46 protein-coding genes (2 of these 46 cut by a window edge) are annotated in these 57,671 nt (G+C 69.8%); 30 read left to right on the top strand and 16 right to left on the bottom strand.

Annotation, left to right across the window (positions count from 1 at the left end; genetic code table 11):
* The 4 genes from ACIBF5_RS18370 to ACIBF5_RS18355 form a co-directional block, all read left to right on the top strand.
* Positions 1-156, top strand: partial view of an oxidoreductase gene (locus ACIBF5_RS18370; protein ID WP_396813042.1) — the final stretch only. The gene continues 762 nt to the left of window position 1, outside the view; only the last 156 of its 918 coding nucleotides appear in the window; its start codon lies off the left edge, out of view; the stop codon is at positions 154-156.
* Positions 157-404: 248 nt separating this feature from the next.
* Positions 405-2,264, top strand: a complete 1,860-nt coding sequence (locus ACIBF5_RS18365) for an amidase (RefSeq protein WP_396813040.1) — start codon at positions 405-407, stop codon at positions 2,262-2,264.
* Entirely contained in the window at positions 2,261-2,437 is a 177-nt protein-coding gene (locus tag ACIBF5_RS18360; protein ID WP_396813039.1) for a hypothetical protein, read from the top strand. Before ACIBF5_RS18365 ends, ACIBF5_RS18360 begins: the two co-directional genes overlap by 4 nt.
* A gap of 148 nt (positions 2,438-2,585) precedes the next feature.
* Entirely contained in the window at positions 2,586-7,379 is a 4,794-nt protein-coding gene (locus tag ACIBF5_RS18355; RefSeq protein ID WP_396813038.1) for a DUF6531 domain-containing protein, read from the top strand.
* A 132-nt stretch (positions 7,380-7,511) separates the two neighbouring features.
* Here the strand turns inward: ACIBF5_RS18355 and ACIBF5_RS18350 are convergent, their stop codons facing one another.
* The 7 genes from ACIBF5_RS18350 to ACIBF5_RS18320 all read right to left on the bottom strand — a co-directional run bounded on the left by ACIBF5_RS18350 (position 7,512) and on the right by ACIBF5_RS18320 (position 15,621).
* Entirely contained in the window at positions 7,512-8,120 is a 609-nt protein-coding gene (locus ACIBF5_RS18350) for a GTP-binding protein (RefSeq protein WP_396813036.1), read from the bottom strand.
* Complete coding sequence (locus tag ACIBF5_RS18345) at positions 8,101-8,490, bottom strand: DUF742 domain-containing protein (protein ID WP_396813034.1); 390 nt, start codon at positions 8,488-8,490, stop codon at positions 8,101-8,103. Before ACIBF5_RS18345 ends, ACIBF5_RS18350 begins: the two co-directional genes overlap by 20 nt.
* 6 nt (positions 8,491-8,496) lie before the next feature.
* Positions 8,497-8,928 (bottom strand): roadblock/LC7 domain-containing protein, encoded by a 432-nt coding sequence (locus tag ACIBF5_RS18340; protein ID WP_396813032.1) that lies wholly within the window; start codon positions 8,926-8,928, stop codon positions 8,497-8,499.
* 55 nt (positions 8,929-8,983) lie between these two features.
* Complete coding sequence (locus tag ACIBF5_RS18335) at positions 8,984-11,584, bottom strand: nitrate- and nitrite sensing domain-containing protein (protein ID WP_396813220.1); 2,601 nt, start codon at positions 11,582-11,584, stop codon at positions 8,984-8,986.
* A gap of 148 nt (positions 11,585-11,732) precedes the next feature.
* Positions 11,733-13,307 (bottom strand): prenyltransferase/squalene oxidase repeat-containing protein, encoded by a 1,575-nt coding sequence (locus tag ACIBF5_RS18330; RefSeq protein WP_396813031.1) that lies wholly within the window; start codon positions 13,305-13,307, stop codon positions 11,733-11,735.
* Positions 13,308-13,348: 41 nt separating this feature from the next.
* On the bottom strand, positions 13,349-14,266 hold the full coding sequence (locus ACIBF5_RS18325; protein WP_396813028.1) for a terpene synthase family protein: 918 nt from the start codon (positions 14,264-14,266) through the stop codon (positions 13,349-13,351).
* Positions 14,263-15,621 (bottom strand): cytochrome P450, encoded by a 1,359-nt coding sequence (locus ACIBF5_RS18320; protein ID WP_396813026.1) that lies wholly within the window; start codon positions 15,619-15,621, stop codon positions 14,263-14,265. The genes ACIBF5_RS18325 and ACIBF5_RS18320 overlap by 4 nt, the downstream gene beginning before the upstream one ends.
* An 889-nt stretch (positions 15,622-16,510) precedes the next feature.
* Here ACIBF5_RS18320 and ACIBF5_RS18315 point away from each other — a divergent pair.
* The 5 genes from ACIBF5_RS18315 (at position 16,511) to ACIBF5_RS18295 (ending at position 22,968) form a co-directional block, all read left to right on the top strand.
* Positions 16,511-17,506 (top strand): ABC transporter permease, encoded by a 996-nt coding sequence (locus ACIBF5_RS18315; RefSeq protein ID WP_396813024.1) that lies wholly within the window; start codon positions 16,511-16,513, stop codon positions 17,504-17,506.
* On the top strand, positions 17,503-18,423 hold the full coding sequence (locus ACIBF5_RS18310) for a carbohydrate ABC transporter permease (RefSeq protein ID WP_396813022.1): 921 nt from the start codon (positions 17,503-17,505) through the stop codon (positions 18,421-18,423). The genes ACIBF5_RS18315 and ACIBF5_RS18310 overlap by 4 nt, the downstream gene beginning before the upstream one ends.
* Positions 18,424-18,487: 64 nt before the next feature.
* Positions 18,488-20,128: an extracellular solute-binding protein gene (locus tag ACIBF5_RS18305; RefSeq protein ID WP_396813020.1), complete on the top strand. Its 1,641-nt coding sequence runs from the start codon at positions 18,488-18,490 to the stop codon at positions 20,126-20,128.
* Positions 20,129-20,248: 120 nt separating this feature from the next.
* Positions 20,249-20,938: a hypothetical protein gene (locus ACIBF5_RS18300; RefSeq protein WP_396813018.1), complete on the top strand. Its 690-nt coding sequence runs from the start codon at positions 20,249-20,251 to the stop codon at positions 20,936-20,938.
* Entirely contained in the window at positions 20,935-22,968 is a 2,034-nt protein-coding gene (locus tag ACIBF5_RS18295) for a beta-galactosidase (protein WP_396813016.1), read from the top strand. The genes ACIBF5_RS18300 and ACIBF5_RS18295 overlap by 4 nt, the downstream gene beginning before the upstream one ends.
* A gap of 26 nt (positions 22,969-22,994) precedes the next feature.
* On the opposite strand, the gene ACIBF5_RS18290 is transcribed toward ACIBF5_RS18295, so the two are convergent.
* Complete coding sequence (locus ACIBF5_RS18290) at positions 22,995-25,124, bottom strand: alpha-glucuronidase (protein ID WP_396813014.1); 2,130 nt, start codon at positions 25,122-25,124, stop codon at positions 22,995-22,997.
* Between the two features lie 171 nt (positions 25,125-25,295).
* Between ACIBF5_RS18290 and manD the strand changes: the two genes are divergently transcribed.
* Positions 25,296-26,510, top strand: a complete 1,215-nt coding sequence (gene manD, locus ACIBF5_RS18285) for a D-mannonate dehydratase ManD (protein ID WP_396813012.1) — start codon at positions 25,296-25,298, stop codon at positions 26,508-26,510.
* Positions 26,511-26,630: 120 nt separating this feature from the next.
* Here manD and ACIBF5_RS18280 read toward each other — a convergent pair whose 3' ends face one another.
* The 3 genes from ACIBF5_RS18280 to ACIBF5_RS18270 all read right to left on the bottom strand — a co-directional run bounded on the left by ACIBF5_RS18280 (position 26,631) and on the right by ACIBF5_RS18270 (position 29,373).
* Positions 26,631-27,644, bottom strand: coding sequence for an OmpA family protein (locus ACIBF5_RS18280; RefSeq protein WP_396813011.1), 1,014 nt, complete (start codon positions 27,642-27,644; stop codon positions 26,631-26,633).
* 2 nt (positions 27,645-27,646) lie between these two features.
* Positions 27,647-27,991, bottom strand: coding sequence for a helix-hairpin-helix domain-containing protein (locus tag ACIBF5_RS18275; protein WP_396813009.1), 345 nt, complete (start codon positions 27,989-27,991; stop codon positions 27,647-27,649).
* 833 nt (positions 27,992-28,824) lie between these two features.
* On the bottom strand, positions 28,825-29,373 hold the full coding sequence (locus tag ACIBF5_RS18270; protein WP_396813007.1) for a GNAT family N-acetyltransferase: 549 nt from the start codon (positions 29,371-29,373) through the stop codon (positions 28,825-28,827).
* Between the two features lie 115 nt (positions 29,374-29,488).
* On the opposite strand from ACIBF5_RS18270, the gene ACIBF5_RS18265 reads away from it, so the two are divergent.
* From ACIBF5_RS18265 to ACIBF5_RS18255, 3 genes are all read left to right on the top strand, one after another.
* Positions 29,489-30,865, top strand: coding sequence for a hypothetical protein (locus ACIBF5_RS18265; RefSeq protein ID WP_396813005.1), 1,377 nt, complete (start codon positions 29,489-29,491; stop codon positions 30,863-30,865).
* 93 nt (positions 30,866-30,958) lie between these two features.
* Positions 30,959-32,230: an AAA family ATPase gene (locus ACIBF5_RS18260; RefSeq protein ID WP_396813003.1), complete on the top strand. Its 1,272-nt coding sequence runs from the start codon at positions 30,959-30,961 to the stop codon at positions 32,228-32,230.
* A complete protein-coding gene (locus ACIBF5_RS18255; protein WP_396813001.1) occupies positions 32,227-33,468 on the top strand; it encodes a VWA-like domain-containing protein in 1,242 nt (413 codons plus the stop codon). Before ACIBF5_RS18260 ends, ACIBF5_RS18255 begins: the two co-directional genes overlap by 4 nt.
* A gap of 31 nt (positions 33,469-33,499) precedes the next feature.
* Here the strand turns inward: ACIBF5_RS18255 and ACIBF5_RS18250 are convergent, their stop codons facing one another.
* On the bottom strand, positions 33,500-33,802 hold the full coding sequence (locus ACIBF5_RS18250) for a helix-turn-helix transcriptional regulator (RefSeq protein ID WP_396812999.1): 303 nt from the start codon (positions 33,800-33,802) through the stop codon (positions 33,500-33,502).
* 66 nt (positions 33,803-33,868) lie between these two features.
* Between ACIBF5_RS18250 and map the strand changes: the two genes are divergently transcribed.
* The 3 genes from map (at position 33,869) to ACIBF5_RS18235 (ending at position 36,219) form a co-directional block, all read left to right on the top strand.
* On the top strand, positions 33,869-34,639 hold the full coding sequence (gene map / locus ACIBF5_RS18245) for a type I methionyl aminopeptidase (protein WP_396812997.1): 771 nt from the start codon (positions 33,869-33,871) through the stop codon (positions 34,637-34,639).
* A gap of 100 nt (positions 34,640-34,739) precedes the next feature.
* Positions 34,740-34,952 carry a hypothetical protein gene (locus ACIBF5_RS18240; protein WP_396812995.1) on the top strand — a complete coding sequence of 71 codons (213 nt, stop codon included), beginning with the start codon at positions 34,740-34,742 and terminating at the stop codon, positions 34,950-34,952.
* 163 nt (positions 34,953-35,115) lie between these two features.
* Entirely contained in the window at positions 35,116-36,219 is a 1,104-nt protein-coding gene (locus ACIBF5_RS18235) for an aldo/keto reductase (RefSeq protein ID WP_396812993.1), read from the top strand.
* A 113-nt stretch (positions 36,220-36,332) separates the two neighbouring features.
* On the opposite strand, the gene ACIBF5_RS18230 is transcribed toward ACIBF5_RS18235, so the two are convergent.
* Positions 36,333-36,671: an Imm51 family immunity protein gene (locus ACIBF5_RS18230; protein ID WP_396812991.1), complete on the bottom strand. Its 339-nt coding sequence runs from the start codon at positions 36,669-36,671 to the stop codon at positions 36,333-36,335.
* Between the two features lie 391 nt (positions 36,672-37,062).
* Here ACIBF5_RS18230 and ACIBF5_RS18225 point away from each other — a divergent pair, with 391 nt between their 5' ends.
* Positions 37,063-38,433 (top strand): right-handed parallel beta-helix repeat-containing protein, encoded by a 1,371-nt coding sequence (locus ACIBF5_RS18225; RefSeq protein ID WP_396812989.1) that lies wholly within the window; start codon positions 37,063-37,065, stop codon positions 38,431-38,433.
* Positions 38,434-38,708: 275 nt separating this feature from the next.
* Here ACIBF5_RS18225 and ACIBF5_RS18220 read toward each other — a convergent pair whose 3' ends face one another.
* Positions 38,709-39,413 (bottom strand): alpha/beta hydrolase, encoded by a 705-nt coding sequence (locus ACIBF5_RS18220; RefSeq protein ID WP_396812987.1) that lies wholly within the window; start codon positions 39,411-39,413, stop codon positions 38,709-38,711.
* A 430-nt stretch (positions 39,414-39,843) separates the two neighbouring features.
* Here ACIBF5_RS18220 and ACIBF5_RS18215 point away from each other — a divergent pair, with 430 nt between their 5' ends.
* The 11 genes from ACIBF5_RS18215 to ACIBF5_RS18165 all read left to right on the top strand — a co-directional run bounded on the left by ACIBF5_RS18215 (position 39,844) and on the right by ACIBF5_RS18165 (position 53,200).
* Positions 39,844-40,161 (top strand): hypothetical protein, encoded by a 318-nt coding sequence (locus ACIBF5_RS18215; protein WP_396812985.1) that lies wholly within the window; start codon positions 39,844-39,846, stop codon positions 40,159-40,161.
* 45 nt (positions 40,162-40,206) lie between these two features.
* On the top strand, positions 40,207-41,229 hold the full coding sequence (locus ACIBF5_RS18210; protein WP_396812983.1) for an amino acid--tRNA ligase-related protein: 1,023 nt from the start codon (positions 40,207-40,209) through the stop codon (positions 41,227-41,229).
* A gap of 60 nt (positions 41,230-41,289) precedes the next feature.
* Entirely contained in the window at positions 41,290-43,488 is a 2,199-nt protein-coding gene (locus tag ACIBF5_RS18205; RefSeq protein WP_396812981.1) for a hypothetical protein, read from the top strand.
* Between the two features lie 43 nt (positions 43,489-43,531).
* The gene (locus ACIBF5_RS18200) at positions 43,532-44,836 is read left to right on the top strand and encodes an MFS transporter (protein ID WP_396812979.1); all 1,305 of its coding nucleotides are present in this window, start codon (positions 43,532-43,534) and stop codon (positions 44,834-44,836) included.
* Complete coding sequence (locus ACIBF5_RS18195) at positions 44,833-45,201, top strand: nuclear transport factor 2 family protein (RefSeq protein ID WP_396812977.1); 369 nt, start codon at positions 44,833-44,835, stop codon at positions 45,199-45,201. Before ACIBF5_RS18200 ends, ACIBF5_RS18195 begins: the two co-directional genes overlap by 4 nt.
* 58 nt (positions 45,202-45,259) lie before the next feature.
* Positions 45,260-47,077: an amino acid adenylation domain-containing protein gene (locus tag ACIBF5_RS18190; RefSeq protein ID WP_396812975.1), complete on the top strand. Its 1,818-nt coding sequence runs from the start codon at positions 45,260-45,262 to the stop codon at positions 47,075-47,077.
* Positions 47,074-48,288: a cytochrome P450 gene (locus ACIBF5_RS18185; RefSeq protein WP_396812973.1), complete on the top strand. Its 1,215-nt coding sequence runs from the start codon at positions 47,074-47,076 to the stop codon at positions 48,286-48,288. Before ACIBF5_RS18190 ends, ACIBF5_RS18185 begins: the two co-directional genes overlap by 4 nt.
* A complete protein-coding gene (locus ACIBF5_RS18180) occupies positions 48,288-51,431 on the top strand; it encodes an amino acid adenylation domain-containing protein (protein ID WP_396812971.1) in 3,144 nt (1,047 codons plus the stop codon). The genes ACIBF5_RS18185 and ACIBF5_RS18180 overlap by 1 nt, the downstream gene beginning before the upstream one ends.
* Positions 51,432-51,565: 134 nt before the next feature.
* The gene (locus ACIBF5_RS18175; protein ID WP_396812969.1) at positions 51,566-51,727 is read left to right on the top strand and encodes a hypothetical protein; all 162 of its coding nucleotides are present in this window, start codon (positions 51,566-51,568) and stop codon (positions 51,725-51,727) included.
* A gap of 7 nt (positions 51,728-51,734) precedes the next feature.
* Entirely contained in the window at positions 51,735-52,337 is a 603-nt protein-coding gene (locus ACIBF5_RS18170; RefSeq protein WP_396812967.1) for a hypothetical protein, read from the top strand.
* On the top strand, positions 52,334-53,200 hold the full coding sequence (locus ACIBF5_RS18165; RefSeq protein ID WP_396812965.1) for a hypothetical protein: 867 nt from the start codon (positions 52,334-52,336) through the stop codon (positions 53,198-53,200). Before ACIBF5_RS18170 ends, ACIBF5_RS18165 begins: the two co-directional genes overlap by 4 nt.
* Here ACIBF5_RS18165 and ACIBF5_RS18160 read toward each other — a convergent pair.
* Positions 53,156-54,187 (bottom strand): LuxR C-terminal-related transcriptional regulator, encoded by a 1,032-nt coding sequence (locus ACIBF5_RS18160; protein ID WP_396812963.1) that lies wholly within the window; start codon positions 54,185-54,187, stop codon positions 53,156-53,158. The genes ACIBF5_RS18165 and ACIBF5_RS18160 overlap by 45 nt on opposite strands.
* Before the next feature lie 157 nt (positions 54,188-54,344).
* Between ACIBF5_RS18160 and ACIBF5_RS18155 the strand changes: the two genes are divergently transcribed.
* Complete coding sequence (locus tag ACIBF5_RS18155) at positions 54,345-55,199, top strand: class I SAM-dependent methyltransferase (protein ID WP_396812961.1); 855 nt, start codon at positions 54,345-54,347, stop codon at positions 55,197-55,199.
* 56 nt (positions 55,200-55,255) lie between these two features.
* Here ACIBF5_RS18155 and aspS read toward each other — a convergent pair whose 3' ends face one another.
* Complete coding sequence (gene aspS / locus ACIBF5_RS18150; protein WP_396812959.1) at positions 55,256-56,563, bottom strand: aspartate--tRNA(Asn) ligase; 1,308 nt, start codon at positions 56,561-56,563, stop codon at positions 55,256-55,258.
* A gap of 188 nt (positions 56,564-56,751) precedes the next feature.
* On the opposite strand from aspS, the gene ACIBF5_RS18145 reads away from it, so the two are divergent.
* Positions 56,752-57,671, top strand: the 5' portion of a protein-coding gene (locus ACIBF5_RS18145) for an LD-carboxypeptidase (RefSeq protein ID WP_396812957.1). Its footprint extends 115 nt past the window's final position; only the first 920 of its 1,035 coding nucleotides appear in the window; the start codon lies at positions 56,752-56,754; its stop codon lies off the right edge, out of view.

Here is a 57,671-nt window from a genome sequence, read left to right as displayed (position 1 = left end):
GTCCGCAGCGGCGACTTCATCGGCCCGGCCGCCCGCAACCAGACCTCGGGCACCCCGAAACGGGTCTCCCTGCCCCGGGGAGCCGATGACCGGACCGAGGGCGAACGGCTCTGGGCCACCAGCGAGCGCCTCACCGGCGTACCGTTCGCGATCTGACCCCAGCTCACCACCGACGGACTCCCACGCCGCGACGCAGACCGGGTAGGAGACGCGTCGTGGCGACGACGACGTGCCGTCCACCCGGGACCGACGTGGCGCGGCGGCCGGGGTTTACCGAGCCGAAAAGAGATCGAAAACGCCCGGCATCGACGGCGTTGCAAGGATCTTGACTGGCTGCCAGCCGGCAGCCGGCGGGCATCTCGGCATGGTGCCCATTCCTGCCCCAAGACAGGAGCCGCCAGCACATGACCGACAAGCTCGCCACCTCTTCCACACCTCCCCGCCCGGAAAACGCCCCAAATCCTGCACTGCGCCGACGGACGTTCCTCGGCGGCGGCGCCGCTGTCGCCGGCGCGACCGCAGCCACCCTCGTCCTGGCCGAGCCCGCGGCGGCCACCCAGGACGGCTCGGCGCAACTGCTCGCCTCACTCCCCTCGGCGCGGGACATCCCGCGCCGGGCCAGGATCGTCGACTACGAGATCGCCGAGCTGATCGTGCTGCTCCGCGCACGGAAGCTCACCTCGGTCGAGCTGACCCGGGCCTACCTGGAACGCATCGACCGGTTCAACGGTCCGTTCGAGACCTACGGCGACAACGGCGCATACAACGCGTTCGTGCGGATCGACCGGAGCGGCGCGCTCGCCCAGGCCGCCACCGCGGACAAGCTGCTCCGCAAGGGATCACACGCCTCAGTGCCGCCGCTGTGCGGCATCCCGTTCGGCATCAAGGACTCGGTCGGCGTACGCGGACTGGAGGCCAAGAACGGCACCCACGCGTACGACGGCAACGTGGCGTACCGCGACGCCACGGTGGTCGCCAAGTTACGCGCGCAGGGCGCGGTCATCATCGGTCACACCATCGCCTCGGCGTTCTCCGGCTCCATCTCCGGCACCTTCGCCGGCAACGCCTGGAACCCGCGCTTCGTCCCGGGCGGGTCGAGCCAGGGATCGGGTGTCGCCACCTCCGCCCGGTTGGCGGCGGCCACCATCGGCGAGGAAACCGGCGGATCGATCATGATGCCTGCCTCGGCCAACGGTGCCAGCGCCATCAAGCCCTCGCTCGGTCTCGTCTCGACCGCCGGCGTGATGCCCCTCTCCCCTGGTTACGACGTACTCGGCCCGATCGCCCGATCGGTACGGGACGCCTCGCTGGTCCTGACCGCGATCCTCGGCCCCGACCCCGCTCCCGACCCGCTGACGCTCTCCGCCCCGAACCCGTTCCCCACCCTCCCGGTCGCCGCGCGCAAGGGCAGGTACCCGCTGGCCGGCGTGACCATCGGCATCCCGCAGACGGACTGGATGACCGCCGGCGGTACCGGCACTCCGCCGGCCGAGACCTACGACGCCGACTACCGGGCGGCATTCGAGCGGTTCAAACGGGAACTCGCCGGTCTCGGGGCACGGGTGAGAGAGTTTCCCGGCCTGGACGTCACCGTGCCGGAGAACGACCCGTACTTCCGCACCACGGACCGGCTGCCGGTGCCGGTGGGCAACCCGGTGTCGCCGGCGACCGCGGTGCTGTCCCCCAACCGGTACGAGATCCGCTACTGGCAGGCGGTGCAGGTCTTCGCCGACACCCACCCGGCGAACGCCGAGGCGCTGCGCCGGCAGTTCGGCGACCTCGCGACGGCGGCGGCCACCGCCGGTTCGATCCCGGCGGCAGTCAGGGACGAGGGTGAACGCCGCCGCCGTACGCTCCAGGCCAACTACCAGCGCGCGTTGGACGAGTCCGGCGTCGACTTCATGCTGGTACTGCCGATCGGGGCGCGGATCGGTCCACGGTTCGGCGGCACCCAACTGCCGAACTACCGCACGTTCTACCAGCTACCGAACGCGTTGACCTGGCCGATGGTGTCGTTCCCGATCGGATACGACCGCACCGAAGGACTGCCGATCAACGCTGCCTTCTGGGGGCCCCGTTTCTCCGAGCCGGCACTGGTGCAGGCCGCGATCGACTACCAGGACCGCTATTCCGCCTACCACCGGGCGGCGCCTCCGGACCCGACCTTCGACACGCGGCGTGGGCGGCCACCGGGCCCTTCGGAGGAGGTCGTACCACCGGAGCTGTCGAATGACCCGCTGGTGGCCGAGGAGGCGTGGACATGACGACCGGACCGTTCCTGACCGTGGAGTGGCAGCCACTGCTCAACGCCGGCCTACCGTTACGCGAGCCGGACGACGAACCGGCCGCGATCCTCACCGTCGGGTGGGGACCCAAGCTGGGTACGAGTTACTACGCCCACGGCGACGACCTTCCCGAGGAGCCACCGAGCCACTGACACCCACTCCTCGACACTCATCACACGGACGTACGCGGGGATCGGTTCACCCAGGTGAACCGGTTCCTCGCCGGCTACGTGTTCGAGGCGGCTCCCGGCACGCGCCACCGCTGCGGGAGTAACCAGACCGTGTGGTGGGGAGGTCGTCATGACGCGTCCGGGGGATGCCGAGTGGTCGGTGTTGCAGCTCGATTCGGATCCGGTGCCGGGGGATCCGGAATCTTTCGACGAGATCACGGCCGCGTACCAGGAATTGGCCCGTACCACGCAGGAGGCGCATGACCTGCTCGCCTCCGGGTCACAGGTCGACGTGGGTCAGGGCAAGGCGATGGAGGCATTCCGCGACCTGATCGGGAAGCTGCCCGGCCGGCTGGACACGATGGCCCACTCCTACAGCCAGGCGGCCGACGCCTACCTGCGGTACCTGCCCTCGCTACAGGAAGCGCAGTCGATGTCGCTGCGGGCGCTGGAGCAGGCCCGGCAGGCGTCCCAGGACCAGGGCTCGTCCCAGGCCGCGTTGGCGTTGGCGCAGGCGGCGGTGCTGGCCCTCGGTGGTGACACGGCGGCGGATCCGGCCGCGACCGACGCGGCCAACGACGACGTGGCGGCGGCCCGCAACCGGCAGGACCAGGCACAGCAGGCGCTGGACCAGGCCAAGGCGATACTGGGCCAGGCGACCGCGTTGCGTGACCAGGCGGCTCGTACGGCCGCCCAGGTGCTGCGTCAGTTGGCGAAGGACGCACCGCAGCGGTCGATCTGGGAGAAGATCGCGGAGGCGTTCCAGGCGTTCGTGGACTTCCTGCGCAGCACCGTGATCGAGTGGATCACCACGGTGCTGGACGTGCTCTCCGCGATCGCCTCGTTCATCTTCCCTCCGTTGGGACAGGCGATCGGGCTACTCTCCGGCGCAATCGACTTCGCCAGCGCACTGGCCGGCGGGGACGCGGGTGAGATCGCCATGGCCGGTGCCGGCATCGCACTCGGCCTGGTGCCGGGCGGCCGGCTGGTCGGCCGGGTGATGAAGTTCGCCGCCAAGGGCGGCAAGCTGCTGTCGGGCGGCGCCAAGGACGGCATCGCGGCCGGTATCAAGGGGCTCGACGCCGGTGGCGGGAAGACGATCGGTGGTGCTCTGAACGGGCGCGGCGGTGCGGGCACCGGTATCGGCGCCAACCGGCCGCCCGTACCCAGGGACTCCTCGGTCTCGCTGGACATCCGCGACTGTGTCACCGACCCGGTCGACGTCGTCACCGGCGAGATGGTGCTCGCCCAAACCGACCTGGAGTTGCCGGCACCGCTGCCGATGCTGATGACCCGGACGCACGTGTCGTCGTACCGGGCCGGCGGGTGGTTCGGACCGTCCTGGGCGTCGACCTTCGACGAGCGACTGGAATTCGACGCCGAGGGCGTCTGCTACTTCTCGCCCGACGGCATGATCCTGGTATACCCACCGGCGCCGGCGGGCGAACCGGCGCTGCCGGTCGAGGGCCCGCGCTGGCCGCTGACGATCGCCGGGGACGGCTCCGCCGAACTCACCGACCCGCTGCTCGGCCGGACCACCCACTTCCGGGTCTCCGGCGCGATCGGGCTCCTCTCGGCGGTCACCGACGCCCTCGGCAACCGGTTCGAGGTCGACCGGGATGACCGGGGCGTTCCGACCCTGGTACGCCACCCGTCCGGCCGGTCGCTCTCGGTGCGTACGGAGGCGGGTCGGATCACCGCGCTGCACCTGGTCGACGGGGCCGGGGCGCCGGGCGCGCTGGTCGCCTCGTACGGCTACGACGACCGGCGCCGGCTCGTCGAGGTGTCCAACCCCTCCGGCGAGCCGATGCGGTTCGGTTACGACGACGAGCGGATCACCGGCTGGCGGGACCGTAACGGGGTCGGCTACCGGTACACGTACGACGCCGACGGGCGGTGCGTACGGACCGAGGGCGACGGCGGCTTCCTCAGCGCCACGCTCGCCTACGACCGTGAGGGACGGTTCACCACGTACACCGACTCCCTCGGCAACGTCACCGTCTACCGCCTCGACGAACTGCGGCACGTGGCGAGCGAGACCGATCCGCTGGGCAACACCACCCGCTTCGAGTGGGGTCCGTACAACCGGCTGATGGCGCGGGTCGACGCACTGGGCCGGATCACCCGTTACACGTACGACGAGGTGGGGCGGCTGGAGACGGTGGTCCGACCGGATGGCAGCGTGGTCGGCACCACCTCGCGCGGCGACGCGATGACGATCGTGGTGGAGGACGGGGACCGGCTCTTCTCCCGCCACTACGAGGAGGCGCCGGACCCGAACGCCACGACCGTCGGTGTGGCCGAGCCGTTCGACTACGACCGCCTCGGGGAGGACGAACCAGTCGTGGACGGCACCGCCGCCGGCCGGCGGGTCTCCCGGACCAACGCCTGGGGACGGCCCGAGCAGGTGCGGTACGACAACGAGGGCAACCCGGTCGAGCGGGTCGACGCCACCGGCCAGGTGAGCCGTACCGAGTACGGCCCCTTCGGCCTGGTCCTGGCGACGGTCGACGCGACCGGAGCGCGGACCGGCTACGAGTACGACACCGAGCTGCGACTGACCGGGGTGACCGACCCGAGGGGCCTGGTCTGGCGGTACGTGCACGACGCGGCCGGGCGACTGGTCGAGGAGACCGACTTCAACGGGCGGGTGCTGCGGTTCGCCTACGACGCCGCCGGGCAACTGGTCCGGTCGACGAACGCGCTCGGTGAGACCACCGAGTACGAACACGACCTGCTCGGCAACGTGGTCGAACGGCGTACCGTCTCGGGGACCACCGCCTACCGCTACGACCCGGTCGGCAACCTGGTCTGGGCCGCCAACGAGGACGCTGTCGTGATCATCGAACGGGACGAGTTCGGCCGGGTCACCGCCTCGACCACGAACGGGCGCACGCTCGCGTTCACCTACGACGACGAGGACCGGGCGTGTCGCCGTCGTACGCCGTCCGGGGCGGAGAGCGTCTGGTCGTACGACGCGTTCGGTCATCCGGTGTCGTTGCGGACCGCCGGGCACACCACCAGCTTCCGCCGGGACGGGCGTGGCCGGGAGTTGGACCGCAGCGTCGACGGTCGGGTGCTGCTGCGGCAGACGTTCGCCGCCGGTGACCTGCTGACCGAGCAGGTGGTTCCCGGTGGCCGCACCCGGCGCTTCGACTACCGGGCTGACGGGGCGCTCGTCGGTATCCACGACGACCGGGCCGGTCGCGTCGAGTTCGAGCTGGACCCGACCGGGCGGGTGGTCGGCGTCCAGGGCCCCGGGCACGCGGAGAGCTACCGGTACGACCCGGTGGGCAACCTGATCTCGGCGAACGTGGGCGGCTCCGCGAACGTGGGCGGCTCCGCGTACTCCGGCGAGCTGCGCTACGACGGTGGCCTGGTCACCGAGGCCGGCGCCGTGCGGTACGCGTATGACCGGCAGGGGCGGATGACAGGTCGGACGGTGACCGATGCGGTGACCGGGGAACGGACCTGGCGGTTCGGCTGGGACGCGCACGACCGCCTGGTCGAGGTGTCGACCCCGGACGGTGACCGGTGGCGTTACCTCTACGACCCGCTGGGGCGGCGGATCGCCAAGCGGCGCTTCTCGCCGCAGGACCCGGGGATCCCGGTGGAGCAGGTCGACTTCGTCTGGGACGGAACGCTCCTGGTCGAGGAGGTCCACACCGATGCCGAGGGACGCGCCCGGGTGACCACCTGGGAGCACCACCCGGAGCAGCGGCACCCGGTGGCCCAGTCGGTCCGCCCCGACCAGGAGCAGGTCGACCGCCACTTCTACTCGATCGTGACTGATCTGGTGGGAACCCCGACCGAACTGGTCGACACCGACGGCGAGCTGGTCTGGCAGGGCCGCAGCTCGCTCTGGGGTGCGCCGTTGACCGGGTCCGTCGCCGACGCCCGGGACCCGATGCCGTTGCGCTTCCCGGGGCAGTATCTGGACCCGGAGTCCGGCCTGCACTACAACGTCTACCGCTACTACGACCCGGTCAGTGGCCGGTACGTGAGCCAGGACCCGCTCGGGCTCGCTCCGGCACCGGATCCGGCCGCGTACGTGGCCAACCCGTACCGGGAGGCGGACCCACTGGGTCTGACCAAGTCCAAGACGACTCCGTGTGCGACCGGCGGCGCCGGTGGGAGCGGCGGCGGCAAGAAGAACAAGCGCCCCGGCGGCGGCAACGACGCGGGCAACGCCACCGCGTCCGGCTCCGGTTCTGGTTCCGGGTCCGGCAACAAGGACTTCGTCGAGGTCGGCGAACATGACGGCGTGGTGGTCAAGGTGGACTCGCACCAGAACAAGCACCACATCAACCCGGTCTTCTCCGGGGAGTTGAAGCCGTACACGGGTGGGCGGGGCGAGAAGTTCCCGCCCCAGGTGGATGCCGAGTGGCACCAGAAGTACTTCCCCAAGCAGGTCGCCAAGATCGTCAACGAGGACGTCGCCAACAAGCGCGAACGGGTCGCCCCGCTGCGCGAGAACGCGGAGGAGCTGCGTACGGCGAGCGACACGGCGGGCCGTAAGGCGGACCTGGACGAGGCGAAGGCCGCCAACGCCGAGAGCTGGGCGAAGCGGAATCCCGACGACAGCTATGGGAAGAAGACGGCCGACCAGTTCCGCAAGGACGCGATCGCCTCCCGCAAGGACGCCGACGCGGCGGGAGACTCCTTCCACAAGGCGGACCGGGACGCCCGGAAACTGGAGGACGAGCTGAACGGCAACTCCCAGTTCAGCCCGTCGAAGGACACCCAGGACGACGGGGTCAAGTACGACATCAGCGCGTTCTACGACCCGCAGACCGACAGGTTCAACGCCACCTGGCACGGCAACCCGAACATCGGCGGGAACTACACCGCCGACGACTGGTGGCGGGACAGCGGGAAGAAGATCCAGAAGGAGTACGGACTCAACGGCGTCACCCCGAGGTAGCGCTCTCCCTGCTCGCCGCCGAACCGCCCGGACGGGGACACCCTCGTGCTCGACGAAGGGTGTCCCCGTGCCCCGGAATGCGCGGGTCGGGAACGTCGCCGGTACGGGCGCTGGGGCCGCCCGCGCCGGTGGTCAGTTCGCCGACGCCACGTGGTCCCGGCGGCGGCGCTGCATCGCCCGCTCCAGGAGCGCGATCAGGACCTCCTTGCCGGACTCCTTCCGGCGGGCGTCGCAGAGCATCACCGGCACGTCCGGGTCGAGGTTCAGCGCGAGTTGGACCTCGTCGAGCCGATACTGGCGGGCGCCCTCGAAACAGTTCACCGCCACGATGAACGGCGTGCCCTGGCGCTCGAAGTAGTCGATCGCGGGGAAGCAGTCGGCCAGCCGGCGAGTGTCGGCGAGGACGACCGCGCCCAGTGCGCCCAGCGTCAGCTCGTCCCAGACGAACCAGAAGCGGTCCTGCCCGGGGGTGCCGAAGAGATAGAGCACCAGATCGTCGCTGATCGTGATCCGCCCGAAGTCCATCGCCACGGTGGTGGTGCTCTTCGCCTCGACGCCGGAGAGGTCGTCGATTCCGATGCCCTGCTCGGAGAGGACCTCCTCGGTGCGCAACGGCGGGGTTTCGCTGACCGCTCCGACCATGGTGGTCTTACCCACCCCGAAGCCACCGGCAATAAGGATCTTGACGGCGGTCGGCAGCGTCAGGCCGCCGGCCGCGGTGTCAGAGTGCTCGTAGTCCATTGATCACTGCCTCGAATACGCTGTCGTCGGGTTGGGCGGTCGCCGGCCGGGGTTCCCGCACCTCGACGAGGTGCCGCTCAAGCAGGTCGCCGAGCAGGACGCGGATGGTTCCCAGGGGCAGGTTCAGGTGCGCCGCGACCTCGGCGACCGATTGGGCCCGCTGGCAGAGGCCGACGATGGCGAGGTGCTCGGGCCCGACACCGACCTCCGGCGCGGCCCTGACCCGGGTCGCCATCACCAGTGAGATCAGGTCGAACCTGCCCCGGACCGGCCTGGTCCGCCCACGGGTCATCGCGTACGGACGGACCACCGGTCCGGCATGGTCGTCGACCCATTCATCCTCTGAGGATTCGCCCTCGGGGGCGGCCATGGCGGGTTACCTCTCCTCGACCGGAGGCGACACCGGGCCGCCCTCTCGGGCCGGAGAGGCGAGGAACTTCCCGGCCCGGGTCACCAGCATCGCCATCTCGTACGCGATCAACCCGACGTCGGCGTCCTCGTCGGCGAGTACGGCCAGACACGCGCCCCGGCCCGCCGCCGTGACGAACAGGAACTGGGATGACATCTCGATGATGGTCTGCTGCACCGTTCCGCCACCGAACCGCCGCCCGGCGCCCCTGGCAAGGCTCTGGATGCCTGACGCCATCGCCGCCAGATGCTCCCCGTCGTCGCGGCCCAGTCCCTTCGAGGACGCCACCAGTAGGCCGTCCACGGAGAGGACGATGGCATGTTCAGCCTGCGTGACCCGGCTAACCAGATCATCCAACAACCAGGTCAGGTCGGCGCTCGACGCTGTCTTTTGCACCACTCGTTGTCCTCTGTTTTCGTCGGCGAAGCGTCGCCGAGTCGATCTCCTGGTTCGGTTACGTGCGGGGCTGGTCCCTGGGCGCGTCGTCCTGCCCGTCAACCGGAGCCGACTGCGCCTCCTCGTTCAACAGTCGTGCGGCCTCCGAGCGGCCACGTTTGGTGCCGCTCTGGTAGGAGCTCATCATCGACCGGATCTGCTCGGGTGGCCGTGGCGCGTCGTCGCCGGCCTCGGGCACCTCGGCTCCGCTGGTTTGCAGTGGCTTGGCCAGGTTCGCCTGCCGGACTCGCAACGGCAGCCCGGACGGGGTCTGGCCGGTCATCCCCTGCGGACCGGCCGAGTCGACCGAACCCGCCGGACCGACCGAGCCTGCCGGGGCACTCGGTCCAGCCGATCCGGACAGAGCCGGCGGAGCGACCGGCTTGGCGAGTGCGGCCACGGTCGGCAGTAACGGGGTCTCGATCGTCGGTGTGTTCGCGCGTGCGGCGGCGTCGGACGCCGACGGCAGACCCGACGCCGAGCGCTGCTGCGGGATGAGGGTCTCCGCCCGCCGGGTCGTCAACGGTGGCTGCGTCGTCCGCGCCGGCAACGGCGGCAGCTCACCCGGCTCCACCACGGCGACCGGGCCCGCCGCCCGGTGCGTCGGACCGGTCACGGCGGTCTGTCCCGCCCCGCCGGCCACGGTCGCCGGGTCAACCCGGCCACTCGGCGCGATGTCGCCCAGCACGGGCGGCGGCGGTACGGCTGTCGGGCCGGTCTGCTCCACGCTGTCGTCGGTGACCAGGCTGAGCGGGATGAGCACGATCGCGGTGGTGCCGCCGTACGGGGACTCCTTGAGCTGGGCCCGTACGCCGTGCCGTTCGGTGAGCCGGCTGACCACGTACAGGCCCAGCCGGGTGGCGTTGGCGAGGTTGAACTCCTGCTGACTGCCGATCTGCTGGTTGGCCGCTGCGAGTTCCTCCTCGCTCATGCCGAGACCGCGGTCCTCGATCTCGATGACGAAGCCGTTCGCCACGACCTGTCCCTTGACCTCGACCGTGGTGTGCGGAGGTGAGAAGGAGAGAGCGTTCTCGATCAGCTCGGCCAGCAGGTGGATCACGTCGCCGACGGCCCGACCGGCGAGACCGACCGGGGCGATCGGGAGCACGGTGACCCGGGCGTAGTCCTCCACCTCGGCCACCGCGCCGCGTACCACGTCGACCATCGGCACGTTGCGTCGCCAGGAACGACCGGGCCTCGACCCGGAGAGGACGATCAGGTTCTCCGCGTTACGCCGCATCCGGGTGGCCAGGTGGTCGACCCGGAACAGGTCCTCCAGTTCCTCGGCGTCGTTCTCCCGCCGCTCCATCGCGTCGAGCAGGGCGAGCTGGCGGTGCACCAGGGCCTGGGTACGCCGGGCGAGGCTGAGGAAGATGTCCCGTACGCTGCGCCGCAGCTCGGCCTGCTCGACGGCGGTACGGATGGCGGTCTCCTGCACCGCGTTGAATGCCTGGCCCACCTGGCCGATCTCGTCGTTGCCGAAGTTGAGCGGTGGCGCCTCGGCGGAGACGTCCACCTCCTCACCGCGCCCGAGCCGTTCGACCACGCTGGGCAGTCGCTCGTTGGCAAGCTGACGGGCCGCCTCGCGCAACCGCTCCAGTTGGGCGACCAGGGCGCGGGCGGTGGTCACCGAGACGATGACCGAGGCGACGACCGCGAACGCCCCCAGCACGGCGGCGAGCAGGATGCGGACGATGACCCAGATCGCGCCGGGCGTGCTGCGCTCGACGACGCCGTCGCCGCCGGTCACGACGACGTCGTGTAGCTGCCGCATCGCGGGTTCGACCGTGGCCTGCCAGTCGGCGGCCTTGATCGGCGGGGTGGCGTTGGTCCGGCCGGCGAGGATCAGCTGGTCCTCGGAGGCACGGAGCCGGGTGAAGACGTCTCCGGCGACCATCTGGTCGTAGCGGGCCCGGTCCCGGCTCTCGAGGTCGTCGACGGTGATGGCGCCCATGAAACGTTGCGCCCCGACGAGTTTGGCGATCTCCGCACTTTCCGTGGGGGTGATCTTTCCGGCCGAGAGAACACCGGCGACCAGTGCGTCCTCCTGGGAGATCAGCTCGTACTGGCGATTCAGGTCGATCAGCGCGGCGGCCTGCGACGCGATCGTCTCGTCATCCAGGCTGCCCAGGGCGTCGTAGACGCGGAAAATCCCGTCCACGATGGCGGTGTAGGCCGTCGCCGCGGCGGTCCGGTCGATGGACCGGGCGTCGATCCGGGCGCGAATACCTTCCAATTCGTCGAGCTGCCGGTTCGTCGAGTCGATACGACTTTCCAGCGTCGAGGAGCCGGCCATACCGGCCTGCCAGCTCCCGGTGGACTGACGGAACGCCGCCGCGAGGTCGCGCGACGCGAGTCTCGTGGCGTCCAATTCCTCGCGGGAAGCCTTGGTCGAGCCGAGGAACGCGAGCGAGAGACGCCGCTCGGTCTGCAGGCTCTGCAGCAATGGCTCGCTCGGCTCGTACACGGTGGTGTTGAGGGCCTGGGCGAAGAGGAGATTGGTTCCCTCTCGCAGGGTCACCCATGCGGCGAACACCCACAGGGCCGCGAGTGACACCAGGAGAGCGACCACTTTGGTACGCAGATTCGCGCTACTGCCGCGAGGAATGCGGGGAGCCATTACACCGTCCCAGGCCGGGGTTGGAGTTGTCGTCACCAGTTCGCGATACGAGGTGTCGAATGCGCTTACTGGGCTATCCGGGAGTGCGCGAACACGCTAGCAGTTTCGGACAAGTCACCTCAAGCCCACACAATGAGATTGCATCTGCTCAGAATGACGCGGCGGAGGACTCCAGCTCAGCCCTGCTGGCAACGAGGTGCAGCGCCGCCAATGTGACCGATTCCACAATCGCCGTTGGCGCGTACAGCTCCTTGCCGTGCCACAACGCCGCCTGCGGCTGCCGCGCCGCCGCCGTACGCCGGAGGTAGGCGTGGCCGCCGCGCACGGCCTCGCCGAGCCTACCCCGCGCGGGTCGGCTCAGTCCTAATAGGACATGGAGCGCGTACGCGGTCTCCTCCGCCGTCCCCGACCACCGTCCCCAGGACCCGTCCGGCCGTTGACTGCCGAGAATCCAGTCGACCGCCCGGTCGACAACCTGGGCGAGAGCGGGTCCGCGACCGTACTCGTGCAGGGCCAGCACGGCACAGGCCGTGGCGTAATAGGGCGAGGCGTGCCAACGGTCGTGCCATGCGCCGTCGGCCCGCTGCTGCTCCCGGAGCCAGCCGGAGAGCCGGCGCACCACGGCCGCGTACCGCGACTGCGCCACCGGTCGGATCGCCAGGTGTTGCCCAAAGGCGTCGAGCACGTGGGCGTTGGTGGTGACGGAGGCGCCGTCTTCGCCGGGCCAGGTCGCGAAGTGGCTGCCGGTGTCGTAGCCCCACAGGCTCTCCGGGGCGACGGGCGCGCCGAGGTGCCCGAGGGCGTAGAGCGTGACCGAGGTGGTGTCCGCGTCGGTCGGCAGGCCGGGGCCGGTGGACGCCCCGGTCGGACCGAGCGCGGCGCTCAGGCTCTCCACCAGTTCGCGGCGCCCGCCCAGTGGGATCCCGACGCGGGCGAGTCCGCTCGATACCCAGGCGCGCTCGAAGACGGTGACCGGGATGGGACAGGGCACCGGGCCGCCCTGTCGCAGCGCCAACTCCCGCAGGTGGGCCCGGGCCCGGTGGACGCCCCGTGCCGTCCCCGCGACGGCGATCCAGGCCGCGGTGGCCGCCGGCGACGCGCCGACCGTACCGAGCCGACCGGGGCCGATTCCCGGCGTCGCCCCGGCCGCCGGTCCGACCACCTCGAACGAGTGCGCCAACTTGGCGGGCACCCGGCGCCCCGAGGCGATCAGCCGACGGACGCCGACCAGGCGGTCATCGCCCATCTCCCGGGGCAGGCCGAGCGGGGCACGCGCCCACGCCTCGACCAGATCCGCCGGCAGCCGGTCGACGTGTACGTTGATCGCCTCGACCATGGCCGGCACGATCAGATCGACCGCGGGCGTGTCCGGCACGCGCGGACCCTCGTCCCCGAGCCAGCCGCGCAGCACCACCAGCGCCCGCTCCACGGACGCCAGCACCTCGGCACGTCCGATGGTCGGCGGACGACCGTCCTCGCCCGCGCGCAGTACGGTCAAGAGCGCCTCGACCGCGCTCAGTGTGGGCACCAGGGCGTAGCCACCCGGCGGTCCCCAGCCACCGTCGGCGCGCTGCGCCGCCAGGACGAAACGCAGCCGCTCGGCGTGCCCGGTCAGCCAGGGCGCCAGCGTGATCAGTCGGGCGCTCTCGTAGACCGAGGGCGCGACCTGGCCCCACGGGTCACGGAGCAGACCGGCGAGGAGGCTCTCGACGTCCGCCGCCACGCCGCCCCGATCGGCAGCGGGTCCTGACCGGGTCGACGTGGTCACATCCCGCCCCAGAAGTCGACGCCGCTGCCGTAGAACCGGGTGACGAAGCCGAGTTGCCGGGCCAGGTAGGAGGCCGGACGCGGGCAACTGGTCCGCAGTGGCGTCAGCAGCCGCACGCAGCCGTCGACCAGCTCGCCGACCAGCCGGATGACCTCCGCCCGGTCGACCCCGAGCATGAGTACGTTGAGGTCGCCCTTGCCCCAGGCGAGGTCCCGGTCGTACGTACCCAGGTCGTTCACCAGACGCAGCACGCGCTGCACCTGCCGACCGACGGCCCGCAGCTCGTCGAGGTGGTCCAGGCACTCCTGATCGCCGGTCCACAGCCAGTGCGAGAGGTTCACCCAGGCAAGCCCGGTGTTGTCGGCGTTGTCCAGGTAGGAAGCGGAATCGGGAAGGCCGGATTCGTCACCGGCCGCACGGGCCGACTTCCAGCTCCACTCCCGGGCCATGGCCGTCAGGGTGCATCGCAGCTCTTCGCGCCACAGCCGCCGATGCGCCTGGTACGCGGGCGAGGTGGCGATCCCGTCGCGGATGTCGGCGAGGAAGCTGGCCAGCGGCGACCCGGGGACGGGCGCGGTCCCGTCGACCACCGCCAGGCAACTCGCCACGATCTCGTCGACCTGTTCGACCGTGACCGCGAGGGTGTCGACCTGCCAGTCGAGGGCGAAGATCCACAGCGCGGTACGGTTCGCCACCCGCACGTCGGCAGGGCCGGCCCCGACAGCGTTACAGGCGGTCGCGTACGCCACACCGCCGATCAGCGCCGCGTCGAACGGCTCCGCGTCGAACAGGGCCGGATAGGCGCGGACCCGCTCCGCCAGGTCACGCTGCCCCGCGATGGTCAGGGTTCCCACCTCGGCGAGTTCGGTGCCGTGCCGGAGGTCCTGATGGGCTGCCGCTGTGTCGGTGCTCATGGCACCACCGCTCGAACCGGGTGTAGCACCAGCTTGGCCTCGGTGGCCGGCCGCAGGGAGGCACCCATCCGGGGGGTGAAGTCCACCGGCCCGACCAGTTGGGGTCGGAAGCGGCTCAGCATCGTCGCGATGATCAGCGGTGCCTCGACGGCGAAGAGGTACTGGCCGAGGCAGCGGTGCGGGCCGCCCCCGAAGGGGAAGTAGCTGTAGTGCGGTTCGGGCTTCGGCCCGTCCGGGTCGAAGCGCTCGGGATCGAAGTCGTCCGGGTTCGGCCAGAACGCCGTCATCCGCTGGGTCACGTAGGGGCTGACCAGAATGGTCGACCCGGCCGCGATCCGGGTGCCGCCGAGCATCTCGTCCCGGATTGCCATCCGTGGGATGAACCAGCCCGCCGGCCAGAGCCGGAGCAGCTCGTCCAGCACCATCCGGGTGTAACGCAGCTCCGACATGTGGGACCGGTGCACGTCCGCGCCACCGACGACGCGGTCGATCTCGGCGTAGAGCTTCTCGGCGACCTCGTGGTCGGCTGCCAGCACCGGCCAGAGCCACGACAGCACGGCGATCGTCGTCTCGGTCGAGGTCGAGACCATGGCCACCAGGTCGTCGCGGATCTGTTTCTCGGTGACCTCCACACCGTCGATCTCACGGGGGGCGCAGAGCGCGGAGATGATGTCGTCGCCGCCGTCCGGGTGCCGTCGGGCCTCACGGATGAGCGGCAACACGATCTCGTCGAGTGTGGCGACGGCGGCTGCGAAGGCGCGGTCGCCAGGGAGCGGCAGCCAACCCGGCGCCCACGGCACGACGATCCGGGGGATCATCTCCGTGGCGATGACACCGAACGCGTCGACCATCCGCACCGCGTCGGAGACTGTGATCTTGTCGCCGAAGAGAACCCGCGTCGTCGCCTGGCAGACGATCCGGGCCAGCTCCGTGCCCGCGTCCACGATCCGGCCCTCCCGGGCGGGCTCCTCCAGGCCGTCGACGGCGTCCCGGATCGCCTCCGCCATCCGGTCGGTCATCGCGTTGACCCTGGCCGACGTGAAGAGCGGACGCAGCACGTCCCGGCTCGATTTCCAGACGGGACCCTCGGTGACCAGGATCGCCTCACCGACGGCCCGCCGTACCCCGTTCCAGAGCAGACCCTCACGGACGTACGTCTCGGGGTTGTGCAGCACCGTCTCCAGGTGGTTCGGGGAGGTCACCAGATAGGGCCCCACCGAGCCGACGCCGAGTCGCACGATGCCGCCGTTCGCCGCGTTGCCCGCCTCGACCAGCGCCTCCAACGGGCGTCGGACCAGGCCCAGCAGCTTCCGCAGTGGGAGGTTTCGGGCAACGCCGGACGCCGCCTCAGACATCGGATACCTCCACGACCTCGGTCCCGCGTGGCCCGCCCGATCCTCAGCGGGTCTGCCGACCGGGTACGGACCGGGGCAACAGGGTGAAAATTGATCAAGCCGGCCAGCGCCACTCTAGATCCAACTTTCCGCCCGGTCTAGGGACCAATTCGTGAACGCCACCGAAATCACTCCCCTGTGGACGACATACCGATTCTGGCCGCCGACAGGGGGTGCGGTGACCGGTCGCAAGGCCACCTCTCGACCCGATCACCCTTTCCAGCACGGGCGTGTGCGACGGGCGAGGGTACGTGGGGTGGACCGACATGCCGTCAATCCACGGCGAGGAGCTGCCGGCGGGCGTGGCGACCTCGCGGCGGCGTTTGTCATCAGCATCTCACCGGCCTCCGCCACCCGGACAACCCGTGCCGACTTGGCCCTCGCCGGCGCGGGAAGGTCAACGTCCGTCGCTCACGGGGTGTTACGGCGGACGATCCCGTACCATCACCTCATCACGCATCGTGACCGAAACTTTCGGCGCGAACGATATCGCCATTGATCTCGGTCAAGTGGGAATCGTGGAGCGACAACCCTCCACAAGGTCGGGTCCACATCGGACGATCAGCGGTTGAATGCTCCACTAACCAGTACAGAAACCCTTGACACACCACGGGCCGGAGCTTAAGTTGCCCGTCACAGGTAACAGAGTTATTTCCGAAAGTTTCGCTATTACGCCGACGTGGAGTTTGCCGCCGGTAGGGACACGCCGGTAGGAAACGACGCCATGGCCAGACCGGAGGGATGGCTTGAACAACCCGGCACCCATCCCCCTGATCCCGCTGGCGCGGCCGTCACCGGTCCGGGCCGAACGCCCCGTCGCACCGCCACGGTCCATGAGGGAGGACACCGGATGAGCACACCGACGGTGGCGGAACTACCGACCGACGCACCGCAGCCCGGCCGGGCGGAAACCGGACCCGTCGCTCGTCGTACGCGCCCACGCTCCCACGGCTGGCGGCGCAGCCTGCGTCGGGACTGGCAACTGTATTCGCTGGCGATACTGCCGCTGCTCTTCTTCCTGATCTTCAGGTACCTGCCGATGATCGGTAACGTCATCGCGTTCCGCCGCTTCGAGCCCGGCGGCAACGTGTTCGGTGAGTACTGGGTCGGCCTGCGGTACGTCCGGTTGTTCATGAGTGACCCGACGTTCTGGCACGTGTTCACCAACACGCTGGTGCTGGGGGCGCTGACGCTCCTGTTCTGCTTTCCGTTGCCGATCGTGCTCGCGCTCCTGCTCAACGAGGTCCGTACGCGGGCACTCAAGCAGTTCGTCCAGTCGGTGTCGTACCTGCCGCACTTCCTGTCGATCGTGATCGTGGCGGCCATGGTCATGCAACTGCTCTCGGTGGACGGCACGGTCAACCAGTTGGTGCGCTCCGTCGGCGGGGATCCGATCCAGTTCATCCAACAGTCGGAGTGGTTCCGCACGATCTACGTGTCATCGGAGGTGTGGCAGACCGTCGGCTGGGGCACGATCCTGTATCTCGCCGCACTCACCCATATCGACGATGGGTTATATGAGGCGGCCCGGATCGACGGCGCCAACCGGTGGCGCCAGACCTGGCACGTGACGCTCCCCGGGATCCGCCCGACGATGGTGACGCTGCTGATCCTGAACATCGGCACCTTCATGGCGGTCGGCTTCGAGAAGATCCTGCTGATCTACAACCCGCTGACGTACCCGACTGCCGACGTGATCGCCACCTACCTGTACCGGGTGGGCATCGTCTCCGGCAACCTCAGCTACGCCGCCGCGATCGGCCTGTTCGAGGCCGTGATCGGCCTGACGCTCGTCCTGTCGGCGAACGCGATCTCCCGACGAACGGTGGGGACAAGCCTGTGGTGAGCATCGACACGAGTGCGGCCCGTCGTTCGACCAGGGGCCCCCGCAGCCACCGACCGACCCGGGGCTACCGCGTCTTCCGGGTGGTCAACGCCCTGATCCTGACCGGGGTCGTGGTCGTGACCCTCTACCCCTTCGTCAACATCGTGGCGCGCTCGCTCAGCGAGAACGCCTACATCATCGCGGGGCAGGTCAATCTCGTCCCGCGTGGGTTCAACCTCGACACGTACAAGCTCGTCATGTCGGACCCGCTGTTCTGGACGAACTACCGCAACACCGTGGTCTACACGGTGGTCTCCACCGTCATCGCGATGGTGCTCACCACCTGCTACGCCTACGTCCTGTCCAAGCAGCACCTCAGGGGCCGGACCGCACTGGTCGGGATCGCCGTGTTCACCATGTTCTTCACCGGCGGGCTGATCCCCAACTACATCCTGGTCACCAGCCTCGGCCTGAGGAACACCATCTGGGCAGTGGCCCTACCCAACGCCATCAGCGTCTTCAACCTCCTCGTCATGAAGGCGTTCTTCGAGGGCCTGCCGACGGAACTGGAGGAGGCCGCCGCCGTCGACGGGCTCAACACGTACGGCACGTTGCTGCGGATCGTGCTGCCGCTGTCGAAGGCGATGGTCGCCACGATGGTGCTGTTCTACGCGGTCTCGTTCTGGAACTCCTGGTTCGCCGCCTTTCTCTACATGGATCGGCTGGAGCTATTCCCGGTCACTGTCTATCTGCGCAACCTGATCGCCGGTGCGACCGATGCCACCTCCGTCGGCAGCAACGCCGGCGACGTGGTGCAGTCCGCCGCGACGATCCAGTCCGTGACGATCGTGCTCACGGTGCTGCCCATCCTGGCGGTCTACCCCTTCATCCAGCGGTACTTCGTCTCCGGGGTCACGCTCGGGGCGGTGAAGGGATAGCCCAGTCGACCGGTTCGGACATGTGCGCCAACCCACCGTTGTTCTCCGCACGAAAGGAAGCCTCATGGTCCAGCTATCCCGACGTCAGCTCCTTGTCGCCGCTGGCGCGGCGGCCACCGTCTCCCTCGCCGGCTGTGGCGACGGTGGCGAGTCAACGCAGAACCAGGATCTCTCGGGCAACCGGGACGGCGCCATGACCCAGTACGGCGTCGGGGACCAGTTCAAGGCCACCACGCCGATCTCGTTCTCGCTCCTGTACAACAACCACCCGAACTACCAACTCAAGGAAGACTGGCTGTTCTGGACCGAACTGGCCAAGCGGACCGGGGTGACGCTCGAAAAAGTCGCCGTGCCGCTCAGTGACTACGAGCAGAAACGCAGCGTGCTCGTCGGGGCCGGTGACGCGCCGTTCATCATGCCGAAGACCTACCACCCGCAGGAGAACGCCTTCGTCTCCTCCGGCGCCATCCTTCCGGTCAGCGACTACCTCGATCTGATGCCGAACTTCAAGGACAAGATCGCCAAGTGGAACCTCAAGCCGGAGATCGACACGCTCCGGCAGGAGGACGGCAAGTTCTACCTCCTTCCCGGTATCCACGAAAAGCCCTGGCAGGACTACAGCCTGGCGGTACGGACCGACATCCTCGACCAGCTCAACATCCCGGTGCCGACCACCTGGGACGAGGTCTACACCATGCTCAAGGCGATGAAGACGGCGCACCCGGACAGCTACCCGTTCTCCGACCGGTTCAGCAAGCCCACTCCCGGTGGGAACCTACTGAACATCCTCGCCAAGTCGTACGGGACCATGGGCGGCTGGGACTACCAGCACGCCACCTGGGACGCCGGCGCCAGGAAGTTCGTCTACACCGGCGCGACGAGCCAGTACCGGGACATGCTGCAGTACCTCAACAAGCTGGTGACCGAAGGGCTGATGGATCCGGAGAGCTTCACCCAGACCGACGACAACGCGCGCCAGAAGCTCGCCGGAGGGCGGTCGTTCGTCATCAGCTCCAATGCGCAGACCCTGGTCAACGACTACCGGAAGGATCTGGCGGCGACTCTTCCGAACGCGAGGATCACCAAGATCGTACTGCCGACCGGGCCGGCGGGGGCGATCAATCCGGCCAGTCGGCTGGAGAACGGTGTCATGCTTTCGAAGAAGGCCCGGGAGAGCAAGAACTTCGTCGCCATGATGCAGTTCGTCGACTGGCTCTGGTATTCCGACGCGGGCATGGAGTTCGCCAAGTGGGGCATCGAGGGTACGACCTTCACCAAGGACGCCTCCGGCAAACGCACCCTGACATCCGACATCGATGTCATCGGGCTCAACCCCGCCGGGACGAAGCACCTGCAGAAGGACTTCGGCTTCTACAACGGGGTGTTCGCGTACGGGGGCCCACTTGAGCTGGTCCAGTCGTTCTTCTCGCCCGAGGAACTGGAGTTCCAGAAGGTGTTGAACACCCGGACGCCGATCGCGGTGGCACCCCCGTACCCGTTCAGCGACGAGGAGCGCGAGCAGGTGTCTCTCTGGGAGACGCCGCTGAAGGACTACGTGACGCAGATGTCGCTGAAGTTCATCCTGGGCCAGCGCAGCCTCAGCGAGTGGGACGCCTACGTGGGCGAACTCAAGTCGAAGAACATGGACTCCTATCTGAACCTCGTCAACAAGGCACACGAGCGCTATCAGAAGGCCAACGGCTGACCGGTGGCTCCGGTCGGGTCCCGACGGGGCCCGACCGGAGCGGACGACCCTGCCTTGCGGAAGCGAGGACCAGCGTCTCGGCCTGCCGCCTGACGATGCCACGACCGGGAGGAAGCGGTGATGAGCGACGCCTTCGAAGCCCGACCGCAGTTCGGTGAGGGACCACTCTCGCGTGCCGCGGCACGCGTCTACAGCCTCCTGGTGATCGAGGTTCTGCTCCTGGTCACCACCGCCCCGGGCCTGGTCCTCTTCCTGCTGCTGGAGCCGGACGCGAGCAATCTTCCGCTGGTCGCGCTCTGTGCGCTGCCGCTCGGCCCGGCCGTCTCCGCCGCGCTGTACGCCTTCGACCGTCACCGCCCGGACCTGGCCGACCTCACACCGGCGACGAACTTCTGGCGGGGCTACCGGGCCAACCTCCGGCAGGTCCTGGCGGTCTGGGCCCCGTCGCTGCTGTGGCTGACCATCGTCACCGCGAACCTCACCCACTTCGCCGTCGCGGGTGTGCCGGACTGGTGGGGGGTGCTCCTCGTCCTGGTGGCGCTCGGGGTGACCCTCTGGTGCGCCAACGCACTCGTGATCACCTCCCTCTTCGCGTTCCGGACCCGGGACGTCGCCCGCCTGGCGCTCCACTTCCTCGCGCGTACGCCGGGCGTCACGGTGGGCAACGCCTGCCTCCTGCTGGTGGCCGTCGCCGTCACGGTGGTCACCTCGGAGGCCGTGCTGGGGCTGCTGGGTTCGGTGCTGGTGCTGACGCTGCTGCGAACCTGCCGACCGCTGATCGGCGAGATCGAGAAGGAGTTCACCGGATGAGCCTGCCCGCCACCTCGAAGGTGAGCTTCGGCGGCGACTACAACCCGGAGCAGTGGCCCGAGGACGTGTGGCAGGAGGACTACCGGCTGTTCGACGCCGCCCGGATCGACACGGTCACCCTCGGCGTCTTCGACTGGGCCCTGAACCAGACGGGCCCTGACGCGTACGACTTCTCCGTCCTGGACCGGATCGTCGAGCGCGCCACCGCGCAGGGTCGCCGCATCTGCCTGGCGACCGGCACCGGCGCCCACCCCGCCTGGCTGGCGCGGGCATATCCGGAGGTCACCCGGACCGACTTCGAGGGGCGCCGGCACCGGTTCGGTCAGCGGCACAACTCCTGCCCCAGTTCCCCGGCCTTCCGTCGACTCTCCACCGAGATGGCCCGGCGCGTCGCGCGGCGGTACGCCGGCAACCCGTCGATCGTCGCGTGGCACGTCGGCAACGAGTACGGCGGCGCCTGCTACTGCGACCTGTGCGCCGGGGCGTTCCGGCTCTGGCTGCGCGCGAGGTACGGCACCCTCGACGCGCTCAACGCGGCCTGGTACACCACCTTCTGGTCACACACGCTCACCGACTGGGAGGAGATCGAGCCCCCGTCGGCGCTGACCGAACACTGGCGCGGACCGAACCACACCGCTTTCCAGGGCATCACCCTGGACTACCTCAGGTTCATGTCGGACGCCATGCTCACCAACTTCCGGGACGAGTTGGCGGCGATCCGCGAATCCAGCCCGGACGTGCCGGTCACGACGAACTTCATGGGCATGTACCGACCGATCGACTACCACCGCTGGGCGCCCCATCTCGACTTCGTCTCCTGGGACAACTACCCGCCGGACGACCACTCCCCCTGGTGGATGGCGCTGACCCACGACCTGATGCGCGGGCTCAAGGACGGCCAGCCCTTCTGGTTGATGGAGCAGACCCCGAGCTACACCGCCTCGCGCGACGTCAACCCGTTGAAACGGCCCGGAGTGATGCGGCTCTGGAGTTGGCAGGCGGTGGCCCACGGCGCCGACGCCGTGCTGTTCTTCCAGATGCGCGCGTCGCGGGGCGCCTGCGAGAAGTACCACGGGGCGGTCATCGGCCACGCGGGGCGGCAGGACACCCGGGTCTTCCGCGAGGTCGCGCAGCTCGGCGCCGAGCTGGAACGGTTGGGCCCGGCGGTGCTCGGGGCCCGGACCCCGGCCCGGGTAGCGCTGCTGTTCGACTGGGACTGCTGGTGGGCCCTGGAGATCTCTGACGGCCCCTCCCGGCATCTGCGCTACCCGCAGATCGTGCTGACCTATTACCGCGCGCTCTGGGACGCCGGGGTCGACGTCGACGTGGTGCCGGTGACGGCCGACCTGTCCCGGTACGACGTGGTCGTGGCGGCGGCGCTACACATGCTCAAGGGTGACCTGCCCCGACGGTTGGAGGAGGTCGCCGAGCGCGGCGGTTCGGTCGTGACCACGTTTCTCTCCGGTCGGGTCGACGAGAACGACCACGCCTTTCTCATGGACGTACCCGGGCCGCTCGGGCCGCTGACGGGCATCCGGATCGACGAGTGGGACGCCCGCGAACCGGAGGTGGTCAACCCCGTACACCTCCAGGGGGCGGACACCGCGGTCGAGGTGGAGTCACGGCTGCTGTTCGAGCTGGTGATCCCGCAGGGCGCCGAGGTGGTCGGCACGTACCAGAGCGACTTCTACGCCGGCACGCCGGCGGTCACCCGGAACACGTTCGGTGCCGGTGACGGCTGGTACGTCGCCGCCGGCCTGGACCAGAAGGGCGTCTCGTGGGTCGTCCGGCAGGTGCTGCACCGCCACGACCTGATCGGCCCCTACGCGGAGGTGCCGAACCTTGAGACGGCGGTCCGGGTCGCGCCGGACGGAACCCGGCTGCTCTTCCTGCTCCACCACGGTGACGTGCCGGTCGAGACGACCGCTCGTACCAGCGGGGTCGACCTGCTCTCCGGTGAGCGGGTCACTCGCGGCGAGCCGATCCGGCTCGACCCTCGGGCGGTCATGGTGCTGCGCGAGGCCGACTGAGCACCGTACGCCTCCCGGCTCCCGTGTCAGTGGATGCGGCGCCCGTGGGCGTCAGGCACCCCGGACTTACGGAAGAAGTAGGTGTTGACCTGGTCGCGCCACTCCTGCGCGCTGCGCACCTGCTCGTCGAGACGCTCGGTCACCCTGGCGTGCACCGCCGGATCGACCAGTCCGGCGACCCGCTCCCACCGTCGCCGCGTCTGCACCACCTGCTCGGCGCCGGCGAAGTGGGTGTCGTAGATGTGCTGGATGACCGTCGACCCGCTCTGGAGCAGGTGCCCGTAGGGCACGTGGTGGAAGAAGAGCAGCAGCTCGTCGGGGCAGTCCCGGGGCGACTCGTACCGGTCTGACCACGGCGACGGGTACTGGCCGGTGAACCCGGTGCCCGAGCCGCGGGTCCGGTCCACCCCGACGCCGTCCCGGTCGGCGAAGTGGTAGGTGCCCCACGGTGTGTACTCGTACCCGTCCACGTCGGGGCCGTAATGGTGCCCGGGACGGACCATGAATCCGACGCCGAGCGGGGCGGTGTAGCGCTCATAGGTCTGCCAGGAGTCGTCCATCACCTCGTGCAGCGTCCGTCGGAGCAGGTCAGGGTCGGTGGTCGCCGATGGTACGAAGGTGAGGTCGATCCACTCGTCGAGCACGGCCACCGGGTCGAGCTCCGGCGACCAGGCGAGCCGGCCGAAGGCGTACAGGTTGGCCTGGGCCAGTGGGTGTCCGGTCCAGAACGGGTCGTCGCCCACGTTGGAGACGACGACGAGGCCGCCTCCCGGCCCGGCCGAGACGGCGCCGCTCGCCGATCCGTGGGCGGCGACGTCGGCGACGGTGTCGCGGCCGACGCCCCAGGGTGCGAAGTGGAGCAGTTCGCTCCACCACGGGCCCAGGTAACACACGTGCCGCTGCTGGCCGGTGTATTCCTGCGTCGCCTGGAACTCCACCGCGAGCCGGGTGCCGGGCATGGCCGCGATCACCGGCGACACCGGCTCCCGCGTCTGGAAGTCCATCGGACCATGCTTCACCTGCAGGATCACGTTGTCGCGGAACTGTCCGTCGAGGGGGGCGAAGTGGTCGTACGCCGCGCGTGCGCGGTCGGTCGAGCGGTCACGCCAGTCCTGGCGGTGGTTGTAGACGAAGGCACGCCAGTGCACGACTCCGCCGAACGGGGCCAGGGCCTCGGCGAGCAGGTTCGCGCCGTCGGCGTGACTGCGTCCGTACGCGAAGGGGCCGGGCTGCCCCTCGGAGTCGGCCTTCACCACGTACCCGCCGAAGTCGGGGATCGTCTCGTACACCCGCCGGGTGGTCTCGGTCCACCAGGCCCGTACGTCCTCCTCCAGCGGGTCGGCGGTGGGCATCCCGCCAAGAGTGACCGGGGAGGCGAAGTTGACCGACAGGTGCACACGGATCCCGTACGGTCGCACGAGGTCCGCGATGGCGGCGACGTCGCCGAGCCGGGTGGTCAGCAGGTGGGCCTCGGTGACGTGCACGTTCACGTTGTTCACGGTGATGGCGTTGATGCCGCAGGCGGCCAGGAGCCGGGCGTAGTCGCCGACCCGGGTGAGGTCGTGGCGGAGCGCGCCGTCGCGCCAGAAGAGCGATCCGCCCGCGTAGCCGCGTTCGACCTGACCCATCACCGGATGCACGTCGATGTTGTCCCAGTGGTTGGCGATCCGCAGTCGCATCGCCGGCCGGTGCACCTCGATCGGGTGTGCCGGGCCGAAGGCCGACTCGCCGAGCCGGACCACGTGGAACAGGCCGTAGAGCAGTCCGGCCGGTTGGTCGGCCAGGACTATCGTGACGTCACCGTGCCGAACGAGCGCGAAGCCCTCTTCGCCGAGAGTGTCCGTACCCTCGCCCTGGTGGCGCCGGAGGTCGGCGCGGGCCGCCGTCTCGACCGGCAGTGCCCGGTCGGTGGCAAGCGCGAGCACGAGGTCGTACGAGGCGCTGTCGGCACCCTCCGAGGACCGCTCGGCGACCAACGGTGGCGAATGCCTCCGTACGCTGCCGCCGTGTTGCGCGCAGGCCTGCCCGACCTCGCGTAACACCGTCTCCACCCCTGTGCCGGGACCGGAGACGAGGACGCGGCGCGAGCCGATGGCGCGAAACGCCTCCGACGGCAACCACGCCGCGTGGATGTCCGCAGAGCGTGGAGTAATCATGATCAAATCCTAGTACACAATCACGGACGTCTTCCTCTTCGATCGACGACGATCGCGCCTCGTCCTGTTTGTGCACCCGCCCCGGGCACGGATAGCCTTCGGAAAAGGCCCGGCTCCCACTGATCGGATCCCGCCACGGTCGGCGGTCCGGGCAGAGGAGGAACGGTAGCCGTGGCAGGCAGAATCGTCGACGCCCGCGTGATCATCACCTCGCCGGGCCGCAACTTCGTCACGCTCAAGCTGATCACCGAGGACGGGGTCAGCGGGGTCGGCGACGCCACCCTCAACGGCCGCGAACTCGCCGTCGCCAGTTATCTGACCGACCACGTGGTGCCGGCCCTGATCGGCCGCGACTCGGCCCGGATCGAGGACACCTGGCAGTACCTCTACAAGGGTGCCTACTGGCGGCGCGGCCCGGTCACCATGAGCGCCATCGCCGCGGTCGACACCGCGCTCTGGGACATCCTGGGCAAGGTCGCCGGCCTTCCCGTCTACCGACTGCTCGGCGGGCGGTCCCGCGAGGGCGTGACCGTGTACGGCCACGCGAACGCGGAAACCGTCGGCGGTGTGCTGGAGGAGGTCGCGCGCTACCGGGACCTGGGCTACCGCGCGGTACGGGTCCAGACCAGCGTGCCCGGCCTGCGCACCACGTACGGGGTGGGCAAGGACCGGATGTTCTACGAGCCCGCCGACGCGGCGATCGCGTCCGAGGCGACCTGGTCGACCGAGCGGTATCTCGCACACACCCCGACCGTCTTCGCCCGCGTCCGGGAGGAGTTCGGGCCGGAGTTGAAGCTGCTGCACGACGTGCACCACCGGCTCACCCCGATCGAGGCGGGACGGCTCGGGCGCAGCCTGGAGCCGTACGCGCTGACCTGGATGGAGGACCCGGTGCCAGCGGAACTACAGGAGGGTTTCCGGCTGATCCGCCAGCACACCACCACCCCGATCGCGGTCGGCGAGGTGTTCAACACCGTCTGGGACTGTCAGCAGCTCATCTCCGAGCAGCTCATCGACTACGTACGGGCCACGGTGGTGCACGCCGGCGGGATCAGCCACCTGCGCCGGATCTTCGACCTGGCCGCGCTGTACCACGTACGCAGCGGATCACACGGCGCCACCGACCTCTCCCCCGTCTGCATGTCCGCCGCGCTTCACCTCGACATCAGCATCCCCAACTTCGGCCTGCAGGAGTACATGCGGCACACCGAGGAGACCGACGCCGTCTTCCCGCACGACTACCGCTTCGAGAACGGCTACCTCCTCCCGTCCGAGGCACCCGGACTCGGTGTCGACATCGACGAGAAACTCGCCGCCACCTTCCCGTACCGGCCGGCGTCCCTGCCGGTCAACCGACTTGAGGACGGGACGCTGCACAGCTGGTGAACGGAGGCGTCCAGACGTCGACACGGCGTGGGCCGTCCGGATGCGTCGGGGCAGGCCGGTGGGAGGTGGGGCCGCCGGCCTCCACCTCCCATCCCGGTTCCCACGGTCGCGACGGACGGGTCACATGACGACAAGCTCCACTCGCCGATTGACCGCCCGGTTGGCGCTGGAGGTGTTGGACAGTTTGGGCCGACTCTCGCCGTAGCCCTTGGTGTCCAAGCGATCGGCGGTGACGCCCTGTTCTCGCAGGAAGTCGAGCACCGCCTCGGCCCGGTCGCGGCTGAGCGCGAGGTTGAACCTGGCCGAGCCGACCGAGTCGGTGTGCCCGTCGACTTGGATTCGCGTACTCGGGTTGGCGTTGAGCACCTGACCAATCTTGACCAGGCTCGCCCGGGTGGCGGGCGTGAGCGCGGCGCTTCCGAAGGAGAACCGCAACGGAGGCAGGCTTGTCAACTGGCGTTGGACGTCGGGAACCCGGAGTCCGTCGACCACCGCCGCTCCGGTGTCCCGGGCCGACGCGAGCACGGCGACCTTTCGCGCCTCCGACGGGACCGTGCCAGCCAGGTTCAGCGTCCCGCCGGTCAGCTCCGCCCTCATGTCGAACGTGTCCCTGCCGAGTGCCCGCAGTAGGCCGGGCAGGCCGGAGAGCGCCGCGTCGGTCACCGCGTCGTCGACCGTCAGACGGTTGTCGACCGCCTCGACGCCGAAGGCGGCGACCGTCGCCGCGACCAGTGTGGTACGCGAGTCCTCGGTGGGAACCGTGCCACTGATCGATACCTTGCCACCGGTCAGCGCGAGAAGCACGGACGGCGGTGCGGGCATGACGGCGGTTTCCAGACTCGGCGGCACCTCGGCCTCGGCGGCACGTACGCCGTCCAGCGCCCGCACGATGTCGAGTGCCCGTTCGGCTTCGGTGGCCGAACCGGCCTCCAACCTTCCGTCCCGTCCGGTGAACGTGACCCGCACCTGGGGCAGGCCGGCGGAGCGTAGTGCCTGTTCCGAGCGCTGGGTCAGGTTTTCCTCCATCCCGTGACGGTTCGGGATGTGCTGTGCCACGAGTAGAACGACCATGCCGACAAGGGCCACGACGAGCCCGACCAGTGGGTTGAACCTCTGCTCCGCGTTCTTCTTCATGATCAGGCCCGTCCCGTGTCCCGGCCGGCCACCAGACGCTCGGTGAGTTCGACGAAGGCGGTCTCGTCACCGTCTGCGAGCAACTGGGCCTGGCGACCCCAGGTGACCAGGCTGGGTGCGAAGCTGAGCCCGGCAGCCTCGATGGCCGCACGCCGCGTACCGTCGTCAGTGTCGGCGAGCTGCCGGAAGCTGCCGATGCCGGCGGCCCGGAGTGCGGCGGCCATCTTCGGACCTATGCCCTCGATGCGTTCCAGGTCGTCGTCGGCACTGTCGTCAGGTGCCAGTGAACCGGCCCCGCCGGCGAGTCCCGTGGCGGTCGCCGGCCCGTGCTCCCGCGGCAAGCCCACCTCGGCGGTCGGTCTGGGCTCGGATGACACCGCCCCGATCGGCACCTGACGCTCTTCCGCTTTCCCTGCTGTCACTACCCCGGCCGCCGGCACGGATTCACCCGGAGCGACCACGGCGTCGCTCTCCCTATCCGCCACGGCAACGGATTCCCCCTGGCTTGCTACCGGTGACGACTTCCGGTTGCCCCAGACGAGCCAACCCACGAGAAGACCCAGGGAGAAGGCGGCCAAGATGACGGGGAGCGACTGGCCAATAAACCAGGCCACTTGATACCTCCGAAGTGAACAGACGAGGGATTGCGGTGCCAGAGGGCAGGCAGCATTGCACGCGCCATCGGAATGCGATGACGCGGATGTGGTATCAGACAACAGGGTGTACGGAACTAAGCCGGGCGCCGACTGCCGGAGCATCCTATATGGTTTCTCGACATTGGATTAGCGCCTACTCATACCCGTCCGTCAGGTAACCCGATCGCCACCGGATCGACCACACCTCGTATGACGACGTGGGCCCGTAGCCGAACGTACTCGACGGCGAACTCCTCGCTTCCAAGAATGGTGGCAGCGGGTCGTCGCGGCTAAACAGCCGCACTTGCCGACACGTGGATCGGTAACCGTTCTCCCAGTGACGGGCTTCCACCCGTCGGGCGTGCATGTTCGGCGAGATCCGCGACGCGCCGTCGGCGTCGCCGCCTCCCTCGGGCTCCGGAGGCGGCGGTCAGGGCTGACGTCGTGGCGTGATAGCGCCGAGCCCGCATGGCTCCACGCCAGCCAGGACGAGGGCGATCCGCTCCACCGCGCTCGGTCCGGTCAACCCCCACCGCCCGCTTGCCTCACTCGGCCAGATGGGCCCAGGTGTGCAACACGATCCATCCACCATTGGTCTCGTTGACCATCGGCGGCTCCTCCGTACGCCGGAAACCCGCCGATCGCGCCACCGCCTCGCTGGCGACGTTCGCCGGTTCGATGCGCAGCACCACCCGTTGCAGGCCCAGTTCACGGTGGGCGTACCGGGTGAGCAGCACCAGCGCCCCTCGGGCCAGGCCCTGCCGACGGTGCCGGACCCCGATCGAATAGCCCAGTTCCTCGGTTGGTCCACCCGGTTCTCTGCCGAAGAGCAGGACCTCGCCCAACGGCCGGCGCCCGTCGGTGGTGACGGCCAGTTGCAGCCGTTGGCCGCTGGCCCGTCCCGTGCGTGCCCGGGCCAGGTACGCGGTCGCGGCGGCCAGGTCGAATGGCGACGCCAGCGGGGTCCACCGGGCCACCTCGGCCTCGTCGAACAGCTCGACCATCGCCGGCAGGTCGTCGTCGGTCCACTCACGTAACCGCACACCGTCCCCGGCAAGACGGACCGGAGACGGGAAGGGGTACGGGTTCGCCATGAACGGATCATGCCAGTGCCAGGGCTGGCGCACCGGTACCGCGCCTTGTATGCTCCCCGGCGATGAAGACCTCTTTCGGTAGATTGGGGGTCCCGTACACGCAAGGTGAGTGCTGATGCACTCCCGGACCGTGAACGGAGATTCCCGCCTCGCCTTCTGGCTGCGCGTACGCGAATTCGCCGTACCGCCCTCCATGATCAAGTCCGCGACCGCCCGCCGCACCGCCGGGGACTGGGCCGGGGCGTGCGCCGCCGCGCACGTCGACGTCGATCTCAATCTGCGCTCGGTGGCTCGCTCCCACGGCGAGGAACTCGCCGCCCAGATCCGGGCCGACCTCCGCCACCTCGCTCCCGACCTGCTCCGCTGGCACATGCCGAGGATCGCGCCGGACGGGCTGCTCCGCCCGGGGCTGACCGTCTCCCTGGCGCGGTACCGGCCGACAGGTCAGGGCGACGGCGTACACCTGGTGGCCCGGACCCCTCCCGCCTGGGCGGATGCCGGTCAGCGGCTCAGCCTCGCCCTGTGGGACGGCAGCCGGTCCGCGCCCCGACCCCATCCACATCCCCGTCCAAACCGCCGGTTCCGCCTGGACCTGCACCGCCACCTCTGGGACGCCCGCAGGAGCGGCGACCTGCGGGTCCGGTCCGGGGCGGATCTCCCGCCCGCCGACCCCCTCCTGGTCGCGGAACGCACCGGTCCACCGGCCCGCGACTGTGCCGTGGACCGGTGGGCGGCCGAGGTCGGGATACTGCTCCGCGCCGAGGGACGGGCCGGCGGCGGCGTCACCGTACGACTCGGAGGTCGACACCGGTTGCTGCTGGAACTGGCCGCACCGGGGGACGCCTACCCGCCCGACCCACCACGGATCACGACGGCCGCTGGCGGCGGCGATCCCGCCCTGCCGGTACTCCCCGACGCCGCGACCTGGGTGCTACCTGACCTGGCGTTGCTGCGCGCCGGGCTGATCGAGGCCGACCAGTTGCACCCGCTGGTGGCGCCCGCGCTCGTGCCAGGTCACCGGCCGGCTGACACTCCGCCGATCCCGGACGGCGGAGCGAGTCCGCGCCTCGTCGACTGCCGTGGTGCCCAGCACCGGATCGGGCTCGTGAACGGGGTACTCGTCCCGCTCGACCACGACCCGGCAGAGATCCGCCGCGAGGAACTCCTGGCCTCGCTGACCGGCACCCCACTGCCCTGCCTACAAGTGATCGACGAGGTGCACCGACACCCGGCGGGCCTCGTCGACATCCGCGCGCGCCTGGACCACGGCGACATCGCCGGTGCCCTGGCGGCCGTCGAGGGTCTACTCGGACCCGACGCGCTGCTGCGCGGCGGCGCGCTCCGGGAGGAACTGGAGACGGCGGCGCTCCGGCAGGTCGCACACGGGATGTTCCGGGCCGGACTCGCCGGGCTCGGACCTCCACCGGTCCTGCCGACGGGCAACCGCTCCCGCGACCGCCGGACCCACCCGCGTCACGCGACACCCCGCTGACCTCAGGGTCGCCTTCCCGCTCTGACGGCTACCCCAGATACCTGACCTGCGCGGCCGGCACCCGGCCCCCACTCGAATCCACAGGTGATGAACATGCTGACGTCCGTACCGTCCGCCGCCCCGTCCACGATCCCGAGCACATCCGCCGATCCGGCTCCCGTCAGCCGGCTCGACGTCGCCGCCGACCTGCTCGCCCTGCTTCACGACACCGGCACCGAGCCGCGTACCGACCCGCAGTTGGAGGCGCTGACCCTGGCCGTCGCCGCAGACCTGCCGGTGCTGCTCTGGGGAGAGCCGGGGATCGGCAAGACCGCAGCCCTCACACAGCTCGCGGCATCCCTCGACCTGCCACTGACCACGGTGATCGCCAGCGTGCACGAACCGTCCGACTTCTCCGGCCTGCCAGTGGTCGGCGACGATCCCGCCGTACAGGGTGTCCCGATGGCCCCGCCGGACTGGGCCGTACGACTGGTCCGGGCCGGCCGTGGGCTGCTCTTCCTCGACGAGTTGTCCACCGCGCCGCCGGCCGTCCAGGCCGCCCTGCTCCGCCTTGTGCTGGAACGGCGGGTCGGTGCCCTGCGACTACCGGACGGGATCCGGATCGTCGCCGCGGCCAATCCCCGGTCCTCCGCCGCCGACGGCTGGGAGCTGAGCCCGCCGCTGGCCAATCGGTTCGTCCACCTGCAGTGGGCCCACGACCACGAGGTCGTGGTACGCGGACTCGGTGGCACCTGGCCCAGGGCGTCGCTGCCCCGGCTCGATCCGGAACGGCTTTCCGTGGCTGTGACGTTCGCCCGCCGTGCGGTCTGCGGATTCCTCGGCACCCGTCCGACCCTCGTGCACCGGCTGCCGAACAGCGAGGCCCGTCGCGGCGGACCCTGGCCGTCGCCCCGCAGTTGGGAGATGACCCTGCGTCTGATCGCCTTCGCCACCGCGGCGGACACCTCTCGGGACGTGCTGTCCATGCTGGTCAGGGGGACGGTCGGCGACGGCCCCGGGCTGGAACTGCTGGCCGGCATGGACCGGATGGACCTGCCGGACCCCGAGGTGCTGCTGGCTGACCCGGCCGCCGCCGACCTGCCTCAACGCGGGGACCTGCGCCAAGCCGTACTCGATGGCGTGGTGGAGGCGATCCGGAAGCACCCGGAAAAGTCCCGGTGGGACGCGGCGTGGGCCCTGCTGGTCCGCGCGTTGGAGACCGGAGCCCCGGATCTGGTGGTCGTCCCCGCGACCACCCTCGCCACGCTGCGGCAGGCAGACTGGGACGTACCGGCGTCCATCGAGGCGCTCGCCGGGGTGGCGTCCCTGAGCCGACCGGCGGACAACGCGGCGGCACGGGTCGCGGCTGCCGCAGGTGGACGATGAAGCCCGGCACGGCGGGCGAGCTGGACCGGGAGAAGCTTTTCGCGGCCCGGTTGCACGCCGCCCGGGTCCGGCCCTACCTCGCCACGGCACTGTTCGCACTGCACCCGGTGGAGTCGCGGCTGGTGCCGACGATGGCCGTGGACCGGCACTGGCGGTGCTACGTCTCGCCGGCCTTCGTGGATCGGACCCCGGTGGAGGAGTTGGCCGGTGTGTGGGTGCACGAGGTCTCACACCTGCTGCGCGACCATCATGGGCGCGGCGACGCGGTGGCGGCCGAACGCGGACTGACCGGACCGGGTGAACGGCTGCGGATCAACATCGCCGCCGACTTCGAGATCAACGACGACGTGTACGGGGAGGGGCTGGCCCGCCCCGAGGGCGCCGTCGACCCGACGCTTCTGGGGCTCCCCGAGGGGGAACTGATGGAGGACTACCTGCGATTGTTCCGACTCGGGCCGCACACGCAGAATCTGGCCTGGTTGGACTGTGGCAGTGGTGCCGACGGGCTGGAGCGGGAATGGGACCTGGACCCCGACGGTGCGCACGGGCTCGGCGTGGAGGAACGGGACGCGGTTCGGTTCCGGGTGGCACAGGGCCTCAGCGCCCGCCCGGGCGACGCCCCGAAAGGGTGGCGGCGATGGGCGGACGAGGCGTTCCACCCGCCGCAGCCGTGGCGGGACCTGTTGGGGGCGGCAATTCGCTCGGCGGCCTCCGGCCCCGGTGCGGGTGAGGACTACACCTACGGCCGGCCGTCGCGGCGCTCCGTCGGCCTGCCAGGCGTCGTCCTGCCGAGCCTGCGGCGCAGACCGCCCCGGGTGTCCGTGGTCATCGACACATCCGGCTCGGTGAGCGACGCCGAACTGGGCAGTGCGCTCCTTGAGGTCGCCGCGATCGCCCGCGCGGTAGGCGGTCGGCGCGATCTGGTCACCGTACTGCCGTGTGATGCGGCGGCCCGGATCGCATACCCTCTCTGTCGTGCCGAGGGCATCCCGTTGCTCGGTGGCGGCGGGACCGATCTGCGTGCGGGCTTCGCCAGGGCGCTCCGGTCACGGCCCCGGCCGGACGTCATGGTGGTCCTGACCGACGGCCAGACCCCATGGCCGGCCAGACGGCCACCGTGCCGGACGGTGGTGGGGCTCTTTCCACGACAGCGGGCCGCCCGATCCTGGGACGAGAACGATCCCGAGTACGTTCCTGACGCGCCGCCCGAATGGGCGCGGGTGGTCACCATCGGGTAGGCACTTCGTGCTGGCCCACCTGGACACCGACCTACGAGGCCAACCGCACACCTGCGGTGCGGCCTGATCTTGCGAGTTCGGCCCCGCCGTCGGGCTGGTTGATCTCCGACCACACCGCATCGAGGGAAAGGCCGAGGACATCGGCGATCGCAGCGATGGTCGGGAAGGCAGGGGTGGCCACCCGACCGGACTCGATCTTCCGAAGAGTCTCCGGCGAGACACCTGCGGCCAGCGCGGTAACGAGCATCGAACGCTCCCCCCTGGCTCGACGCAGGAGGGCGCCGAGGCGCTGTCCGCGCTCGACCTCCTCGGGAGTGAGCGGCAACCTGACCATGGCTCCGATTCTAGTACCGGGATAATATGGCCGGGATACTTATTGGCTGCACGAGTAGGGCACCCCATGATCGAAATCCTGAACCCCACCGAACTGCCACGAGCGAAGGCCGCAGGCGCCCTGGTCGCCGGCATACTGCAGACCCTGAAGAGCCGCAGCGCGGTCGGCACGAACCTCCAGGACATCAACCGGTGGGCCCAGGAAATGATCACCAAGGCCGGAGCGCAGTCGTGCTATGTCGACTACGAGCCGTCCTTCGGACGCGGGCCGTTCGGCCACTACATCTGCACCTCGGTCAACGACGCCGTGCTCCACGGACTGCCCTACGACTACACGCTTGCCAACGGCGACCTGCTGACGCTCGACCTGGCCGTCTCCCACCGCAGCGTTGTCGCCGACTCCGCCATCAGCTTCATCGTGGGCGACTCGAAGCCCACGGAGAGCGTCGCACTGATCAACGCGACAGAGCGCGCATTGAGCGCGGGGATAGCCGCCGCCGGACCGGGGGCCCGCATCGGCGACATCTCCCACGCCATCGGCGCGGTCCTCAGCGGGGCGGGATATTCGATCAACACCGAGTTCGGCGGTCATGGCGTCGGTTCGACGATGCACCAGGACCCGCACATCCCGAACACGGGGCGGCCCGGTCGCGGATACCGACTGCGCCCTGGGCTACTGCTGGCACTGGAGCCATGGGTGATGGCGGACACCGCCAAGCTCGTCACCGATGCCGATGGCTGGACACTCCGAAGCGCGACAGGCTGCCGGACTGCGCACAGTGAGCACACGATCGTCATCACCGACGACGGAGCCGAAATCCTCACGTGCGACCGGTGAACGGCCCGCCGTCACGAGCATCCACACCCGGGGCATCCAGCCACACCGACCAACGTCCCCGGGTTTCACCGTCGGGTCGATCTCGTCGTACGGTCTGGCGATGACCAGGACAGCTCGTGGACGGTTCCGGTGGCGGACGAAGATCCGGACAAGCCTGCCGTGGTTCCTGGTGAACCGTGGCCTGGCCGGTAAGGGCACGGCCGACTGCGGTGATCATGAGTGGTACAACGCCGACGGTGAGGTCGAGTGCTGCTACCACTGCGCGGCAGGGCGGCGGCCATATGATCCGACACACTTCGCACCGGCCGATTGACCGCAGACCGTAGTCGGTCTGACGCCTCAGCCCGCGACCCCGACCCCGACCCCGAATGTTTTGGACTTGCCGGTCCAATTTCGCTGAGGCAGGGTGGTGAACCAGCCGGTCCAGTCCGGGCCGGCCGCAAGCCGTCCAACAAGCACGGTGGGGACACAGAGAGATGAACGACTACTACCTGCTCGGCCGGTCCGGGCTACGGGTGAGCCGACTGGCGCTCGGCACGATGAACTTCGGCACCGGCGGCTTCCACGCCGCCTACGGCAAGACCGAGGCGGAGGCCGAACCGATCTTCCGGCGCTATCTGGAAGCAGGAGGAAACTTCATCGACACGGCGGACTTCTACACCGCCGGGGAGAGTGAACAGATCCTCGGCCGACTGATCGCGTCCGCCGGGGTACGCGACCGGCTCGTGCTGACCAGCAAGTTCACCAACACCACCGATCCCGGCGACCCCAACGCCAGCGGTAACGGCCGCAAACACATGATCCGTTCGGTCGACGCCTCGCTGCGCCGGCTCGGTACCGACTACATCGACCTGTACCTGCTGCACACCTGGGACCGGATCACCCCGGTCGAGGAGGTCGTACGAACCTTCGACGACCTGGTACGCGCCGGCAAGATCCGGTACGCCGGCCTGTCCGACGTACCGGCCTGGTACGCCGCCCGGGCGCAGAGCTTCGCCGAGGCGCACGCGCTCACCCCGATGATCAACCTGCAACTGCCGTACTCCCTGCTGGCACGGGGCATCGAGCCGGAGTTCGTGCCGATGGCACAGGCCCTGGGGCTGGGGCTCACCGCCTGGAGTCCCATCGGCGGCGGCCTGCTCACCGGCAAGTACCGGCGGACCGGGGACGGCCTCGCCGGCTCGGGAAGGCTCGGCGACGCGGGCGCGGGCGGGCAACCGGTCAGCGAACAGGCATGGCAGGTGATCGAGACGCTTGAACGGGTGGCCGACGAACTCGGGCGGAGCATGGCCCAGGTGGCGGTGAACTGGGTGGCGACCCAACCCGCCGTCGGATCGGTGATCATCGGGGCGAGCAGCGTCGAGCAGTTGGACATCAACCTGGCCGCACTCGACTTCGAGATTCCGTCGCAGGCGCGCCGCCAACTCGACCAGGCCAGTGTCGCCCCTGTCGCTTCGCTCTACTCGATGTTCACCCCGGAGTACCAGTCCTGGATCGTGAGCCCGGGTCTCGGGATCGGCGACAAGCCGGCCGGGTACGCGCCCCCGGTCTGGAACGGTGCCGCCCAGCCGGTCGGCTGACGTCACCGCGACGGGAACCTCCCGCACCTGACGACGCGGATCACCGACCCGGACGACGAACGGCCCTCCCTCCGGAGGGCCGTTCGAGGTCTGTCCTCCGCCACCGATCGGAATCAGTCGTCGAACTCGAATCCGTCCGCTTCCGCGGAAGTGATCAACCGCCGCATGCGTTCGGCGTCCGTCGCGAGAGCGCCGAGCCGAGTGGCCAGTTCTTCGAGGACGTTCCGATCCGTACCGTCGGCACAGAACATGCCTCCCTCGCAGTTGTAGGAGAAGCGCCCGTCGAGCGTCGGCGCCTCGGCGCTGACCAGCACCTGGACGACGCCCTCCCAGAAGTAGCCGTTGGGTTCGTGGCCGCACTCCTCGATCACGTGGTCCACGTCAGTACTTCCCGCATCCAGCACGAGGGAGTACTCGCCCGGGGACAGTTCGACCAGTCGCAGCGGTTTCATGGCTGGAGCTTGGCAGCCGCGCACAGCGCCGGCAACCGCCGGGATCGGCCCCAGGGCCACAGCAAGGCTCTGGGCCGCGACCCACCGGGTGGATTGTTGTACGACGACGATTTTCACGCCTCCTGGTCCGATTCGAGCCTTAAGTGTGCGATGAGCCGTTAACGCAGTACATGGATTTCGCTCATATAAGCCCCGGTTGCCCCAATGGTCACCGTAAGGTGACTTTCGGTGGTCGCAACGATGCGTGGCCGGCGAACCCAGGTTGGTACGGCCGTGTCCGGCAGGAAAGGCGGAGAACGTCATGTCCGGTTTACAAGCAAGCCACAGAGGTCCCGACCAGCCGACAGGGCGACGATGGCGTCTGGCTACAGGACTCGTGGCAGGGAGTGTGGTGGCAGGAGCGGCCGGCCTGAGCGGTCTCGCCCTGGCCACGGGAGGCAGCGCCGCCACCGGCCCGAGCCTCGTCAACGACCGGTTGGTGAGCCGGCAGCACACCACAGTGGAGCGACCGTCCACGGTCCTCACCGCGATGCGGGCGGGAAAGAGCGCTCCGGCGCCCGGCGACGGCCAGTCGGACAGTCCCCAGCCGGACAGTCCCCAGCCGGACGAGGACAGCGAGGTGCGGTCGATAGCCTGCGACTCCGCCGAACTCGTCGCCGCGCTCACCCAGGCCAACGCCGAGGGCGGCGGAAGCCTCAAACTCGCGCCGAAGTGCACGTACCTCCTCACCGCGTACGCCGACCCCGGTGACGCGAGCGGCGGCGAACGGTCCGGCCTGCCGGTGATCTACCAACCGATCCTGATCGACGGCGCGGACGCGACCATCGCCCGGGACGCCACGGCCGAGGAGTTCCGCTTCTTCACCGTCCGCGACGGCGGCGAGCTGAAGCTGAGCAACATCACGCTCGCCAACGGGCGGGCGGCGAGCGGCGGTGGCATCCGGATCGACCACGGTGGCACCGCCGTCGTCGAGCACGCCACCTTCACCGACAATGCCGCCCTCGCCGGCGAGGGCGGTGGCGGCGGGATCTTCAACGACGGTCACCTGACCCTCACCGACAGCAAGTTCGCCGGCAACAGCGCCGCTGGCTGGGCGGGCAGGGGCGGGGGCCTGCTCAACGGCGGCGTTCTCACGGTGAAGGGGTCGGAATTCACCAACAACAGCGCCGGCGGATTCGGGGGCGGATTCGCCAACTACCAGGGTGCGGCCGACCTCAGCGAGAGCACCTTCGCCCACAACACGGCGGGAGAGGGCGGTGGGGTCGCCAGCGTCGCGGCCCGGACCAAGGTCTGGCAGACGAAGATCACCGCCAACACCGCCAGGGTCGGCGGCGGCGTGGTCAACAAGGACGCGACGATCACTCTTCGCGACCTCACGATCAGCCACAACACCTCGGAGGTGGCGGGCGGCGGAGTCGCCACCATCCAGGGCCTACTGACGCTCGACGACAGCACCGTCACGTCCAACACCACGGGCGGTGACGGCGGCGGCATCTCCGCCGAACAGTCGAACGTCCTCGTACGCAAGAGCGAGAGCAGCCGTAACCAGGCACTCGGTCCCGAGTCGAAGGGTGGCGGTATCGCCGTCAAGCAGGGACAGATGTCCCTGTTCAAGAGCAAGGTAGTTGACAACAGTGCGGCCGGAGAGCCCGGCGGGCTCGCCGAGACGGAAATCGTGGTCAAGGTCGACGACAAGACCGTCATCACCGGGAACCGCCCCTGTGGCAACGACCGGGCCGACGAGGGCTGCCGCGTCGACTGACCATGAACGAATGACGGCTGCCCGACCCACCAGGGGCGTTGGGCACGCACCGCTCGGACATGGCTGATTGGTCGACGGGCGAGCGCGACGAGGTGCCGGGTACGGGCGGTCACGCCCGTACCCGGCACCGGCCCGTCCGGGCTGCCGTACGGACCGGTGCCGCAACTCCTCCCCTGCCCCGCTCACGCCGTCTAGCCTGCTCGGATCTGGGTAACCGTGCCTGATGTCCGAGGTCAGCATCGCCGACTACGGTCTGCTCTCCGTCTGCCGGGCGATCAGCGTGCGACGGGCGCGGACTGGATGATCTCGTCGATCAGCGCGGCGAACCGTTGCGGTGCCGCGAGGTAGGGCGAGTGCCCCGTGTCCAGGGTGCGGCTGGCCGTGGCCCGGGCCGCCATCGTCTGCTGCAACGCGGGAGGAATCGACCGGTCGTCGCCGCAGACCAGGTACGTCGAGGAGATGTCCTGCCAGGCGGCGGTCGTCACCGTGTCCGCGAACGACCGCAGGCTCTGCTCGACGAGCTGGCCGAGTGCCTGGTCCGCCAGTTCGTCGGCGACGTCGTGGTAGAACGCCTCGCGTGGGTTCTCCATCAGCGGGAAGGTGCCACTGGTGTCGCTCGGCGTCTCCATACCGTGGAAGCTGTACATCGACTCGCCCGCGTCGAGCATGTAGGCGGCCAGGTAGACGAGGTGGGAGACATTGGTCGCGCCCGCCACGCCCTCGGTGACGGGAATGCCGCCGTACGAGTGTGCGAGCACGACGACCGGCCCGTCGATCTCGCTCAGCTCGTGACGGATCACCTCGGCGTCGTCGTACATCGACGCGGTCGGAGCGGGATTCTTGCCGGCGCTCGGCAGCGCGGGCACGCGCGTCCGGTAACCACGCTCGGCGACCGCATCGCAGGTAGCGGCCCAGCTTGCGGGCTGGTGCCAGGCTCCGTGGGCGATGACAAGGGTGGGCCGACTTTCCGGACGGGTCATCCTTTTGCCTCCGTGAGGGCGGGTAGGGCGACAGGCGGAGGGCCTGTCGGACATATAGTCGGACACTATGTCCGACAGCGCGTCCGGCCGTAGCACCGGCAACCTCACATCGACAAAGCTCGTCAACCCACCGACCGGTTCCCGCCTGGTCAACACCCCATGCCCGGCCGATGGTTTCCCGAAGCGAGCATCGGTCGACAGCCGGCGGCCCGCCAGGACGCTTGTTGCCAGGACGGTTGGTGCCATGAGCGGACACTTCCTTCGCCACACCGACAGCGTGAGACTGGTCCTCACCACAGCGAAACGACGCACCTGATTTCTCCGGTGCAGCCGGAACTATTTCGTTGCCTTTGGGGGCCGATGCCGATGTCACAAGACCGAACCGAATCCCTGGCACCGCCGGTCCGGCGCCAATGCCGGACCGGGGATCGTGTACGTAATTAATCTGACCCTGCGCGCCCCGAGCCCCGAATTCCTGGTGGGTCTGGACCGGTCGCTGATCGAGCGGGCGCTCCTGGAGGCCGGTGACGGCCTGTCGGGGTTCGAGCACCTACACGTTCGCGCCGGCCCCGACCACCTGGACATCTGGCTCTTCATCGTGGCCCCGACCGGTGCGGAGGCCGCCGACCTCGCTCACCTCATCTGTCACCGGGGATTGCGCGACCACCAACCCCTGGCCGGATGGACGGGCGACCAACAGGTATTCACATTCACCGCCGGGCCGCCGGAACCCAATTCACCGGAATAGCTCGTCCGATACATCATTCATCAACGCTGAAGGAGACACCCCCGCATGAGCGTTACCATCGAACGGACCTCGCACGGCGGATGGCGCCCCTCAAAGGACCGCTTCCTCGAAATCCTCGACAATCCGCTCTACCGCACGATCGTCGACCTGCAGGACATGGTGACGACGAGTACGACGGGCTTCTGGTCCCGGCGGGGCGTGAAGTCACTGCACCTGCCGATCACCACCGGCTCGATCTCCAGCCCCATGGGCCTGGGCAGCGATTCCCTGCCGGTCGAGGTGGACCTGTTCGGCGAACGCACGTTCCTCGCCGACTCCATGCAGTTCATGCTCGAGTACGGCTGCCGGCTGAGCCCACGAGGTGCCTGGTACATGATGCCGAGCTTCCGTGGCGAGGACTGCGACGAGTCGCACCTGAACCAGTTCTTCCACAGCGAGGCGGAGATCCCCGGCGGGCTCGACGACGTGATCGCCGTCGTTGACGCGTACGTCCGGGAGATGACCTCAGTCGTCCTGGACCAGCACGCGGACGCCGTCGCTTCGCTGGCCGGGACGACCGACCACCTCACCCAGATGCTCAAGCTGGAGTCCTTCCCACGGATCACCTTCGACGAGGCGGTCACGTTGCTCGGCGGGGACCCGCTGGCCACCCGGCAGCACGGTTCCTGGCGGACGCTGACCCGTCACGGTGAGCGGCGGTTGCTACAGGAGGTGAGCCCGGTCCTCTGGGTCACCCACTACGACCACCTCTCGGTGCCGTTCTACCAGGGTTACGGCGACGCGGAGCGTCGTACGGCGCTCAACGGTGACCTGCTCTTCGGTCTCGGCGAGATCGTCGGCTGCGGTGAACGGCACGTCGACGGCGCGCAGACCCGGGCCGCGCTCGCGCACCACGAGGTCTCCGAGGACTCCTACGAGTGGTACGTGCGGATGAAGCAGGAGCGCCCCATGCGCACGTCCGGATTCGGCCTCGGCATCGAGCGCTACCTGATGTGGGTGTTGGGCCAGCGCGACATCCGTGAACTGCAACTCGCGCCCCGCCTGAACGGGGTCACGATCGCGCCGTAGGTCAGGCGTGGCACTGGCCGGCGACGGCGATCGGGCTGACATGGGGGAAGGAGCGGACAGGTGGAGCTGGAATCGACATTGATCGCGGATCGGAGCTCGCCCGGGGGCGCCGGGCGGACGGTGATCGTGGCGAGCGGGGTGGCGGAGTACGGCGCACTCGCCCGGGAGATGGCCGGAATCGGGGCACCGGTTCCGGTGCTGCCCGGCGTCGCAACGCGGCTCCTGACCCAGGCAGCCCCGGCGACGACCGAGAACACATCGGACGGCTTGCCGGCGGCGGCCGTACCGGAATCGGCCGGGCAGTGGGTCGGCACGGTCGTCGTCTGCGACGAGGCGTACGCGCCGGTGGCCGAGGTGCTGGCCAGAGGGTCTGGTCGCGCGCTGCGGCGAGGCACGATGGCGGACGCGACGGCCGCCGCGCGAAACGGTCCGGTGACGGTCGTGGCGGGCGCGGCGTCGGTGACCCCGGAGGTGCTGGCGGCGGTCCCGTACGACGCCCCGATCGGGTTCCTCACCGGACGGAGCCTGGCGTCGATGAGCGCCCTGGTGGCCCGCACCCTCCTGCACGGCCCCACCGTCATGGCCACCCGCGACGACCTGTGGTTCGACGCACTCGCCGACGACGCCAGCGGAGGTCCGGACGGCATCGGCCGGCCGGACCGGGCGCTGGCCCGCCTGACCGGCCCCCGGCTCACCCCGTCCGGGCTCCGCACGGCGCTCAGACCCGGGATCGCGCTGCTCGCGGGGCGTGGGCATGCCCGGGACTGTCTGATGCACCTCCACGGTGGTGGCATCTGTGGCCGGGCGGAAGAGCAGCCTCGGCTCGCCGTCCTACCCGAGGTCGGCGCGGGGTGGTCCGAGCATCCGGCGGCCTGCCAGCAGGGCGACCACTGCTGGCGCGACGACGTGTCGGTACGGGACCACCTCCGCGCGGCCGACCTCAATGCCGCGTTCGTGGTGCTGGACAGCTGCCGTACGGCCCAGGTCGGCGCCGGCAGTGTCCGTACGGACGTCTCCATTCCGTTGACGATGTTGGAGGGTGCCGCGCTGGCGGTGGCATGTGCCGTCGGCACCCGTGGCGGCAGTCCCTGGGCGGGGCAACTGTTCCAGTCCCTGGTGCGGGCCGGGCTCTCCCTCGGCGCGGCGCTCGCCGAGATGAACGGCGCGATCGCGGTCGACCGCGCCGGGGTGGGCCGGCTCGGGCTCTTCGGCGACGCCGGGCTGGTCCCCGCGCCCACCGCCGTCGCGCCCACCACCGTCGTGGGCGACGCCATCGGCGGGGCCACGGTCGTGCCGTCGTCACCGACCGGGCCAGCCGGGACGGTGACGGTCCGCGCCCGGCGTGCGGCACAACTGGTGCGGGGCACGGGCCTGTTGCCGGCGGACGAGGGCGGCCCGTTGGTCGTACCACGTCGGCACGGCGACTCGTCCTGGGTGGTCACCACGGCGGCCGGGCGCACCGGCGGTCGCATCGACCCTGCTCCGTCCCACCTGGACGAGGCGTGGACAACCCGGGTACGGCCGTGGCTCGACCGTCTGCGTGGGCTACCGGCCCTCGGTTGGAAGATCGATCGGACGGCCCTGGACGGCGTGCACCGTACGGCGGTCGCCGCCCTGCGGCAACGCGCGGAGGCGGAGCACGTCGCGGCGGCGGTGGCCGCGCGGGTGGCCTTCGACGGGGCCGTCGACGAGCTGGCCCGGATCCAGTCGGCCCTGGTGGAGCGGGAGGCCGAGTGGATCGGCCAGACGTTCTACTCCGCCACCGACGGGTGGCCCGAGCCGTGGTCGAGCGAGACCGAGCCGGAGCCGTCAAGCTGCCCGCAGTGCTCCGCGTCGGCGCTGATCCGGCACCGGATCCGGCCAGCGGCGGGCGCCGGCCCGGAACTCGCCTACGAGGTCTGCGTCCGGTGCGGCGAGGTCCTGGCCGGGGCCGGGGCGTGCGCGGTGACCGTGTCGACCGCGAATCCGCCCGAGGTGCGCGCCGGTACGCCCTTCACGTTGACGGTGACGGTCACCGGCCCGGCCGACCATCCGGTCTCGGTCGCCGTCGGCGCCGCCTTCCAGCACCAGGAGCGGTTCCACTGCTCGATCTCCGGCGGGGCCTCCTTCGTGTTGCCGCCGGGCGGTCGACGGGTCGTCGACTTCGCCGGGCTCACCGACTCCGCGCTCACCATTCCGGACCAGCAACCCATAAAGATCATCTTGGCCGCGGACGGCGCGCTGCGCTGTCTGACCAGGTCCGTGTGGGTGCGGTCCTGACCCACCGCTGGTACGCGGTCACGAGAAAGGAGACACCACGTCGATGTCTGTGCTTACCGACGTACGGGCCCTGCCCACGATCACCAAACGCCTGCTGCTGCTGGGCCTGCTCAACAACCTCGGCACCGGACTGATCATGCCGTTCATGGTGGTGTACGTCCACGACGTACACGGCCTTGACCTCACCGTGGCGACCAGCACGGTCGCGGTCACCTCGATCGGTGTGATGCTGGGCGCGCCGTTCGCCGGCTGGCTGGCGGACCAGCGCGGTCCGGAACTGACCGCCATCCTGTACCTGCTGGTGCAGACGGTCGGCATCGTCGGCTACGCGTTCTCCGGCACCGGCTGGCACTTCATCGCCTCCGCCGTACTGGTGGGTCTCGGTGCGGGCGGTGGCGCGGCGTGGAGCACCATGTACGCCAACAGCGCCCCCGCCTCGGCCCACCCCGTGGTGTTCAGCGTCAACCTCGCCGGCGCGAACCTGGCCAGCGGGGCGGGCGCCCTGATCGGGGCCGCGATCGCCTCCGTCTCCGCGCCGCTGACGTTCCGCGGCCTGTACCTCGCGGACGCGGCCAGTTGTCTGCTCGTGGCGATCGGTGTGGCCCTGGGCATCCGTGCCCGCTCCACCGCGCGCCTGACGCGCAGCCCGGCCGGCCGCTCCCCCGCCGATGCCACCGCCGCCGTGGAACCGTCCGGCGCCTCGTACGCCGTGGTCTTCCGCCACCCACTCTTCCTGGTCGTGCTCGCCATGGGCGGACTGCTCTTCTGCGCGACCTACGCACAGTTCGAATCCGGACTCCCGGTGTTCGCGACGACCCACGCGGCCGTGACCCCGGCCGGCCTCGGCATCCTGTTCGCGGTCAACACGGCGTGCGTCATCGCCAGCCAGGTGACGCTGCACAACGTGCTCACCCGGATCCGGCACGTCCACGCCGTGGCCGTGGCCGCCGCGCTCTGGGCCGTGAGCTGGGCCATGGTGTCGGTGGCGGGAACGGTCACCGACGGAACCGTCCGGATCGGCCTGCTCCTGGCCGCCGTAGGCGTCTTCGCCGTCGCGGAGACGTTCTTCGCCGCCGGCATGCCCACCCTGGTCAACGCACTGGCGCCAGCGGGAGCCCGGGGCCGTTACAACGCGGCGTACAGCAGTGCCGTCTCGCTCGGGTTCGTGATCGGACCCTTCGCGGCCGGCGCGCTCGCCGGGGGTCGGCTCGGCATCTGGTTCATCGCCGGCCTCGCGGTGCTCTGCACGGCACTGGCGGTCGGATTCGCGCTGCTCCGATCGCCCCTGCGGCAACCGGCGGACACCCGCGACGAAGCTCCGCGCGAGCCGGTGGCGGTGCCGGCATGAGCGTCGAGGAGCGGGAGATCGTCCGCCGGGTCGAGCGCTACTACACGGTGGTCGACGACAACGATCTCGGTGAGTTGCTCGACCTGTTCACCGGGGACGCGACGTACCACCGGCCGGGGTATCCGCCGCTGGTCGGACGCCACCGACTCGCCGAGTTCTACGGCGCCGAACGGGTCATCCGCCGGGGACGCCACACGCTGTGCAGCGTGGTCGCCGACGGGCGACGGGTGGCGGTCTGGGGCGAGTTCGCGGGGACGCTGAACGACGGCAGCCGCGTCGAGCTCCGGTTCGCGGACTTCTTCGTCGCCGCCGACGACGGCCGCTTCAGTCGCCGCGACACGTTCTTCTTCGCCCCGATGGTCTGACCCGACCACCCGTCCGCATGGTCGACCCACCGCACCCTCGGCACCCCCTGGAGATCACATGACCAACAGTCCGAACCACCACCCGACCCTGCCCGTCACCCTGCTCGACCTGCTCGCCCGCAGCGTCGCACGTTTCCCGGACCGACCGGCGGTCAGCGACGACCGGCAGTCCCTGACGTACACCGAGTTGGACCGGCGCTCCAGCACGCTGGCTGCCCTGCTGCGGCAACGCGGAGTCGGCGAGGAGGACCGCGCGGCGCTCTACCTCGACCGCTCGGTGGACGTCTTCGTCGCCATCCTCGGCATCCTCAAGGCCGGTGCCTGCTACGTCGCGGTGGACACCCGCTATCCGGACGCGCGACGGGACGAGATGATCAGCGGTAGCGGCTCCCGTGTGGTGATCACCCGACCGGAGTGGGAGCCACACCTCGCCCACCTCGACGTCACCGTGCTCGCCTACGCCGGCGGCACGGTCGACGTACCGGCGGACGGGACCGGCGACGGAGCCGCCCGGGACCTCGGGTCGACGATCCGCCCGGAACAGGCCGCGACCGTGTTGTTCACCTCGGGCTCCTCCGGTACGCCGAAGGCGATCGTGCTGGAGCACCGCAACATCGTCTCGTTCGCCTGCAACCCGGACCTGCCCGGACTGACGCCACAGGACCGGGTCGGTCAGATCTCGAGCCTCTCCTTTGACGCGTTCCATTTCGAGATGTGGAGCACGCTCGCGTACGGCGCGGAGGTGACCGTGCTGCCGCCCGTACCGGAGCTGTTGGCCGCCGACTTCCAACGGGAGATGAGACGGCGGCAGATCACCGCCATGCTGGTCCCCACCATGGTGATCAACCATGCGGTACGGGAGGACCGGGACGCCTTCGCCTCCCTGCGCCTGCTGCAGGCCGGCGGCGACGTACTGCTTCCGTCGTCGTGTCGGGCCCTGCTCGGCGGCGCGTTCACCGGCGAGTTGTGGAACCTCTACGGCCCCGCCGAAATCACCACCGCCTGTACCGCCCAGCGGGTCACCGCGGCCGAAGCCGCCCTGGACAACGTGCCGATCGGACGCCCGCTGGCCGGCACGACGGTGTACGTGCTGGACGAGCAGCGAGAGCCGGTACGCCCCGGTGACGTCGGTGAGCTGTACGTCGGTGGTCCGGGCCTCGCGCGCGGCTACCTGGGCCGGGCCGACCTGACCGGGGAGCGGTTCGTGCCCAGCCCGTTCCCGGGTGGCCCGTCCCGGCTCTACCGCACCGGCGATCTGGCCCGCGAGGGCGCGGACGGCATCCTGGAGTTCGTCGGTCGGGCCGACAGCCAGGTGAAGATCCGTGGCTACCGGGTGGAGCCCGGTGAGGTCGAGCGGGCGCTCTGCCGGCACCCGGACGTACCCGACGCGGTCGTCGTACCCTCGGGCACCGGCGACGACCGCCACCTGCTCGCCTTCGTCGTGCTCGACGGCGACCTCACCCCGGCCGGGCTGCGTCAGTACGCCCGCGACACCCTGCCCGACTTCATGGTGCCGGGTCACTTCCTCGTGCTGCCGCAGATCCCCGCCAACGAGCACGGCAAACGGGACCAGGAGGGGCTGCGGGAGCTGGTGGCCCAGCACCAGTTGCGGCAGGAGAGCTACATCGCACCGCGCACCGCCACCGAGCGGCACCTGGCCGGGCTCTGGGAGGAACTGCTCAGCGCGGAACGCGTCGGCGCCAACGACGACTTCTTCGCCCTGGGTGGCCACTCGCTGCTCGCGTTCCGCCTGCACCGGCAGATCCGGCGCGGGCTCGGCGTCGACCTGGAACACGGCGCGGTGCTGCGGAACACGGTGCTGGCCGATCTCGCCACCGCCATCGACGAGACGGCGGACAGGGGTGTCCTGATATGAGCGGCGCCGGACCGATCGACCTGACCGACACCGAACTCTTCCTCACCGGCAAACACACCGAGGCGTTCGCCTGGTTGCGGGCAACCGAACCGGTGTACTGGAACCACGCCACCGACGGCACCGGATTCTGGGCGCTCACCACCTACTCCGACGTGCTCTGGGCGTACCGCGAACACGCGTTGTTCGGCTCGGAGCGGGGCGCGATCCTCGGCGGCTCGTTCCGCAGCGCGGAGGACACCGCTGGCGGCCGGATGCTGGTCGCCACCGACCTCCCCCGGCACCGCCTGCTCAAACGGGAGATCCACCCCGCCCTGGCCGCCCCGGTCGTGGCCCGCATCGGCGCCACCGTGCGGGAACTGGTCGACCGGGCGGTGGAACGCGCCGTGGCGCACGGTGGTGCCGACTTCGCCACCGAGATCGCCACCGAACTGCCGGCCGGCGCGCTCATGGTGGTGATGGGCATCGGGTACGACGACGCCCACCACCTGATCCGGCTGACCCGTCGCATGGTGGGCTTCCAGGACGAGTCGTTCGTCGACACCGGGGGCGAGCAGCGGCTGCGGCTCGCCTGGCTACAGGCCGAGATCTTCGAGTTCTTCTCCGACCTGGTCGCGACCCGGCGCCGCCAACCCGGCGACGACCTGATCAGCCTGCTGCTGCGCGCCGAGGTGAACGGCCGCCGGCTGACCGAGGAGGAGATCTACTACAACTGCCTCAACGTGGCCGTGGGCGGCAACGAGACGTCGTCGTACACCGCCTGCACCGGGCTGCGGGCACTCATCGAACATCCGACGGAGTACGAGCGGCTGCTCGCGGCACCACAGTTGCTACCCGGCGCCATCGAGGAGATGCTGCGATGGAGTTCGACCAATGCCTACGTGCAACGGGTCGCCAAGCAGGACGTCGAACGCGGCGGCGTACGGATCCGCGAGGGTGACTCGGTGACGCTGTGGAACATCTCGGCGAACCATGACGAGACGCAGTTCCCCGAGGCACACCGCTTCGACGTGACCCGTACCCCGAACCGGCACCTGTCGTACGGGGCCGGCATCCACCGCTGCATCGGGGCACCCGCCGCGCAGCTCGAACTGTCCCTGCTGTTCGACCGACTGCTCGCCACGGGTGCGCGGTTCCGGCTCGCCGAGGAACCCCGCCGGCTGCGTTCCAACTTCATCATGGGTATCACCCGGATGCCGTTGGAGATCGTCTGATGGGCGCCGGTGTCGACGCCGCCAGCGTCACCCGGGGGCGGTCGTCGGTGGCCGTGCCCGACCGTCCGGACCGGATCGAGCGGCTCGTCGCAGAGCACGCTGCGGCGACACCGTACGCGGTCGCCGTCCAGCAGGGCGATCGGTCGATCACCTACGCCGAGTTGACGGAACGGGCGAACGGGGCGGCCGAGGTACTGGCCGACGCGGGTGTCGGTCCCGGCGACTTCGTCCCCGTACGCATGCGACGGTCACCGGAGCTGGTGGCGGTGCTGCTGGGGGTGCTGACGACCGGAGCCGCGTACATCGCGATGGATCCCGGCTGGCCCGCCGAACGGCTCGCCGAGGTGGTGCGGTCGAGTGGGGCACGGCTCGCGATCACCGATCAGCCGGACCTGCCGCTGCCCGGCGTACGGCTGCTGACCGCGACCGCCCTCGACCGGGTCGGCGGCCTCCCACCACGGCACACGCTCGACGGGTCCGCACCCGCGTGCGTCTTCTACACCTCGGGCTCGACCGGCCGGCCGAAGGGCGTGGTCTCCCCTCATCAGGGCACCATCCGCACCCTGGTCGACTACCCGACCATTCCCCTCGACCGGGACAGCGTCTTCCTGCAGGCCGCGCCGCTGCCCTGGGACGGGCTCGCCCTGGAGCTGTGGGCGCCCCTGCTCAACGGCGGCCGGTCCGTCCTGCTCGACCACACGGATGCCGTGCTGGACACCGCCGCGCTGCGCGACGCGCTCCGCCGCGGTGTGAACAGCATGTGGTTGACGAGCTCGTTGTTCAACGTCTTCGCGGAGGAGGCGCCGGAACTCTTCGGTGCTCTCCGGCTGCTGCTCGTGGGCGGCGAGCGGCTCTCCGTACCGCACATCCGGCGGGTGGTCGGGCGCTTCCCGGAGCTGCGCCTGGTCAACGGGTACGGTCCCGCCGAGGGCACCATCTTCGCCACGACCCATGTCATCCGCCCGGTCGACGTCGACGCCGGGAGCACCGAGATTCCCATCGGTCGCCCGGTTCCCCGTACCGGCGTCCTCCTGGTCGACCCGGACGGCATCCCCGTGCCACCCGGCACCACAGGCGAGATCGCGATCAGCGGCGCCGGGCTCGCCGCCGGCTACCTCGGTGACCCGGCGGAAACCGCACGACGGTTCGTCAGGCTGCGCGACGAGCGGCACTACCGCACCGGCGACCTCGCCGTGCTCGACTCCGAGGGGATCCTCCGCTACCGGGGCCGCGCGGATCGCCAGTTCAAGATCCGAGGGGTACGGATCGAGCCGGGTGAGGTCGAGGCCGTCCTGGAGGCCCACCCCCGGGTGGCCTCGTGCTGTGTCGTACGGCTCGCCGGCGCCACGGACCGGGTCGTACTCGCGTGCGCGTACACGAGCCGCGACGGCGCTGACCTCGACGGGGGTGAACTGCGCGACCACGCTGCCCGGTCGCTGCTCGACGCGATGGTGCCGACCGTGCTGCACCGGGTGCCCCAACTGCCGCTGGGCGTCACCGGGAAGGTCGATCCGGTCGCGGTGGGCCGGCTGCTGGCCGAGTTACTCGGCGACGACGGCGGGCACGAACCCACCGGCGACGACGGGCCACTTCCCGCCGCGGGCACGGGACGGGGCGGCGACGAACTGCTCCGCGCGGCCCGGGCCCTGCTCCGTCTGCCGTCGCTCGCGGATGGCGACGACCTGCTTCTCGCCGGTGCGTCGTCACTGGACGTGATCCGGCTCGCGGCCCGCGCCAGCACCCTGCTCGGCGCGCAGGTCACGATCGCGGAGGTCTACCGACTGCGTTCCCTCGCCGCGTTGCGCGGGTACGCCACCGAAGCACCGCCGGTCGGCGACACGATTGTGCCGGGGAGACGACCGGCGACCGGACCGGTCCCGCTGTCGCGGGCGCAGAGCCGGTTCTGGATGGCGGAGCAGGCGGCTCCCGGCTCGGTCGACAACATGATCGTGTTGGCGTACCAGTTGGCCGGCCCGTTGGACCCGGACGCACTACGCCGGGCGATCGGCGACGTCGTCGCGAGGCACACCGCGCTGCGTACCCTTTATCCATGGTCCGGTGACCTGCCGGAGCAGCGGGTCCTGGCCCCCGAGGACGCCCAGGTGGAGGTGGCGGAGGTGTCCGGCGGTCCGGCCGCTGATCCCCGTTCGGTCGCGACCCGGGTCACCGCCGACTGGTGGCGTCGGCCGTTCGACCTGGAGGAGGAGCTGCCGATCCGGGCCCGTCTCTGCCGTCTGGACTCCGGGCGGCACCTGCTCTGCCTGCACCTGCATCACATCGCCTTCGACGGCTGGTCGGAGTCACTCCTGGTCGACGACCTGCGCCTCGCCTACCGTGCCCGTCTCCTCGGTGAGGCACCGTGCTTTCCGGACACGCCGTCCTACCTGGACTACAGCGGGTGGGAGCAGAGCCGGCTCGGCGACTGGGTCCGCGACGACCTCCCGTACTGGCGTCGCACGCTCGCCCGGACCCCGCCGCCGGTGCTGCCGCCGCCCGCCGACGTCGGGCAGCCGCCACGTCGGGAGTCGACGCTCCGGGTGTCGCCCGCCATGGTCGGTCAACTGACCAGGGCCGCCGCGCTGCACGGCGGGCCGCCGACGGCCGCGCTGCTGACAGCCACCGGGCGGGCGCTCACCCGGGTGTTCGACCGGCCCGACGTCTGCCTGGGTACGACAACCGCCGGCCGGCTCGACCCGGCGCTGGAGCCGATCCTCGGCTACTTCGTCAACCCGCTCACGATTCCCCTGTACGGCGTGCGTGACGGATCGCCACGGCAGGTCCTCGATCAGGCGGCTCGGCAGTTGGTCGGCGCGCTGGCCCACGGCCGGGTTCCCTTCGACGAACTGGTACGGGTGCTCGGAGCGGACCGGACCCGGCACCCGTGGTTCCAGACCTGGGTGGTGCTGCAGCGGGCGACGTCAGCCGGCCGACTGGGCCCGGACGTGACGCTGTCCGCGATCCGGGTGGTGCCCCCCGTCACCACCCTGGAGCTGATGTTCGAGGCGGTCCCCCAACCCGACGGCGGGTGGGAACTGATCCTGCTCCGGCGGGCCGACGGTGTGGACACCCGCCGCGCCGAGACGCTGCTCGCCGCCGTCGAGGTGGAGTTCGCGGCACTCGGTGCCGCCACTGAGGACAGTTGATGCCAGGACGGTTGGTGTCAGGCGTGCGTGCTTCCGCTCCGAGCGAGCACGGGAAAGAATCTTAATCACCGCAACGAATTGCTGCGGATCCGGCAGGAAATCGCCGGTCCTTGCTTACTCTCGGGGAGTCAACCATGTCCGCATTTGCTCGCCTCGGTCGAGTTATTGGCGCACTCGCTCTGGTCACCGTGGCTTTCGCCGGAATCCACTCGGTCACGCACGACTCCGACGGGAATGCACCCGCGCAGGCCGGTTTCGGATGGGACTCCCCGGCGCCCGTACCGCCGGCGAACTGATTCGATCGTGGCGGTCAGCAAGAGCCGCATCGGATGGCTGTTGACGATTGGCGCGACCGCGCTGACGTTGGGCCTGCAAATGCGGCACACGGTGAAGAACACCAATCGGTGGCCGTGGTGTTCGTACAACATGTTCAGCTACCGGAAGAGCCACCGGGCGATGCAGTTGCGTACCCGGCTCGTCACCGCGTCGGGCGTCTGCGTCGGACCGACGGACCCCTGGGGGCTCCTGCCGCTGGAGTTCTTCCGGGTGATCTCGCTGCTTGAGCGGATCTTCTTCACCCAGCAGGACATGGCGGTCCGGGAGGAGTTCTGTCGCGGGGTGCTGGCCCGGCTCAACCGGGCTCCCTGGAAAGGGTGGGACGAGGTGAAGCCGGCACTCCTGGCCCCGCCCGGACAGCGTTTCGCTGCCCTGGAGCTCTACCTGGTGGCGGTCGACTTCGATCGTTGCGACCCGGTGGACCGCCTGCACGTGGAAAGCGTCGAACTGGTCCACCGGCACGATCCGGACGGGGTCGCGGCGACCTGTCCCCCGCCCCGGTGGCGGCTCCTCGACACCGCCCCCGCCCCGGCCCCGGCAACACAGACGGAAGGGAGCACCCGACCATGACGGGTATCGGCGCCATGCTGCGCCAGACGTTCGTGCAGCAGCCGGAGGCCCACCAGCGACTCGGACTCGCCCGGGTCACCACCGGGGCGGCGGTGCTGCGTACCCTCTGGCACCTGCCACCCGGCGAGGTCCTACACGAGTACGCGGACCAGGCCGAGCCCGGTTGGCGGTTGGACGCCCGCCAGTACGAGGCCCTGCGGGGGATCGCGTTCCTGTCGGTCGCCGCCTGGACCCTCGGCTGTGAGCACCCGGCGGTACGCCTGGCCGCGAACGGGTCGTTCGCCGCCCTACAGCGGCACGTGGCCCACTTCGACCAGCGGGCGTGGAACTACAACTCCAACCTGAACCTGGCACTGCTGCTGCTCTCCACCAGCGACACCCGGGGCAGCCTGGCCGACCCGGACCGGGCGCCGTCAACCGAGGTGGCGTCGGCGATGTTGGCCGCTATGCAGCTCTACTACGCCTGGGTCTACTTCCAGTCCGGGGTCGCGAAGCTCGTCGTCGGCGGGCCGAAATGGGTCGACGGCCGTACGGTCGCGGGCAGTTGGGCGGAGCTCGGTACGCCACTGGGTCGCCGCCTCGCGCGGGCCGACCGGAGGGTCGCCGCCACGGCCGGGGCGCTGAGCCTCCTCTTCGAGCTCGGATTTCCGGCCGCGCTGCTGGGGCTGTGGCAGCGCAAGGAGCTGGTGGGGGCGGCGTCGTTGGCCTTTCACGCCGGAGTCAAGGCGACCATGGACATTTCCTTCTGGCACCATTCCGCCTTCGCGCTGCCGCTCTTCGTGCTGCCGTCGAAGGCGGAGCGGGTGGTCGCCGCCGTGCTACGACTCAGTCCGCTGCGCAGTCGCCGGGGACGACGTCGGTGAGGCGTCGACCCACCCCGCCTGGGCGGCGCGTACGCCGGCCTCGAACCGGCTCTGCGCCCCGAGTCGGCTCATGAGATCAGCCATCATGCGGCGGGCGGTACGCAACGAGACCCCGAGCCGTCGCCCGACAACCTCGTCGGTGAATCCCTGGCCGAGCAGCCGGAGCAGTTCACGCTCCTGGCTTGAGAGGCCACGGTCGTCCCGTCCCAGGTCCTTGACGATAGGAGTGGCGAACGTCCAGACCTCCTCGAACCACGCGGTCAGCGCGGCGACCACGCCGGGTTCCTCGATCTGGATCGCACCGGCCCGGGAGTTGGCCGGATTCAACGGCAGCACCGCGATCTTGCGGTCCACCACGACCATCCGGGACGACAGCACCGGGACCGTACGGACCTCACCACCGGCCTCGGCCATCCACCGGGCGTACGCCATGGTCGCCTGGTCCTTGCGTGCGCTGTCGAGGTACACCGTGCGCAGGGCGACACCCCGGTGGAGGGCGTCCTCGTCGAGCGGGCGACTGTACTCCAGGCTGGCGGACGACTGCCCACCACCGGGCATGAGCGACAGGCATTCGAACTCGGCGTGGTGGGAGAGGTCCTCCAGTAGCGCCTGCACCAGGTCCATCCCGGTCAACCGTTTCACGGTGGCAGCCTCGGCGGCATTCGTGCGCGCCTCCGCCTCGGTGATGAGCATTTGGACGGTGGCGCTGCCGATGGCGAGGTTCTGCTGCTGGCGTTGCAATTCGAGCTGCTGGTTCCGGAGAAGCGCACTGAGACCCACCTTGGGACTCACCGCACGTAGCCGACCGGAGTCCTCCCGCGAGGGAAGAATGAGCTGCATCTCGACGAGCTCGTCGAGCGCGCGACGGACCTCCTGTGTCGACTGTCGGCATCGTTCGGCAATTTCGGACACCCCGTCGTCGGGGTGTTTCACCATGGCCAGATAGACGGCTTCCACCGCAGCAGAGATTCCCAGAAATTCGAGCACTCGTACTACCCCCCGTGGGCTGTGCCACCACTCACCACTGACCGTCGCCGACCCGCCGGCCCGACTCGGCGGTCGCGCGACGATCTTCAGTGTGCCACAAGGCGCCCTGGTCAGCGGGGGTCAGAAATCCGGCAATCCAACGAATAGAGGGCATCACATGATCACGAATTACATCGACGAGGTCACCGAGTACTTCCGCGTCAAGGCCGACGCCTACGACCGGGTGGACGAACAGGTCTACTGGCGACTGTCGGACGAGTTGCTCTGGACCCTGCTCGAACGTCACGTCCTGCCGTCGCTGCCCGCGGGTGCCGCCGTACTCGATGCCGGCGGCGGCACCGGCCGGTGGAGCGACCGGCTGCTGCGGGCCCGTACGGACCTGACCGGAACCCTGTTCGACCTCTCGGCCGACATGACCCGGCACGCGGCGGCGAAGTCCGTCGAGCACGGCTACGCCGACCGGTTCACCATCCTCAACGGTGACCTCGCCCGACTCGGCGAGCAGGTCGAGGACGAGCGGTTCGACCTCGTCATCAGCTTTCACAACGTGCTCGGCTTCGTCGACGACGTGCCGGCCGTGCTACGCGGGATCGCCGCCGCTCTCAAGCCCGGCGGTCGAGCCGTACTCGTCGTCCCGAACCGCTACCACGCTGTCTTCTTCAACATCTTCACCGGCGCACTCGACGAGGCGGAGAGCGTGGCACACACCCGCCGCGGTCGCTTCGCGCCCGAAATGCCGGCGATGCACATGTTCACCCCGAGCGAACTCGCCGGCACGCTGGGCGCGGTCGATCTGCCGGTCTCCGTGCTCACCGGCTTCCCCGTCGCGGTCTACCCCGGCTTCCAGGAAACCCAACTCGAGGGGACCAGCACCTCCGTACAGCAGGTGCTGACCAACCAGGAGGTGTACCAGCGGATCAAGGCGATCGAGTTGCGGCTGGCCGGCGAGCCGGGGCTCGCGGAACGCGGCAACAACCTCTTCGTCGTCGCCCAGAAGCCGACCCGGGGCTGAACGTCGTGTCCCGCCCGGCCGGAGGGGCCGTGGCCGGCCCCTCCGGCCGGCATTCGTCACGGGGTCAGGCGGTTCGGCCCCCGGAACAGGAACATCGCCTCCCGGATGCTGTCGAGACCCAGCAGGACCATCAGCATCCGGTTCAGGCCGGCTCCGAAGCCGCCGTGCGGCGGGGTGCCGAAGCGGAAGCAGTCCGTGTACGACGTCAGCGGCTCAAGGTTCATGCCCTTCTCCTCCGCCTGCTTGACCAGCACCTCGTAGCGGTGCTCCCGCTGGGCACCGGTGGTGATCTCGATGCCCTTCCACAGCAGGTCGAAGCTGGCCGTCACGGTGGGGTCCTGTTCGGGCCGCAGGTGGTAGAACGGGCGTACCGAGACGGGGAACTCGGTCACGAAGACGAACTCGCTGCCGTGCTGTTCCTTGGCCAACGCGGCGATCATGCGCTCGCCCTCGGGGTCCAGGTCGTCCTTCTCCCGCTGCGGGTCCCAGCCCTGGGCGCGGAGCAGTTCGATCGCCTCGGCCATCGTGTAGCGCGGGAACGCCGTCTCCGGTACCACCACCTCGATACCGAAGACGGCGGCGATCTCGTCGCCGTGGCGCTCCTTGACCCGCCGCAGCACGAGGGTGAGCATCTGCTCCTCGAACCGCATGACATCCTCGACCCCGTCGATCCAGGCGATCTCGACGTCCAGGCCGGTGAACTCGGTGGCGTGCCGGGAGGTGTACGACGGCTCGGCACGGAACACCGGGCCGATCTCGAACACCTTGTCGATCCCTCCGGCGATCGCCATCTGCTTGTAGAACTGCGGCGACTGGGCAAGGTACGCCGTCCGGTCGAAGTACTTCACGCTGAACACCTCGGAGCCCGACTCCGAGGCGGTGCCCATCAGCTTCGGGGTGTGCATCTCCGTGCAGCCCTGCGCGTACGCGTACTCGCGCAGTGCCTCCTCCACGGTGGTCTGGACCTTGAACAGCAACTGCCGCTCGGGCTGGCGTACGTCCAGGAAACGCCAGTCAAGGCGCTGGTCGATGCCGGTCTGCCGGTCGATGGGGACGGTCTCGGACCGGGACACCACCTCGATCGCGGTCGGGGCGATCTCAAGTCCGCCGAGCTTGACGTTCTCGGCCGCGATGACCACGCCGGTGATCTTCACCGCGGACTCCGGGGGCATCCCGTGCTCGATGAGCTCCTCGAGCTCGCCTGGAACATCGGTCCGCTTGTTCGTCACCTGGACCAACCCGGTGTGATCCCGAACGATGACGAACTGGAGCTTGCGCTGCAGACGCAACGTATTGACCCAGCCGTAGACGGTCACCTCCTGACCGACGACACCGGGCAGTTCACGGATCAGCGTCCTGGACATCGCACGTCCCCCATAGGTTCGGTCTATTCGCGTGGAAGCGTCCGCTGTGGTCCGGACGGCCGCCCCGGCGAGGGTAGTCCATTCCCGGGCGTCGGCGAGCACCCCGTTGGCCGTGCCATCGCCGCCACACCAACGGTGGCGGGTCCCGAGATCCTCCCCGGCCGAGCCGCACAGACATTGGAGCCCGTATGTCCAGCTCACCATCCCTGCCGCTGATCCGGCCGACGGCCCTGCGCCCGGGAGACACCGTCGGCGTCATCTCGCCCTCGTCGCCAGGCGCCGCCGTACTCACCACGGAGGTGCGGCGCGGAACCCGGGCACTGGAGCGGATGGGCCTGCGCGTCCGCTTCCTTCCGCACGCCCTCGGGTCGCACCGCTGGACCGCCGCGCCGGTCCAGGCGAGGGTCGACGACCTGCACGCGGCGTTCACCGATCCGGACGTGCACGCGGTGCTCTACAGCCTCGGCGGTCTGCACTCGGCGCAACTGCTCTCCGGGCTGGACATGGACCTCATCGCGGCCAACCCGAAGGTCTTCTGCGGATACTCCGACGCCACCGCCCTGCTCAGCGGGATCAGCACCGCGACCGGGCTGGTCACCTTCTACGGCCCGGCCCTCATCCCGCAGTTCGGCGAGCTACCGGAGCCGTATCCGGAGACGGTCGCGCACTTCCTCCAGGTCACGACGCGGGCGTCGGCGGGCGGCCGGTGCCCCCGGATCCCCTACCAGGTGGTCGACCTCGACTACGCCCGCCGGGAGCAGCAGCAACGGCCGCGCGACCGGTCGGCCGCGCCGGCCCGTCGGGTGCTGCGTCAGGGACGGGCGAGCGGACCGGCCCTGGCCGCGTGTCTGCCCTCGCTGCGTGACCTGATCGGCACCCGGTGGCAGCCCGACACCCGGGGGCGGGTGCTCCTCCTGGAGACGTCCGAGCCACCGTACTCGCCGGGGGCGGCGGAGGCCGACCTCTGGCACCTGCGCAACGCGGGAATGCTGGACGACGTCGCGGCGCTGGTGTTCGGCCGCACCATCGGGTGGGACCGACCCGACGTCGAGGACCTTTTCACCGCCATCCTGGAATGCCTCGACGGGACGGACGTACCCGTGCTGGC

Origin of the sequence: Micromonospora sp. NPDC050417 (assembly GCF_044458865.1) — a bacterium.
GTDB lineage: Bacteria > Actinomycetota > Actinomycetes > Mycobacteriales > Micromonosporaceae > Micromonospora_G.
This window is presented reverse-complemented; position numbering and strand designations above follow the sequence as displayed.

Excerpts from the sequence above, each read along its gene's own strand:
- ACIBF5_RS18365 (WP_396813040.1), top strand. The coding sequence starts at position 405 with ATGACCGACAAGCTCGCCACCTCTTCCACACCTCCCCGCCCGGAAAAC.
- ACIBF5_RS18360 (WP_396813039.1), top strand. The coding sequence starts at position 2,261 with ATGACGACCGGACCGTTCCTGACCGTGGAGTGGCAGCCACTGCTCAAC.
- ACIBF5_RS18355 (WP_396813038.1), top strand. The coding sequence starts at position 2,586 with ATGACGCGTCCGGGGGATGCCGAGTGGTCGGTGTTGCAGCTCGATTCG.
- ACIBF5_RS18350 (WP_396813036.1), bottom strand. The coding sequence starts at position 8,120 with ATGGACTACGAGCACTCTGACACCGCGGCCGGCGGCCTGACGCTGCCG.
- ACIBF5_RS18345 (WP_396813034.1), bottom strand. The coding sequence starts at position 8,490 with ATGGCCGCCCCCGAGGGCGAATCCTCAGAGGATGAATGGGTCGACGAC.
- ACIBF5_RS18335 (WP_396813220.1), bottom strand. The coding sequence starts at position 11,584 with ATGGCTCCCCGCATTCCTCGCGGCAGTAGCGCGAATCTGCGTACCAAA.
- ACIBF5_RS18325 (WP_396813028.1), bottom strand. The coding sequence starts at position 14,266 with ATGAGCACCGACACAGCGGCAGCCCATCAGGACCTCCGGCACGGCACC.
- ACIBF5_RS18320 (WP_396813026.1), bottom strand. The coding sequence starts at position 15,621 with ATGTCTGAGGCGGCGTCCGGCGTTGCCCGAAACCTCCCACTGCGGAAG.
- ACIBF5_RS18315 (WP_396813024.1), top strand. The coding sequence starts at position 16,511 with ATGAGCACACCGACGGTGGCGGAACTACCGACCGACGCACCGCAGCCC.
- ACIBF5_RS18305 (WP_396813020.1), top strand. The coding sequence starts at position 18,488 with ATGGTCCAGCTATCCCGACGTCAGCTCCTTGTCGCCGCTGGCGCGGCG.
- ACIBF5_RS18300 (WP_396813018.1), top strand. The coding sequence starts at position 20,249 with ATGAGCGACGCCTTCGAAGCCCGACCGCAGTTCGGTGAGGGACCACTC.
- ACIBF5_RS18295 (WP_396813016.1), top strand. The coding sequence starts at position 20,935 with ATGAGCCTGCCCGCCACCTCGAAGGTGAGCTTCGGCGGCGACTACAAC.
- ACIBF5_RS18290 (WP_396813014.1), bottom strand. The coding sequence starts at position 25,124 with ATGATTACTCCACGCTCTGCGGACATCCACGCGGCGTGGTTGCCGTCG.
- ACIBF5_RS18280 (WP_396813011.1), bottom strand. The coding sequence starts at position 27,644 with ATGAAGAAGAACGCGGAGCAGAGGTTCAACCCACTGGTCGGGCTCGTC.
- ACIBF5_RS18270 (WP_396813007.1), bottom strand. The coding sequence starts at position 29,373 with ATGGCGAACCCGTACCCCTTCCCGTCTCCGGTCCGTCTTGCCGGGGAC.
- ACIBF5_RS18265 (WP_396813005.1), top strand. The coding sequence starts at position 29,489 with ATGCACTCCCGGACCGTGAACGGAGATTCCCGCCTCGCCTTCTGGCTG.
- ACIBF5_RS18260 (WP_396813003.1), top strand. The coding sequence starts at position 30,959 with ATGCTGACGTCCGTACCGTCCGCCGCCCCGTCCACGATCCCGAGCACA.
- ACIBF5_RS18255 (WP_396813001.1), top strand. The coding sequence starts at position 32,227 with ATGAAGCCCGGCACGGCGGGCGAGCTGGACCGGGAGAAGCTTTTCGCG.
- ACIBF5_RS18250 (WP_396812999.1), bottom strand. The coding sequence starts at position 33,802 with ATGGTCAGGTTGCCGCTCACTCCCGAGGAGGTCGAGCGCGGACAGCGC.
- map (WP_396812997.1), top strand. The coding sequence starts at position 33,869 with ATGATCGAAATCCTGAACCCCACCGAACTGCCACGAGCGAAGGCCGCA.
- ACIBF5_RS18240 (WP_396812995.1), top strand. The coding sequence starts at position 34,740 with ATGACCAGGACAGCTCGTGGACGGTTCCGGTGGCGGACGAAGATCCGG.
- ACIBF5_RS18235 (WP_396812993.1), top strand. The coding sequence starts at position 35,116 with ATGAACGACTACTACCTGCTCGGCCGGTCCGGGCTACGGGTGAGCCGA.
- ACIBF5_RS18230 (WP_396812991.1), bottom strand. The coding sequence starts at position 36,671 with ATGAAACCGCTGCGACTGGTCGAACTGTCCCCGGGCGAGTACTCCCTC.
- ACIBF5_RS18220 (WP_396812987.1), bottom strand. The coding sequence starts at position 39,413 with ATGACCCGTCCGGAAAGTCGGCCCACCCTTGTCATCGCCCACGGAGCC.
- ACIBF5_RS18210 (WP_396812983.1), top strand. The coding sequence starts at position 40,207 with ATGAGCGTTACCATCGAACGGACCTCGCACGGCGGATGGCGCCCCTCA.
- ACIBF5_RS18200 (WP_396812979.1), top strand. The coding sequence starts at position 43,532 with ATGTCTGTGCTTACCGACGTACGGGCCCTGCCCACGATCACCAAACGC.
- ACIBF5_RS18195 (WP_396812977.1), top strand. The coding sequence starts at position 44,833 with ATGAGCGTCGAGGAGCGGGAGATCGTCCGCCGGGTCGAGCGCTACTAC.
- ACIBF5_RS18190 (WP_396812975.1), top strand. The coding sequence starts at position 45,260 with ATGACCAACAGTCCGAACCACCACCCGACCCTGCCCGTCACCCTGCTC.
- ACIBF5_RS18185 (WP_396812973.1), top strand. The coding sequence starts at position 47,074 with ATGAGCGGCGCCGGACCGATCGACCTGACCGACACCGAACTCTTCCTC.
- ACIBF5_RS18180 (WP_396812971.1), top strand. The coding sequence starts at position 48,288 with ATGGGCGCCGGTGTCGACGCCGCCAGCGTCACCCGGGGGCGGTCGTCG.
- ACIBF5_RS18175 (WP_396812969.1), top strand. The coding sequence starts at position 51,566 with ATGTCCGCATTTGCTCGCCTCGGTCGAGTTATTGGCGCACTCGCTCTG.
- ACIBF5_RS18165 (WP_396812965.1), top strand. The coding sequence starts at position 52,334 with ATGACGGGTATCGGCGCCATGCTGCGCCAGACGTTCGTGCAGCAGCCG.
- ACIBF5_RS18155 (WP_396812961.1), top strand. The coding sequence starts at position 54,345 with ATGATCACGAATTACATCGACGAGGTCACCGAGTACTTCCGCGTCAAG.
- aspS (WP_396812959.1), bottom strand. The coding sequence starts at position 56,563 with ATGTCCAGGACGCTGATCCGTGAACTGCCCGGTGTCGTCGGTCAGGAG.